Genomic DNA, 57,671 nt, shown 5'->3' with positions numbered 1-57,671 from the left:
CAAATGGAAAAATCCGATGTGAAATCGTCGAAATTATACAATTATAAGGAATATTTCAGGCTGTTTTTGTGGATCGCATTTTTTACTTTGCTGGCAGACGCGCTTTTGAGATGGTTCTTTTATAAATCTGTGCTGTGATGGACTGGAGTTTAGGAAATTATTGGTACCTGCTTTTGCTTTTGGTCATTCCTTTTATTGGAGTGATCCTTATTGCATTTGTAAAATGGAGAAATGCCAGGAAATCACTTTTTGCGGAACAGCGCTTTCAGGATGAATTGTTCGAGAAAACGAATAAATTTTCAAAGATTTTTCCGGTATTATATCTTTTGGCGTTTACTTTTTTAATCTTTTCAATTGTGGATTTATTGGGTGGGAATGAACAGGTGAAATCGCAGCAGAAAATGAATAACGTGATTTTCCTTCTTGATGTATCCAATTCTATGAATGCGGAAGATATACAGCCCAACCGAATGACCATGGCTAAAAATGTCATGGTGAATTCTTTGAAAGGTTTTACCAATGATAGGGTAGGCATTGTGGTTTTTGCCGGTGAAGCCCGTTCCATTATGCCTTTGACCACGGATTTTACGGCTGCAGAAACTTATATCAGCGGCATCGAAACCTCCATTGTCCAGATTCAGGGAACCGATTTTCTGAAAGCGATGCAGGAGGTTGTTAAGAAATTCAAAAATGTTCCGAAAGGTGCAAGGCAAATCGTTCTCATCAGCGATGGCGAGGATAATGAAGGTAATGATAAAGCTGCCCTAAACCTTGCAAAAAAAGAGGGCATCCGGATCACGAGTGTAGGAATCGGCACCGAAGAAGGCGCGCCTGTTCCGGAATACGTTTACGGCCAACTGATGGGTTATAAAGTGTATATGACCACCGGGCAAACCGTTGTGAGCAGGCGCCAGACCAATGCGCTGTCTTACCTGGCAAGCGGAACCGGCGGAAATTATATCGACGGCAACAGCCTGGAAGATGCCTCAAAAAAAATAGTGAGCAGCCTCAACGAAAAAGGAGGCGTCACCAACGTCATGATTGATTCTCAGAACGCTGTACATTATTATCAGTATTTTTTGGCAGTCTCTTTGTTATTATTCCTTATGATTTATTTGCTTAATCCGAAACGCGATTTTAATATTTGATTTAAAGGTCTGTGTTTTAGGGTGGTTTTAACCAAAATTTAACTGTTTAAGATTACTTTATTAACACTAAAAGGAATATTTTTGCACTGACAATGATAAAAAGAATTTATATAGCGTATATTTTTACCTTCTTTGGCTTTTTCTACACTTTTGCACAGGAGAGCTACAAAACATTGATCTTCGAAGGAAACCAGCAGTTTGAGAAAGGGAATTACGAAAGTTCTTCCTCAAAATTTCTTGGTGCCGTAAAACAGAACCCGAAAGATTTTGCAGCTCACTATAACCTTGGCAACTCGCTTTACAAACAGAAAAAATATGATGAAGCCAGGGCCGAGTACGAAAAAGCATCCGCCTTTGCCCAGACTAAAGCTGATAAAACTGCAGCGCTGTACAACCAGGGCAATGCTTATATGCAGAGCGAGAATCCGCAAAAAGCAGCCGAACTTTACAAACAGGCTCTTAAATACGATCCCTACAACGAGACCGTTCGCAAGAACTACGAAATCGCCATGCTGAAAGATAAAGAAAATCAACAAAAGCAGGAAGGTAAAGACGGCAAAAGCGGCGGCGGTGGCGGAAAAGATAAATCTAAAGACAGCAAAAAAGACCCGAAAGGCGATCCACAAAATGGTGGCCAGGGAAACAAGCAGCAGGGCCAGGGCAATGGCCAGGATCCGAACGAAACTAAAAACCAAAACAACGGCAGCAATATCCCGAAAGATGCACAGGATGCAATCCTAAACCGGATTGAAGGCAGAGAGCGGGAAACAGCCCGGAAAATTTTAAACAAAAACTCCTACGCAGTACCACAAAGCAACGAGAAAGACTGGTAATGAGAGAGAAACTGCAATACTTACTTTTACTTATTTCTTCTGTAATCACTTACGGACAGGTAAATGTTGTTGCGGATACCGATAAAAAGGAACTTACCGGTAAGGAAAATTTTGTTTTTACGATCATTCAGGAAACGGTTGGTAATGAGAACGTCCAGGAGACGCCTTTGCGGATGCCAGACCTCTCGAAATTCAATAAAATTGCGGAAGGCTCCGTGCGGAATACTTACGTTGATGAACGTACCAAAACGGTCATCAATCAGCTCGTTTATGAATATGTTTTAGAACCGAAGCAGCCCGGGAAATTTCTGATTGGTTCTGCCTTAGTTACCGTCAGCGGTAGAATCTACAAGTCTGAACCTTTTTATGTGACGGTGAAAGAAGGTGATTTCGGCAGGAAATCTGTTGCAGAAAACACTTCCGATAACGTTTATCTGAATATGGAACTTCAGAATAAGGAAGTCTACCAAAACCAGCCCGCAATCGCAGTTTTGCGTGCTTACAGCAAGGATTTTAATAATTTGAGGAGGGTAGGGAAAGTCAGTTTTCCTGATAACCGCAATGTGGAAATAAAGCCGGTAAGTTTCGCGAAATCTGATATAGAGCAGAGATCTGTATTTTCATCCCAAGTCATTGCGGTGGTGATGATTTTTCCTAATGAATCGGGGAGCGTTAACGTTCCGCCTGCATCTGTGGCCTATATCGACAACGGCAAGCGGATGGAAAATTTAAAATCCAATCCGGTAAAGCTCCACGTCAAAAAGTTACCGGCAGGATCACCGGAAAATTTTAAAAATGCAGTGGGCAAATATAAAGTGTCTATTGCAAAATCTTCTCCGGCGGAAACGGAAATCAATAAACCTGTGGATGTGGTTGTAAAAATTAAAGGTCATGGAAATCTCGATGCCACGCACTTGCCAAAGATTTTAAATTCAAAAGATTACTCGGTTTACAAACCGGAAATACTTTCGCACGTAAAATGCGGAAGAAAAGGTATTGAAGGCGAAGTAACCGCAAAATATGTGATCATCCCGAAGAAGGCGGGAAATATTTCTGTCAATACCGAATCATTTTCATTCTTCAATCCCGAGCAGAGAAGATACATCAATCTGGGAATTCAGACCTTGAATCTGAATGTGATGACGCCGCAGCAGATCGCCGGTGCCAAAACCACAATCGAACGTGTAAATGACCTCACGAACGAAGTGCTTGAAACCGTAAATACGCCGATTATTGAAACTGAACAATATAAAATCCACAATAAGAGTAAACTGAACTGGAAAACCCTGTTTGCCAACTATTCACTCATCGCTTTATTTTTGGGATTAATAGTTTTCTTCATTTCCGGCCTTAAAAAAATGAATAGTTTAAAGCCGAAAACTGAAAAAATCTCTTTGGGAAGTATTTCTGAAACTGAAGCTGCTCTACGCAGTGAAATAGCTGTGGATGTTGATGCTGCAGTCAGTTTCTTTGAAAAGCTGATTGAGGAAGAACGGTACGTCGAGTTTTTTAACGCATTCTTTTCATTTGATAATGATGTTAAGAGTCAGGTGTTTAGGAAGTATAAGACTTCCTTAAAGGAATATTTTGAAAATCATAAAGGCCAGCAGGTAGCGGAAGATTACCGAAATCTGATCCACACGTTCGAGATCGAAAAATACGCCCCATTGCACACCAAAGAACATTTACTTCAACTTCTGGCACAGATTGAAAGTCTTTACTCTCACATTGTGTAATTCTCAAAAAAAAAATCTATTTTTACGAAATTATTAAAGTTTCAGGATGGAGGTATTTCAGCACTTTTCGGTCAAAGAGATTTTAACCTGTTCAATGGTTTTGTTTGCGGTAATCGACATTATTGGATCTATTCCCATTATTGTAAGCTTAAAGCAGAAATTCGGGCATATTGAAGCTGAAAAGGCTTCTATTGTAGCCGGACTTCTTATGATTGCCTTCCTTTTTGTAGGAAACAAGATTTTGAATTTCATCGGGGTTGATGTCAATTCTTTCGCGATTGCAGGAGCATTTGTAATCTTTATTATTGCATTGGAAATGATTTTGGGAATTCAAATCCAAAAACACTCTGAGGCAAAAGCCGCATCCATTGTACCTATTGCATTTCCGCTGATAGCCGGTGCCGGAACGCTGACCACAACACTGTCTTTAAAAGCCGAATATCACGATATTAACATCATATTCGGAATTATTTTGAATACGGTTTTTGTATATCTCGTACTGAAATCCGCAAACTGGCTTGAGAAAAAAATTGGTGGGGGAACACTGAAAGTCATCGAAAAAGTTTTTGGAATTATACTTTTGGCGATCTCCATTAAATTATTTACCGCTAACTTTGCGCAACTGTTTCAAACTTACGTGAACTTTTAATTCAGAATAATGCAAAACGTATATAAAATTTTCCTTGTCCTTTTTATAGTTTTTATTGGTTTCAACCTTTATGCTTTCGATTGGGAGCGCGGGATCCTGCACGAAGACAACACCAAATACCTTTTTTCAATGGTAGCTGCAATCGTGGGAATCCTTGTTGTTTATGTGCTTAATACCTGGTCTAAGCTTCCGGCTAAGAAATAGCAATATTTTTCAGGATTGCTTCTGATTTCAGTTCGGTTTCGTACCATTCTTTTTCGGGATTGCTTTGAGCGGTGATGCCGCCGCCAACATAGATTATGGCCGCATTTTTAGTGAATTCTGCGCAGCGCAGGTTTACAAAATACTGGATGTGTGATTCCGTTTCCACCCTGATATATCCGGCATAAAATTGTCTTGGCAGAACTTCGAATTTTTCGATCGCGTTTTTGCAAAAATCTTTCGGTATGCCGCAAACTGCGGGTGTTGGATGAAGGTCAGAAATCAGTTTTTCTAAGTCTTTTTTGTCAGTTTTTGCTTTGAAATCAGTGCGGAGATGCTTGATGTTCCCGGAAATATGGTCTGTGGTTTCGGACTGTTCCACATGTTCAGAATAATTTTTCAGAATAGTAGAAATATAAGCCGTCACCGGTTTCTGCTCTTCGATTTCTTTGGCCGTCCAGTTTTCATTGACAGGCAAAGTTCCGGCAAGGCTCATCGTCTCAAATTCGGAAGTTTCTTTGTTAAATTTGCCTAAAACCTCAGAAAAAGCGCCAATCCAGCACTTCCCGTCTTTATTGAAAAAGTAGGCGAAGGCATTGGGATATGCTCTGCAAACATTCAGAAAGGTTTGCGTGAGATTGATTTTTCCGGCATCATTTAGTCTTCCGTACGGTACCAGTTTCTGCCTTGCGATCACCAGTTTTTTCAAATCATTTTCTTTAATGAAATCAATGACGGACGATATTTTACCAACATATTTTTCCTGATCTTCATTTGGAAATTCAAGTGTAATATTGCTTAAATCGTCAGAAAAAACTTCCGGCAAGTCATTAATTTCCTTTACATTTCCTTCAAAATCAAGTTGATTTTCCCCCGTAAAGCTTACAAAACTTACATTAGTACAGTCCGGTTTATTATCTACGGAGAGAAAATTCTCGCCGAAAGGAAATTTAAAAAATATCATTGCGGAAGTTTACTGTGCGGAATGATGTTATTGGTCATCGTGGTGTGGTTGATGAGATTGCCCTTCTCGTCCCGGATTTCAATCTGTGAAACGTGCATCGTATGGCCTTTACGGATGAAGGTCGCTTTTCCGGTTACGGTACCTTCTCTTTTTGCTCTCAAATGATTGGAATTGATGTTGGTGCCCACCGGCGCAAATTTCTCGGTATCTACATGCAAAACGGAAAGGCAGGAGCCCAAAGTTTCCGCCAAAGCCACGCTCGCGCCGCCGTGGAGAATTCCGTAAGGCTGGTGAACTTTCGGTGTAACGGGCATTGTTGCTGAAAGAGATTCATCATCAACGTCGGTGAAGGTGATTTCTAAGGTGTTTCCCAAAGTTTCAGTTCCCCAGTTATTGAGTTTGTGTAATATTTCTTTTTTTCTGCTGTCTTCCATCTGAATTGTTTGAAGGGTTTGATTTGGTACGAAATTCATTTAAACAAAATTCTTTTATTGAATATCCGGATTCCAGTTTGCCGGAACTTTCGGTACTATTTTGTTGTCAACGTAGTAGTCGCTGATGCGCTTCAGGAGTTCCTCGTACGTCATTTTAGTCAATTCCTCATACGAAATTTTATATCCCAAATAAATGATTTTTTTATTGAAATCGCCGGCTGCCAACACTATTGGAACTTTTGCGGCCATCGCCATGTGGTAGAACCCTTTTCGCCATTTCTCAACGCGGCTTCTGGTACCTTCGGGAGTGATTACAAGGCTGAAATCTTCTTTCTCGAAATGCTCTGCCACGAAGTTAACTAGGTCATTTTTTCGTGAACGGTCGATCCCAATCCCGCCCAGACCTTCAACCACGCTTCCGTACCAGGCCTTGGTGTGCTGGTCTTTAATAATAATTTTCAAAGGTTTGCCCAGTTTCCAGTAGGCGAGATTCCCCAAAATATACTCTATATTGTGAGTGTGGGGAGCCACAACCAGAATGCAGCGGTCCAGATTGTTTACATCTCCGTGAAGAACGACCTTCCAGCCGAGAAGTTTCAGCAAGGCGCTGCCTATAAGTTTTTTCATTATTTCCTGTAAAATTTTAAAATAAAAAAGGCATAACCATACCGGTTATACCTTACAAATATATTGAAATATTGACTGCCTTAAAATAAACTGCTGATGAAATCCATTATTTTCATTACGATTTCTATGACAAACTGTACCATCTTTAAAATGTTTTTAGTTAATGTTTTTACTCTACGAAGATATAACAATTTAATTAATTAAAATATTACATCTATTGTTAAATTTTATTTAAAATAAAAGCGAAAAGGAACGGACGGACAAAAAAACTGTAACTACGCCATTAAAACATCCGCCCGCATCCAAATCACTTTATTTTCCTGTCTTGATGGTGATTTCATCTTTACCTTCGTTGATGCTGATATTCAGTTTTTTCAGTTTTTTCATGTCTTTTAAACCGATTTTCATAGAGTCCATCATTTTTTCAGCAACCGCTTTTGGGTATTTCTTGTTGTTGATGATTACGCTGTCCCTGTCATTATCATCAGTCACAATCGTATTTCCGTTGATGGTGATTTTGTTCTTTTCAACTTTGATGGTGTTGTTTCCGTTGTTGCTGTCGTCATCATCATCGTCATTTATTCCGTCCGCGTCTAAGTCGCCTTCGATATTAATGTCATCTTTTCTCAGAGAGATCACTTTTGTAGATTGTGGAACTACCAGTTCATAATTCACACGATAATCTCTGAAACGGTGCCTGTAAGGGTACTGGAAGAAATTGGGAAGCATGACTTTGTTATCTGTAACTTCTACCGGAACATTCATTTCCAGAGGTACATTATAGCCTTCGGCTTCTCTTTTTACGATGAGGTAAGGAGATTTCACATCTGGCCTTCTTGAAACTTCAAGGTAAGGATGATCGCCTTTGTACACATTTTTCTTGTCAGAAAACAAATCATTGTCGTACGCGGTGTACTTCTGTGGAATTTCAATTTTTTTCAGATCAATAAAAATTGAATCATTGGTGGTATTTACAGCAATATTCTCAGTATCTTCCTTATGCCCTTTGTAAATCATGTCTTTTTTCGCCATACTGATCCCAAAGTAAAGTCCCAGGCCTAAAAGCGCAAGGAACAAAGCGCCAAGCACATAACCTAAATTCCTGATTTCGGTTTTTGGAGAAAGAAGTTTAATAGCTAAAAGTCCAAAAAGTACGGCAGGAATGAGAGCTCCTATGGTAGCAAGTGCTTTCAGGACCCACCCCATTTCACCATCGAAAAGGAAATCCATTTCATTTAATCCTTCAAAATTTGTGGTGCCCATAATTCCGAAGATGGCGAAGACGCCCAGGATACACAGAACTGAGAAAAATGCAAATATCGCACCCAGAACATATCTGATCACATTCCAAAGCCCGCTTCCGGCCTGGTTGATGTACGGTTTGTTTTCATTGTAAATTTCACCGACTCTTTGTGTAGATTCGTTGGCAAACTGTACAATTTTATTCGATTCTTCTTTCAAAGTGCCGAAATTTACCGGCTTTCCTTTCATTTTCAAGAAATCTGAAGCCGTTTCAGCTTTTGGTAACACTGCCCAAAGAATAACATAGATCAGCACGATCAGCGAAGTTGAAATTGCCGCGGTGAAAATTCCCAAAATTGCAATTCCCAGCCAAATGGCGCGCATCAGCGTGACATCCATTCCGGTATAATGTGCTAAACCAGCGCAAACTCCCGCGATTTTTTGGATTGAGGGATCACGGAACAGCTGTCTTTGCCCGTTATAAGCCGTGCCGGTTGTTTTGCTGTTTTTAGCTGTTTTCTCAGAAAAATAAGCTTCTTCCTGCTCCTCGATCTGTTCTGGTTTTCCGATTTGGGCGATCACGCGCTCCACATCGTCAGTGTTAATCACTTCTCGTTTTCCGAGGGATTCTTTAAAAATTTCTACCATACGGATTTCGATATCGTGCATCACTTCGTCGGCTTCTGCCGCATCCAGCGAATTTCGGAGGGCGGCAAGGTAGTCGCTCAGTTTTATGTAGGCGTGTTCCTCGATGACGAAGGAGAAACCCGCGAGTCCTATTGAAAGTGTTTTGTTCATAGTTTTGTTTTTTATGGTTTTTTGGTGATTTGGTTTACGCTGTCGGTCAGTTCGTTCCAGGTGTTTTGAAGTTCGTTGAGGAACATTTTACCTTTTTCAGTAATCTGATAGTATTTCCGGGGCGGCCCGCCGGTAGATTCTTCCCAGCGGTAGGAGAGAAATTCGGCATTTTTCAGTCTTGTCAAAAGTGGGTAAAGCGTGCCTTCCACCACGTCCAGTTTTCCTTTTTTCAGCTCGTCCATCAAATCCGAAACGTACATTTCCCGTTCGCTGATGAGGCTCAAAATGCAGAATTCCAGAATGCCTTTGCGCATCTGCGCTTTTGTGTTTTCTGTGTTCATTAATATGGAGTTATTAGTTGGTTTAACAAATTTTCAATTCTTCTTTCTCCGGTCTTCCGCCCTCTAGCGTTCTGTTTCGCACAGAAAAATATTGCTGCTCTTCGGTAAGATGAACCAAAGGACAAAATAAACGCTCACGACAAAGAAAGTGGAAATGCCTGCGGAAAATATTCCAAAGAAAGCTAATAAAAACCAGACGGTCCTGACCCACGAAACTTTGATGTTGAAATATTTCCCTATTCCTGCGCAAACTCCTGCGATTCTTTTGTTAGTGATGTCGCGCGACAATTTTGGCTTTATGTTAGCGTAATACTTATTGTTTTGGTTTTGGTAAGTTTCCATTTGATGATATTTTTGTGATTTCTATTGCAAAGATATGTATAAAGTTTGGTAATATGCAATACAAAGTAGTAAAAATATTTTTAATTTATATATAAAGCATTGATAATCAGTAATAAAAATTTTATCGGTTAAAACTGATTTTTATCTTAATTTTTAAATCCAATAAATAAATCCGAAATTTGCCAGATGATTTTAGAAAAAGAAATTAAGTTTATCCTTGCTCTCGACGCGCTTAAAAACGTCAACCGCAGAAATTTCAATCATGACGATTCCCGCCGGGAAAACACTGCAGAACACAGCTGGCAAATCGTTGTTTTGGCGCAGATCCTTTTACCTTACGCAAAAAATTATGAGCAAATTGATTTGTTAAGAGTGATTAAGATGCTCTCCATCCACGACGTCGTGGAAATAGAAGCCGGAGACACCTTCATTTTTGATGAAACCAAAATGGTTGGAAAGTACGACCGCGAACTCCAGGCTGCAAAAAATATTTTCGGAATCCTCGATGAACCTTTGGGCTCTGAATTCCTGAACCTTTGGATCGAATTTGAGGCTGAAGAAACCCCCGACGCCATTTTTGCCTGTGCTGTGGACCGTATTATGCCATTCATCTTAAACGGCAACAGCAAAGCTACGAGCTGGACCGAAGCCTCTGTTACTTCGCAGCAGGTAGAAAATATCGTGGGAAAAGCCGTGAAACGGGCCTCCGAAGCAATGGGCGAAGCGTTTGATATATTGCTGGAAAAGGCGATTGAGGAGGGGAAACTGATTAAGGCTTGATTCTGTAGGGACGGGCTTTAGCCCGTTACCGACAGGCACCGATTTGGGTCACTTTAGCCGAAGTTTATCTCACATACTTGTAAAATTTCAGTTCGTCGGTGTTTGAAATTTGCCTTAGCGAGGTATCAGAAAGCAGGTAAATCCTGTCGCTGATTTCCATGACATCCTGATAAAGATGGTCGGAAATGATGAATCCCTTTTCCAATTTTTTTTCTTTAAGCAGTTTTTTGATTTCCTCAACAACTTTAGGCGATAGGCTGTGAAAAGGTTCATCGAGCATCACAAATTCATTTTCAGAAAAAATCAGGAGCAGAATTTCAATGATTCTTTGTTCAGCGCCCGAAAGCTCACGCGGTCTGGATTTGAGAAACGGTTTTACGAAAGGATGATTTTCAAGAACAAAACTGTTTTCGGTATTGCAAAAAAGAGAAATCAGATTTTTAATTTCAATGTTCCTGGGAAGAAAAGAATTTTGCGGGAGATAACCCAACCGTCTTTTTCGGTCAAACTGGTTCTGCATTACCTTATCAATGCGGACAAAACTGTTTTCCGCCTTCATCAAACCGAACGCGATTTTGAAAATTGTGGATTTTCCGGTGCCGTTTCTGCCGAGCATTCCTACAACTTGTCCCTTTTTGCACGACAGATAAATATCCTGCAAAATTGTTTTGGAACCAAACGATTTTCTGATGCTGTCAATTTGAAGTTCACTCATAAAAATCCGCTTAAAGTCTTAATGAAAAACGCAAAACCCACTGTGAAAATCCACAAAAATTTTCGTGAAAACCCAAAGTTTGCATAAAACACATACTCATCCGGAAAGCGCACCTCGTATATGAAATACTGCATCAAAGGCAAAATAAAAAGAAATGAAAATCCAAAAGCTGAAGGATTGAAAACACCCAAAGCAAACGCCAGCATTACAGAGAACAGAAATGTTGGAATGATGAGTTTGCGGTAAAAAATCCACAGTATTTTAAATTCCTTCATTAAACAAATTTAATTTTTTGATTGGATTAAAAAAGTTTTTCATTATATTAAAGTAATACACAAAATTATATAAAGATGAAATTTCTTGAAGAGAAATGAAGTTAGGATTCTACCTATCATTCATTACTTCATCTCCAATTATTTATATAAGATCGTAAAATTTTTGGACTTCCTTATTAAAAAAGGTTGGGTTATTCACAAAGAATGATACATTATAATTTCTCCCATATGTGAATATTAGTATAGTTAAGAGAAAACTTGCGATTGTTGGATTAATAATTTCGAGTGTTAATTCAATAAATTGTTAATTAAATCCGCTCCAACTCATCCTCATCAATCGTCGTTTTAAACGTGCCGTAATTCACCACCACTTTATTTTTTGAAATTTTTTCAATCGTGCCCACACTTGTCGAGCCGGTGATTCTCACACGCTGTCCCGGTTTCAGCCAAACGGCGCGTTCGCTTTTTCGTTTTTCCTCCAGTTTGGTGTTGGTTTCTTCGATTTTTTCCTTTACTTCAACTTTTTTCAGTTGCTGCGTGATTTTGCGTTTTATGACCTGCAGTTTCTTGCTTTCGACTTTATCCGAGCCCAGTTTCCGAAACTTTTCCTGCTCCAGAATTTTTACAAAATCTTTCACCACATCTTTCCGCGACTTCCCGTTGATGTAGGAATTGATGAACGCCTCGATCTTGTTCCCAAACTGCAGTTTGCGGTGTTCTTCCTCATAAAGTTTTTGGAAATTAAAGAGTTTTTGCTCCAACTGTTCATTCAGTTTCTGCAGGTTCTCGCGTTTGTCTTCCACCGATTCTTTCTGCGTGGTAAGGTTCGATTTCAGTTTCTCAACCTCAAATTTTTCCTGCTGAAGTTTTACGATGGTCTTGTCGAGGTTTACCACATCTTTTTCCACTTTGGCGCGGGCATTTCTGATGATGAATCTGGGGATTTTATTTTTCTCTGCCACTTCAAAAGTAAAGGAACTTCCGGCTTGTCCCACCTCCAGTTTGTAAAGCGGTTCCAGGGAATTTTCGTCGAAAAGCATCGCGGCATTTTCAGCATTCGGAAGCTGCTCAACCACGAGTTTAATATTGGTGTAATGCGTTGTGATGATGGCAAAACTTTTTTTATCGTAGAAAAATTCCAGGAAACTTTCCGCCAAAGCGCCGCCCAGTTCCGGATCGGAGCCGGTTCCGAACTCATCGATGAGCAAAAGTGTGTTGGCATCGGCTTCGCGAATAATTCCCGACATTTTTTTGAGCCTTGAGGAATAGGTGGAAAGGTGGTTTTCAATCGACTGATTATCACCGATATCTGTCATAATTTTGTCAAAGAAAAACATCTCCGATTTGGGATGAACAGGAACCAGAATTCCGCTTTGGATCATCAGTTGCAGCAAACCCACGGTCTTTAATGTAATCGATTTTCCACCTGCATTCGGTCCGGAAATACAGATGATGCGGTTGTGTTCGGTTAAAGTCAGCGTCTGTGGGTAAATTTTCTTGTTTTCCGCCGTATTTCTAAGCCACAACAGCGGATGAAAAGCCTCTTTAAGCCTTAAAGTTTTATGCCGGTTGATTTTTGGTAAAACGCCGTTGATTTTCTCGGCAAATTTGGCTTTGGCGCGGGTTAAATCGAGGTTGAAAATGTAATTTTGATATTCTTCTAGCCATGGCTGAAATTCCGCTATTTGAGTAGTAAGTTTCCTAAGAATTTTGTCGATTTCCTTTTTTTCTTCATCCTCGTTTTCACGGAGTTTGAAATAGTGTTTCACGACATTTTCCGGCTGAATATAAGTGATGGAACCTGTTTTGGAAATTCCTAAAACTCTGCCCGGAACACGTTTCTTAAATCCTGACTTTACCGCCAAAACCCTTTGGTCATCGATAATCGTTTCACGGATGTCTTCCAAAATATCAGCGTAAGTCGTGAGCGATTTATTGAAATTTTCCTGAATCGCTTTTTTGGCGTGCTGAATTTCCGTTCTCAACGTTTTCAGTATGGGAGAGGCTTCATTTTTCACTTCGCCAAAACGGTTGAAAACTTTGTCAATTTTATCAATAATTTCCCTGTGGAATTCAATGTCTTTTACCTCTTCCAAAAGGTTGGGAAACGTTTCGGAAAAAGTAGGAAAGAACTTCTGTAACCTGCCGATTTGCTCTGTAATATTTTTGATTTTGATGAAGGCCTTATTGTCCAATCGGAAATTTTCAATCAGCATCAATTTCAGTTCGGCTTCAATATCCTCGTATTCATCGAAGGGAATGGCGTTTGAACTTTCAAAACTCGTCAGAAATTCAGAAGTTTTTTTCAGCGATAGTTCCGCCTCGTCAATTTCCATCGGACGAAGTTCAGCAATTCTCTCAGCCGTTTTATGCGAGTAGGCGAACGGCGCAATCTCCGAAAGCAGTTCCGGAAATTCCAGTTCGTTTAAATCTTCTTTGTTGATATGCACTTTGCAAATTTAATATTTTATAATGGGATGATGTGATAATGAGGTGATGAGGTTATGGGGTAATGAGATAATTAAAAAAACGCTTAGCCACGTGGCGGCAGATGTTTGTAGCCACGTCATTTCCAATTTTAATGGGGCTCCGTAATAAAATGAGTCATTTTGAAGTGATACGCTTTTATTAAAATTTTTTTAGAATTTTTTTATTGTTTTACAAATGACAAATTCAGCTTTTAAAAATTCTGTTTATTGAAAATTATCAAAAACCTCTTAATCAAAAATATTAATTTAATTTTGAAACCTAAACCTAAACCTAAACCTCGACCTGAAGCTTGAAACCCAAAACCAATTCCCTGTCCTGGACCGAAGTGCTCGCTCCGATAAAAAATTCAGAATATTTCGAAACGCTTTGGCAAAAAGTGAAGGAAGAATACGCTTCCACCAATTGTTTCCCGCCAAAAAATCAGATTTTCCGGGCGTTGGAACTTACGCCTTTTGATGAAGTGAAGGTCGTTATTATCGGTCAGGATCCGTACCACGGCGATTTTCAGGCGAACGGTTTGTGCTTTTCGGTTTCGGATCAGGTGAAAGCACCGCCTTCGCTTCAGAATATTTACAAAGAATTAAAGGAAGATCTAGGCATAGAAAAAACCACCAACGAACTGGACGACTGGGCAACCCAGGGCGTTTTACTGCTGAATGCTACGCTCACTGTTCGGGCACATTCTCCAAATTCTCACAAAGATTTGGGTTGGGAGCGGTTTACCAATTTCATCATTAAAGAAATTTCTGACAAAAAGGAAAATGTTGTGTTTGTTCTTTGGGGCGCCTTTGCGCAAAAAAAAGAGGAACTGATAGATCCCTCTAAACATTTGATTATTAAATCTGCACATCCGTCGCCTTTTTCGGTTCACCGCGGCTTTTTTGGGAGCAAGCCTTTTTCGAAGATTAATGATTACCTCGTTTCGAAGGGCAACACGCCGATAAACTGGTAATCGCTGCGTGAGGGATAGAAACGGAAAGCCCGCAGTAAGCGCCGGACTTGCGCAGCGCGAGGACTTGCAGTGTATAGCCCGACCTTAGCCCGGCCTTGGTGCTGCAAAGGGCACGCCCAAATAATTTTTAAAGTTTTTCAAACTTCAAATCGATAACGTATTTGCCTTTCAGTTTTGCGAAACCAACCTCCGTAGAATTGCTGGGGTAAAGGTTTTGCAGGGTGTATCTGTACCCGGAAACTACCACGCTGCTGACCAACTCGCCACGCAGATCACCCACCGAAAGTTTGTGAACGACAGGGGTTGACGTGTTATTCGCAAATTCCACTTCTACCGTGGCGTTTCCGGCCCACACGCACCGTGCATTCATCGGACAACGGCTGTCGGCAACGGTTCTTTTAAAAGTTACGTTCATTTGCGGTTCCTTTAAAAAAGCTTTTTGTTTTTCCACGAGGCGAAGAATGTTTTGATCAGGTTTTTCTGTTGGATAAGTTGAATTTACGGTCTGATCGCTGGTCTTCGGCATTGTAACCTCGGATAATTTTTTTTGTGAGTTGCATGATAAAAATGTCAATGATATGAGAGACGGAAGTATGAATTTGTTCAGCATTTATGGTGATTTTAGAATATATCGATGATTACCACCAAAAGCATTGCCAAAGCCACCATAAAATTGAAACCGGCACCATAAATAAATCCGATAAAAGCGCCTTTGGTGGAGTTCCAGGCCTTTTTTTTGTCGGTGGAATCGTGCAGGAGTTCGCCGATGAAAACGCCCAGAAACATGCCTATTAAAAACCCGAAGGGCACAGGAATGAAAAATATTCCGGCAAGGGTCCCGATAATAGAGCCGATGCTGCCCCAGCGCGTTCCGCCGTATTTGCGGTTGGTTTTCGCGGGGATCACATAATTTAAAACTGTGGAAACTGCTGTGAGAATTACAAAAATCCAGATGTAAACCATTGATAATGGTGCATCGGTCCCGAATTTATAGATTAAAAGTCCGCATAAACTAAGGAGAAGCCCCGGTAGCACGGGCAAAAAAGTCCCTAATAATCCTAAAACCAAAAGGATGATACTGACGAGTGAAATAAGGCTGGTATCCATCGTGAAGAATTATAAATATTGGTTAAAAATAGCGAATTGCAAGCAATTAACAAGCGATTTTCTTATTTTTGCGGGAATGGAAAAGGAAATTCAACAAACCAAAGATTTCTTGCAGCAGGTCAGCGATTTCATTCATTATTTCGTTCGGGACAATGTTTCGGATAACTGGCTAGTAATGGTTTTGGTGAAGCTTATTTTCCTGGGTGGACTGATTTACCTGCTTGATTTTATTTTTAAAACGGTCATCAATCTTATTTTCAAAGCATTTGCTGATGAGGAGAAATATCCTGCTATAAAAGCAATTTATACCTCGAAAATCACGAATACCATAGCCCATTTTTTGGTTTTAATTTTTGCTTCACTCGCAATCAAACCGCTTTTTGAGTACCGGCATCCCAAGACTTTCCCTTTTTTTGAAACGCTCATCCAACTGGGCTTTGTGCTGGTTTTGGGCGGTTTAGCGTTGCGTTTTTTGAAGGCGATTAAAAATTATTTTTTCTACAAAAAAGACTTCTACAGAATTGTTGCACTGAATGCGGTTTCCCAAACGCTGAAGACTATTGGTATTTTTATTTTCACTGTGATTGCTTTTTCCGTGGTTTTCAGAATAAGCGGAACCACTATCTTAGGAAGTTTAGGGGCGATTACGGCTGTTTTGGTGCTCGTATTCCGCGACACGATTTTAGGATTTATGACCGGAATTCATGTGGCAACATCCAAAAGCCTGAAAGTAGGCGACTGGATTGGGATCCCCAAATATAACCTTGAAGGAACCATCCTGGAAATTAACCTGATTACCACAAAAATTCAGAATTTTGACAAAACGGTGTCTACGATTCCCACTTACGATCTGCTTTCTACGGAAATAAAAAACCATCAGGTGATGGCGGAAGGCAACCGTCGCAGAATTAAAAAATCTATTGTTTTCAATATCAATTCATTTAAATTTATTGATGAAGAACTTTTTGAAAGGCTGAAAAAAGTGAACCTGATCTCTGAATATCTTGAAGAAAAGGCGTCTGAGATTTCTGTGGAAAGAACAGACCTGAAAAATCCGGATTTCATCATCAACGGAAGGCAGCTTACCAATATCGGCGTTTTCCGCAGATATGCTTTAAACTATCTGAAACAGGATAAAGACATTGACCAGAATGAAGTCGTTTTAGTGCGACAGCTTGAAATAACTTCGCAGGGGATGCCGTTGGAAATTTACTGCTTCTCGAACCGTTCGGCGATGGAAGATTATGAAGAAATTCAGGCTGATATCTTTGACCACTTACTGGCTTCAGCAAAGATTTTCGACCTGGAAATTATGCAGGTGAATAAAATTTAAATTTTGAGGCAGAATGAGCCTTTGATCAAAATAAATAAAAAAATATTGTCAGCCTGAGCTACTAGAAGGGTTGAAATAAAAGCTTATGACAAAACTAAGTGTAAATATCAATAAAATAGCCACTTTGCGTAATGCTAGAGGCGGCGACTTCCCAAGTGTAACCGAAGCAGCTGTGAAAATTCAGGCATTTGGCGCGCAGGGAATTACCATCCACCCGAGGCCGGATGAAAGGCACATTACCAGAAAAGATGTGTACGATCTGAAACCTTTGGTTTATACGGAATTTAATATCGAAGGGAATCCGCACCGTTCCTTCGTCGATATGGTTCTGGAAGTAAAGCCGGAACAGGTGACTCTGGTTCCCGATGCGGATGACGCCATCACTTCAAACGCTGGTTGGGACTGCAAAAAACATCAGGATTTTTTGAAGGAAGTCATTTCTGAATTTAAAAATGCCGGAATCCGCACGTCGATATTCCTTGATCCGAATCCTGAAATGGTGGAATACGCTGCAACAACCGGAACGGACAGAATTGAACTTTATACCGAAGCGTACGCCAAAGAATATTTAACCGATAAAGAAGCCGCGATAAAGCCTTATTACCAAACCGCCCTGAAAGCCACGGAATACGGTTTGGGAATCAACGCCGGACACGATTTAAGCCTTGAAAATCTGAAGTATTTTGCAGACAATATCCCCAATTTGCTTGAAGTTTCCATCGGTCACGCATTAATCGGTGAAGCACTTTACATGGGAATGGAAAACACGGTGCAGGCATATTTAAAAAGGTTAGCAGTATGGTAGATCAAATTTTACACTCAAAAATTTACGGAGAAGAAAAGCCAGGAACGCCGCTGTTTGTTTTTCACGGACTTTTTGGGATGCTCGACAACTGGGGAAGTTTCGGAAAGGAATTCGGCGATTATTTTTCGGTCCATTTGATCGATTTGCGGAATCACGGGAAGAGTTTTCACTCCGACGAAATGTCCCACGACGATTTGGCGCACGATATCACGCATTATATGCAGCATTACGGGATTGAAAAAGCCAATCTTCTAGGCCATTCCCTTGGCGGAAAAGCCGTGATGCAGTTCGCGGTAAAATATCCTTTGAAAGTGGAAAAACTTATTGTGGCCGACATTTCTCCGAAAGCGTACCCGCCACACCATCAGGGAATTATAAAGGCTTTGGAAACGGTTGATTTTAATGAAATGAAATCGCGACAGGAAGTGGAGGAGCATTTAACGTCCTATATTCCCGAAAAATCTGTGGTTCAGTTTTTGGCGAAAAATCTGTATTGGAATGACGAAAACGGAGAGAAAAAACTCGCGTGGCGCTTCAATCTGAAAACACTTTCGGAAAAATACAATGAGTTTGTGGCCAATGCCATTAAATTTGGGGTTTACAACGGTCCGACTTTGTTTATAGCTGGTGAAAAATCCAATTATATTCTTCCACAAGACGAATTTCTGATCAAACAGCAGTTTCCTGATTTTAAAATTGTTAAAATTCCAAATGCCGGCCACTGGGTCCAGGCCGAAAATCCAACCGATTTTAATAAGGCAGTTAAAGATTTTATTTTTGATACACACCAGGCTTAGTGGAAAAATTAAAAATAATCTGTAACAATTTCTTAACAAACTGTTAAATTCTCCGAAAACTCTTTTCAGCACGCACTTGGCTATTTTTGCCCAATTAAATTTTAAGTAATGAAAAGAGTTTTATGTTCGGTGCTGTTCTGTGCTTCAGCCTATATTTTTGCGCAGACAGGAACAGTATCGGGAAAGATTAATGATGAAAACAAAATTGCTTTGCCCGGAGCAAAAATCAAATTAACTCCAGGAAACATCTTCACCACTTCAGACGCTAACGGTAACTTTGTTTTCCTGAACGTTCCTGAAGGAAACTATACCATGACGGTGGATTATTTGGGTTACGGCACAGCGAGTTATCCGGTAACGGTAAATGAATCGGGTATCGTGCAGAACATCGTTCTGGATCCGAAATCGGCAACCATAGAAGCTGTAAATGTCGTGGGTTTCGGCCGTCAGAGCCAGGCAAGAGCGTTAAATACCCAGAAAAACAATCCTAATATTACCAACGTTATTTCTACGGAGCAAATCGGTAAATTCCCGGATTCCAATATCGGTGATGCCTTAAAGCGTGTACCTGGAATCACGATGCAGAACGACCAGGGCGAAGCGCGCGACATCATCATCCGCGGTCTTGCACCGGAGCTGAACTCTGTAACACTTAACGGAAACAGGATTCCTTCTGCGGAAGGCGATAACCGAAAAGTTCAGATGGACCTTATCCCTGCAGATATGATCCAACTGGTAGAGGTGAACAAAACTCTAACATCAGATATGGATGCCGATGCGATCGGTGGTTCGGTAAACTTGAATACCAAAACGCCAACCAACAAGGAAAGACTTTCACTGACGACCGCTTCAGGCTTCAATCCAATCCGTAACAAATTTACCTTCAACAACGGGTTTTTCTACGGAAACAGATTCTTTGGCGGTGCTGTCGGGCTTGCGTTGAACGGATCTTATAACCTACAGGATTACGGTTCTGATAATGTAGAAGCGGTTTGGAAAGAAGGTAAAGCTTCAGAAGCTTTCATCGGTGAAATGGACATCAGAAAATACGATGTGAAGCGTGAACGTAAGTCTGTAGGTGCAAACCTTGATTTCAAGATCAACAGTAAGAATGCCCTTGCTTTAGGCGCACTTTACAACTGGAGAGACGATTTGGAAAACCGTTACAGGCTGCGTTTCAACAGCGTAAAAGAAAATTTCGACAAAAAAACCGGTGAATTCTTGGGTTATACAGCTGATTTAAGAACGCAAACCAAAGGCGGAATCATGAATGACCTTAACGAAGGTTCAAGGCTTGAGCGCCAGATTATGCAGAATTATTTCATTAAAGGTGACCACATCATCGGCTCAAAAATCGATATGGAATGGGGCGCATCCTTCTCCAGAGCAGAAGAACAAAGGCCGAACGAAAGATATACAGATTATCAGGTGAAAGGCGTTGCGCTTGATAAAAATTTCGACAGCGAAGAGCAGCCTTTACTTAAACCGCTGACTCAGCCGGCTTTAAAAGATTATAAATTCAGAACACTTACAGAGCAGAACGGGATGACGTTTGAAGACGAAATTACGGGTAAACTGAATTTCAGATTTCCTTTCTCCATCATCAGCGAACAGAAAGGACGTTTGAGAATCGGCGGTAAGGCGAGGATCAAAACTAAAGAAAGAGATAATGATTTCTTCGATTACAAACCTGTAGCTTCCAATACTTTATATTCTACTTTGGATAAAGTGAACCGCGTATTCTGGGATGGGAAAAATTATAACCCAAGCGAAAAATACGTTCCGGGATGGTTTGCAAGCAAAGAACACTTGGGCGGTTTAAATCTGAAAAACTCAGCGATGTTTACAGAGAGTGACGAACCCTCAGAATATTTAGGTCTTAATTACAAAGCCAAAGAATATATTTATGCCGGATATCTGCGTTGGGATCAGAATTTTAGCGATGTATTCTCGATGATTGCCGGTTTAAGGCTTGAAAACACGCAAATCGACTACACAGGGAACGTCATTGAGGATGAAGAGGATTTGACAGGAACCCGCCAGATCAAAAACGATTATACCAACTATTTACCAAGCCTGGCGTTCAAATACACACCGGTTGAAAATCTGGTTCTCCGTGCAGCTTATTCCACAGCTTTGGCGAGGCCGAGCTATTACAAACTTTCTCCTTTCGTAAGCATTATACCCGGAGACAACGATATTTCTGCAGGTAACCCGAATCTGAAAGCATCTTATGCACACAATTTTGACGTGATGGCTGAAAAATATTTCAAGTCTGTAGGTTTGATCTCATTGGGTGGTTTCTACAAAAAGATCAATGATTTCATCTACGATTACCGGGACAATAAATTCAGTTACGATAAATTCTCCGCAGAATTTCCGGATATTACCAACGTTTTGGTGCAGGGCCAGGATTACACGTTCCTTCAGTCGAAAAACGGAGAAAGTGTAAACGTTTACGGTTTCGAGGTGGCTTTGCAGAAGCAGCTCGATTTCCTTCCTGGATTTGCGAGATTCTTCAACCTTTACGCCAACTATACCTACACCAAATCTGAAACAAAAGGAATTTACGCTGCGGACGGAACTTTAAGAGAAGGCCTTATGTTGCCTGGTACGGCACCACATATGTTCAACTCTTCTCTGGCCTGGGAAAACAAGAAATTCTCCGCAAGGATTTCAGTGAACCATGCTGCAGCTTATCTTGATGAACTTGGTGCAGATGCTTTCGAGGACCGCTACTATGATAAGCAGACTTTTGTGGATTTCAATGCGTCCTATGCAATCAAGGAATGGATGAGGTTCTTCGTGGAGGCCAACAACCTTACCAACCAGCCTTTAAGATATTATCAGGGTGTGAAGAGCAGAACCGCACAGATGGAATACTATATGCCGAGATATACTTTCGGTTTCAAGTTTGACTTTTAATTACTATTTTATATATTTCAACAGCAGAGCGGAGCAATCCGCTTTTTTTTAATATTTCGTAAAATGAAAAAAACAGTTTTTTATATCGCACTTTGCTCCGCATTGGTACAGTGTACATCTTTGAAATTGGGTAAAAAGGTGCAACCAACGGTAATCACGGAGCAGGTGAATTTTGATACCGATGATCCCGCAATCTGGATCAATCCACAGGATGCTTCGAAATCTTTAATCATCGGAACCGACAAAGAAACGGATGGCGGCCTTTTTGTTTTTGATTTGAATGGAAAAATTGTGAACAAAGTTCCGGGTTTAAAGCGTCCTAACAACGTAGATGTAGAATACGGATTTAATTTTCAGGGTAAAAAAATCGATATAGCAGTTACTACGGAAAGACAGCAGAACAAGATCAGAATTTACGAAGTTCCCTCGATGAAAGAAATTGGGGCAATCAGTGTTTTTGAAGGCGAAACTGATCGCGACCCGATGGGAATTTCAATCTATAAGAACCCGCAGACTGAAGAAATTTTTGCAGTTGTAGGCAGAAAATTCGGCCCGAGCGGAACTTACCTTTGGCAGTACAAACTTTCAGAAAGCAACGGGAAAGTTACCGGGGAAGTTGTAAGGAAGTTCGGAAATTTCAGCGGTAAAAAAGAAATAGAAAGCATTGCCGTTGATGATGAACTGGGTTTCATCTATTATTCTGATGAAGGATTCGGTGTTCGCAAATATTATGCAGATCCGGCAAAAGGAAATCAGGAACTCGCACTTTTTGGGCAAAAAGATTTTAAAGAAGATGTGGAGGGAATTTCGATTTATGACACCGGCAACGGAAAAGGATACATTTTGATTTCAAATCAGCAAGCCAATACCTTCAACGTTTACAGGCGCGAAGGCGACAATGGAAATGCGAACCAACATTCCAGAATTGCAGAAATTCCGGTTTCTACAAAGGAAAGTGACGGTTCAGAAGTGGTCAATGTCAATCTCGGACCCCAATTTCCGAATGGCGTTTTTGTGGCGATGACCAACGGAAAGGTATTTCATTACTACGATTGGCGCGAATTTCAGAAAATTATTGATGAGCAGTCGCAGTCAAAGTAATTAAAAGGAATTGATTTCTAATAATTGTAAAAACCTTGCAGAAAAACTTTTGCAGGGTTTTTTATTGGATTATTAAGTTTGAGCTTGAAATTTTTATGAGTATTTTTGTAAAATATCCAAATTTATGGTTCTGGTCACCGGCGCAACAGGAATTCTCGGAAGAGTTATCGTTTTAGAACTGCTGAAACGCGGAAAAATCGTGCGTGCGGCAAAGCGGAAATCCAGTAATTTGGATGAGGTTCGCCATTCTTTTCAGTTTTATACCGAAAGTCCTGACGATTTCTTTAATAAAATTGAATGGATGAATGTTGATTTTGAAGACATTGATTCATTGAAATCGGCATTAGATGGCGTGCAGGAAGTTTATCACTGCGCGGCGAAAGTCAGTTTTCATCCTAAAGACCGCAGGGAAATGTACCACACCAATATCGAGGGCACAAAAAATCTCCTTTACGCCTGTGAAAATTCTTCGGTGCAGAAGTTCCTCTTCGTAAGTTCGATGGCGGTTTTCGACGGTGTAAATGAAGACGGAATGGTGGATGAAAATTCCGATTTCAACCCAAAGTTTGACCATTCTGACTATGCGGTTTCCAAGCATTTTTCTGAAATGGAAGTTTGGCGTGCGGCTGCTGAAGGGCTGAATGTCACCATCATCAATCCCGGAATCATCATCGGCAGCGGCAACTGGAACTCGAGCAGCGGCGAACTTTTTGAAAGTTTAAGGAAGTATCCCTTTGCCATGAGCGGTACTTCAGCGTATGTCGATGTGCGCGACGTTGCCAAAATTGCGGTTGATCTTCTGGAAAAAAATATTTTCAACGAGAAATTCATTCTCATCTCAGAAAATAAAAAGTTTGCCGATATGGCGAATTTGGTTCGCGAAAAACTCGGCATTGGGCCAGTAAAAATCCTTTCGAAATCCGTTCTGAAATTGGGCTACGCCGGCAATTTGCTGTTCGGATGGGCTTTCCCGCCACTGCGGATGATCAATAAAGTAAATCTGGATAGCGTTACCAGCAATAATCTGGTTTCAAACCAAAAAATAAAAGAAAAACTTGATTATCAGTTTATTCCCGTAGCGGAAAGCGTTGATTTTCATTTAAAAAATTATATAAAAGACCGAAGACCTAAGCCCGGAGCCTGAAATAAATTTGTATTTCTTCTTCCAGTACCCATCTTCCCGACAAAAAATGAATATAACCCAATTTTTAAACACCAATACCGAAAAATATTCCCTGAAACACGCCATAGGTTTCAGGAAGGATAATAAATGGGAAAGCATCAACTGGAAAGATTTTCGCAGAATGGTTTTCAAGACCGCCAATGCGCTGAAAGAAGCCGGAGTTGAGGAAAACGACCGTGTGGCCATCTATTCCGACAATTCCGCGGAGTGGATCGTTTTCGATTTGGCGATACTTTCCATTGGCGCCGTCACCGTACCGATCTATTCCACAAACAGTAAGGAACAGGCAGAATATATCATCAACGATTCCGAATCGAAAATAATTATGGTGGGCAACCAGGAGCAGTACGATGCGGCTTATGAACTGATTCAGCGTAATGTGTTTCTGAAAAAAATCATCGTTTCCAAGAAAAAAGTCTGGATCAAAAAAGAATTTTCAGAGTTTCTGGAAGATTTCATCAAAACGGCGAAAGAGCATTCAGAAATCGTCGAAAAATCTGATGATGATTTGGCAACGCTGATCTACACGTCCGGTACCACCGGTATTCCGAAAGGTGTGATGCTTACCCACGGTAATTTCAACAAATCTTTCGAGGCGCATTTTGATTTTTTTAAATTTAAAAACTTTCAGAACGAACATTCACTGGCTTTTTTGCCCTTAACGCATGTTTTCGAAAGAAGCTGGACGCTCCTTTGCCTCTTTGGCGGGGCGAAAGTTTCCTTTTTAGAGAATACCAAACTCATCGCCAGCACTTTAACAGAAGTAAAACCGACCATGATGTGCGCCGTGCCGAGATTTTATCAAAAAATTTACGCCGGAGTAAACGAAATGGTGAAAGACGGTTCTGAAACGAAAAAGAAAATTTTCAACTGGGCCATGTCTGTAGGAAGCGAAGTTGCCGAACTTAAACGTCTTGGAAAAGCGGTTCCTTTTGCTCTTAATTTGAAAAATTCTGCTGCCAACAAATTGGTCTTCCAGAAAATCAAAAATAAAATGGGCGGCAATCTGTGGTTTATGCCTTGCGGTGGCGCATCGCTTTCCCCGGAAGTCACTAAATTTTTCGATGCGATGGGCATTCGTATCACCGTTGGTTACGGTCTTACGGAAACTACGGCAACTTTAACGGCGTTTCCGTTTACCCACTATGAACATGGCTCCGCCGGAATCACACTTGGTGACACAAAGATTAAAATCGGCGAAAACGACGAAATTCTGGCCAAAGGCAGCGGAATTATGAAAGGTTACTATAAAAAAGCGGAAGAAACTGCCGCAGTTTTCACGGAAGACGGCTGGTTCAAAACTGGTGACGCCGGAAAATTGGATGAAAAAGGAAACCTGTACATCACCGACCGGATCAAGGATTTGATGAAAACGTCGAACGGAAAATACGTGACGCCCCAACCGATTGAAAACCTGCTTTCCAATAACCAGTTCATCAGTCAGGCGATGGTGGTTGCAGAAGGAAAACCTTTCGTTACGGCTTTGATTATTCCCAATTTTGAAGCGCTGAAAGACCAGTTGCCAAAGATGAATATGCCGTTTACCAGTTGGGAAGAAATTGTGAATTCAGATCAGATTAAAGCCTTCTACCAGCAAAAAATTGACGAAATTCAGCAGTCGCAGTCCGGCTTCGAAAAAGTGAAAAAATTCACCCTGATGCCGGCGGAATTTGAAATCGGCAGTGGGGAAATCACTCCGACACTCAAAGTAAAACGCAACGTCGTTCTTGAAAAATATAAAGAACTGATTGATAAAATGTATCTGCATTAACTGTTGTGAAATTCTTACTGGCAATTAAATTAAACTTAAAAAACTTTTGTCACTTTTGTGGTTTAAAATAAATTATGGAAAACCAATTTCTCGGAAATAATAACTTTAAGGTTTCATCACAAACCGTTTCTGCATCCTGCCCCAGCAATATTGCACTGATCAAATACTGGGGAAAATACGAAAATCAAATCCCGGCCAATCCGAGCATCAGTTACACACTGAACAACTGCCGCACGAATACGGAAATGGAGTTTCTGGCCAATGAACCTTTTTCGGTTCAAACATTTCTTGCAGGGACAGAAGAACCAAAATTTGCTGAAAAAATTGAGAAATATTTCAAAAACATTGAAAAATATCTTCCGTGGATTATTCAGGGAAAATACATCATCAGAACCGAAAACACCTTTCCCCACAGTTCGGGAATTGCGAGTTCTGCGTCGGGTTTTGGGGCGATTGCGAAATGTCTGATGGAACTCAATTCAAAATTCTCAAACGGTAACCAAAAAACGGTAACCGATAACCAAAAAGCCAGTTTCCTCGCAAGATTGGGAAGTGGAAGCGCGTGCCGAAGCCTTTACAGCGGACTGGTCGTTTGGGGCGAAACTCCTGTTGTTGAAGGAAGTTCAGATTTATTTGCTGTAAAATATCCCAACGAAGAAATTCACCCAATTTTCAAAAATTTCAACGATTGGGTTTTATTGATTCACGAAGGTGAAAAATCCGTAAGTTCCACGGTGGGGCATGGTCTGATGAACACCAATCCGTATGCAGAACGCCGTTTTCAGGAAGCGCGTGACAATTTTTTTGTTTTAAAAGATATTCTGAAAACCGGTGATTTACAGAAGTTCATGACGTTGGTAGAACACGAGGCACTAACGCTACATGCGATGATGATGATGAGCGAACCCGCCTTTATTTTAATGAAAACCGGCACTTTGGAAGTCATCAACAAAATCTGGAAATTCCGTGAAGAAACCGGTTTGCCGCTGTTTTTCACTTTGGACGCTGGCGCTAATGTTCATTTACTTTTCCCAAGTGCAGATGTAAACTCTCACGCTGAGCCTTTAGAAGCATCTGTTGAGAAAATCAAATCGTTCATTGAAAAAGAATTGTTGCAACATACGCAGAATGGTGGTGTGGTGAAGGATGAAATGATATTTTAAAAAAAATATTTCTGCAAAAAAAAGTATCACATTACTACTATTATCAAATGAAAATTCACCACATCGCCATCATCTGCTCCAATTACGAAGTTTCCAAAAAATTCTATACGGAAGTTTTGGGTTTAAATATCATTCGGGAAGTGTACCGCGAAGCGAGGCAGTCATACAAACTTGATTTGGCGATTGGCGAACATTATGTCATCGAACTTTTTTCTTTTCCAAACCCGCCAGAAAGGCCGTCGCGACCGGAAGCCTGCGGTTTGCGCCACCTTGCTTTTGCGGTGGAAAATGTAGAGGAAAAACGGAATGAGCTGATTCGGAAAGGTTTAGTCTGCGAGGAAATCCGAATTGATGAGTTCACTGATAGAAAGTTCTTTTTCACACAGGACCCGGACAAACTTCCGCTGGAATTTTATGAAATTTAATGCATGGCTGGCTTAAAACTTTTTTACATTATTCTCGGTGCCACGCCGGAAGGCCGGAATATAGAGCAGCACGACGTCTTTTTCGGAATTGCCGAAAATTTGCGTGATCTTGTTCCGTCGATAAAAGCTTTCTGGCCGGAAGCGAAAGGAAAAATTCACCTCGATGCTTATAAGGAAGTAAAATTTGTCGATAGCTACGAAGTGAAAATCGCTGAAAAAACGCCTGGCAGCTCAGAAAACCAATTGTTTTTTATTAATCTTGGTGGCTACAAACCGGGACAATTTGCGGAGTTCCACGAACAGCATCTAATGGCAGGAAAATCAATGGGCGAAGTGATAAAACGGGTAAAGCAAACCGAATTTTACAAAACAATGGGCTTTGAAAATGCGGTAAGCCACATCGATGACAAACACGGCGTTGATATTGATGATATTTTCAACGTGCATGATATTTTGCCTAAAGAAATGAAAGAGAAATATTCTATCATCCTGAAAAAATCTATGGTAGAAAATCAGGAAAATCCAAGTTCAGTAGGTTATTTCAAAATTGATAAACTTTAAGGTCGAAATGCCGGTTGTTTGCTTTAAAATAAAGCTGCAATTTATCGCTTTATCCTTATTTTTGCGGTTGTAACTCAAAAAAATAAACAATGAAAATCGGAATTCTCGGCGGCGGACAACTTGGGCGGATGCTCATTCAAAATGCACTGAAATACGATGACGAATGGTTCACCCTCGATCCGGCGAAAGATGCGCCCTGCGCCAACATCTCTTATTTTACCGAAGGAAATTTCAACGATTACGATACAGTTTTAAATTTCGGGAAAGGGAAGGATGTGGTTTCCATCGAAATTGAACACGTGAATGTGGATGCCCTTTTTGAACTGGTGAAAAACGGTGTGAAGGTCATTCCAAGTCCGGAAATCATTCAAACCATTCAGCAAAAAATCCTTCAGAAAGAATTTTATAAAAAACACGGAATCCCAAGCCCTGAATTTCAGATTATCCAGCATAAATCGGAAGCTGGTTTTCCTTTGCCTTTCGTACAAAAAATGAATACCGGAGGGTACGACGGAAAAGGTGTGCAGATCATCAAAACCGAAGAAGATTTACAGAAATTATGGGATGAGCCGTCCGTTTTGGAATCTTTGGTGGATATTGATAAGGAACTTTCCATCATTGTTGCCAAAAATGAAAACGGGGAAACCAAAACTTTCCCTGTAACAGAAATGGTGGCCGATCCGAAGCTCAATCTTTTGGATTTTAATATCTGTCCGAGCGATATTTCGGAAGATATCCAGAATCAGACCGATGCGATTGCAAAACAGTTTATCGACGCTGCCAATTCTCCCGGGCTTTTCGCCATTGAACTATTTTTAGACAAAAAAGGCAAAGTTTGGGTTAACGAAACTGCGCCGCGACTGCACAATTCCGGTCACCAAACCCAGGAAGGCAATGCCAATTCGCAGTTTGAGCAAATGTACCGCGTCCTGAAAAATTTACCGCTTGCAGACACCGATGCAAATGGTTTTTCCGGAATGCTGAATTTGGTTGGCGAAGAAAATTTTTCAGGAAAGGTAAAATATGACGGCATTAATGAGGTTCTGCAACTGCCCAAAACTTACGTACACCTTTACGGAAAAACCGAAACCAAGCCCGGCCGTAAAATGGGGCACATCAACGTTTTGGCGGAAAACCGGGAAGATTTAATGGAAAAACTTGTTCACATAAAATCTTTGGTAAAAGTGGTTTCTTAAGAAAAATTAGCCTTTGTATTTTAAAATTTCTAAAAAGCGCTGGAAATTCATACCTTTAAACCTTAATTTTTTAACAGTAATCCGATGGTCGGTATCATCATGGGCAGCCAAAGCGATTTGGCCATTATGCAGCAGGCGGCAGATTTTTTGAAATCGCTCGAAATCCCTTACGAACTCACTGTAGTTTCCGCGCACAGAACGCCGGAGCGCATGTTCGATTACGCAAAAACCGCCAAAAATCGTGGACTGAAAGTCATCATCGCCGGCGCCGGAGGTGCCGCACATTTGCCGGGAATGGTCGCCAGTTGCACCACTTTGCCCGTGATTGGCGTACCGATTTTATCATCCAATTCTATCGACGGTTGGGATTCAGTTTTATCGATTTTGCAGATGCCTTCGGGTATTCCCGTTGCTACTGTTGCACTGAACGGAGCCACAAATGCCGGAATTTTAGCCGCAAAAATTATCGGAAATTCTGATGAAAACGTGGCTGAGAAACTTCAGAAGTATCAGGATTCTTTAAAAGACAAGGTTTTGGGAACGGTGGAGGAGATTAAGAAAAATCATCCGAATTCTTACGATCAATAATTTTTTCAGGAGCCGGGAACCTGCTTTCCACTGCAATCTTTTGCTTTTCCTTATGTGAAAGAAAAGCAAAAGGATTTTCGTTGCAATCAGGGCTAGGGCAGCAGTCCGTCATCTGGCAGTTCTCGTAATACTCAATCCGTGTAAATCTGTGAAATCTTTACGAAGAGCAGCAGTCAGTCATGTGGATGTTCTCGGAATACACAATCCGCGTAAATCTGTGACATCCGTGCGATTATATTCAACATAGCAGAAAAAAACCTCGCCATCCGCACCCTCCGCGGGCGCATTTTTGACAAATAATCCGTGCAAATCTGTGACATCCTTGCGATTAAATTCAACATAGCAGAAAAAAACGTCGCCATCCGCAAGCGCATTTTTTCACAAACAATCCGTGCAAATCTGTGAAATCTGTGCGATTATATTCAAGCAGAAAAAACATCGCCATCCGCGTGCGCATTTTTTCAAAAATAATCCGTGTAAATCTGTGAAATCTGTGCGATGATATTCAACATAGCAGAAAAAAACATCGCCATCCGTAGGCGCATTTTTTCACAAATAATCCGTGCAAATCCGTGCAAATCTGTGACATCCGTGTGATGATATTCAACATAGCAGAAAAAAACATCGCCCTCCGCGTGCGCATTTTTTCAAAAATAATCCGTGCAAATCTGTGAAATCTGTGCGATTATATTCAAGCAGAAAAAACATCGCCCTCCGCAGGCACATTTTTGACAAATAATCCGTGCAAATCTGTGAAATCTGTGCGATTAAATTCAACATAGCAGAAAAAAACATCGCCCTCCGCGGGCGCATTTATTCAAAAATAATCCGTGCAAATCTGTGACATCCGTGCGATTAAATTCAACATAGGAGAAAAAAACATCGCCCTCCGCGGGCGCATTTATTCAAAAATAATCCGTGCAAATCTGTGACATCCGTGCGATTAAATTCAACATAGCATAAAAAACATCGCCCTCCGCGGGCGCATTTATTCAAAAATAATCCGTGCAAATCTGTGACATCCGTGCGATTAAATTCAACATAGCATAAAAAACATCGCCCTCCGCGGACGTATTTTTTCAAAAATAATCCGTGCAAATCTGTGATATCTGTGCGAAAAAATCAATTCAGCCACAAAAAAGCCGCCGGAAACTCCCTTCGCCAATACATTTCATTGTGTTTGCCGTCTTCGTCGGAGCGGTTGTAGATGTTTTGAGGTTTTACTTTTCGCAATTTTAAACTGTTGATCACTTTCAAAGTTTGTTCATCCATATCTTCAGACTCGTGTTTGCCCTGTACGAAATAATATTTCTGCCTTTTAAGATTGGTTTTCGAATTCCGTATAAAGTCATTCAGTTCTTTGGAGTTAAACCAGAACGCATTGCTGAACGCCAGAATTTTCCCGAAAGTTTCCGGAAATTTTACACCGCCGTAAACGGAAATCAGCGCGCCAAGCGAACTGCCACCTAGTGAGGTGCATTTTCTGCGAGATTTTGTACGGTAATTTTTATCGATATAAGGTTTCAGGGTTTCCACGATAAAATTCATATAATTTTCACCGTTTCCACCGCCGTATTTTGAATTTTTAAAGGGCGAAAGTTCTTCAATCCGCTTTTCACCGCCGTTGTCAATTCCAACTACAATTGCACTTTCCTTACTTTGAGCAAAAATTTTATTCAGCGCTTCGTCAATCTGCCATTCTCCGGCGTAGGACGTTCGGTCATCAAAAAGGTTTTGTCCGTCGTGAAGGTACATCACAGGATATTTTTTCTTTGAAGTTTCGTAATCCGGTGGAAGATAAACCCAGATTCTGCGCTTGCGGTGAAGTTGCGGCATTTCAAAATTTTCGGAAATAATTTTTACGTTGGGTTGGGCCGTCGATTGTTTTTCCTGACCATTTAATCCCAAAACAAAAAATAGAGCGAAAAGAACCATGAATTTTTTCATAAACTAAAATTAAGAAAAGGCTCCCAAACCGGAAGCCCCTTCTGCTATAAAAGTAAAATGAATTTTTTAATCTGTCAAAAAAATCAGTAATTTTTGATTGATAACACCCGAAATGGTCAACAGTTTTTGTAGCTTAAAAATCAGCGTAATCTGAGCAATCCGCAGGAGAATTTTTGACAAACAATCCGTGCGAATCTGTGACATCCGTGCGAATCATATTCACCAGAGTATTAAAAAATCATCGCCATCCGTGTCATCGCGTGAGCATTTTACAAACAATCCGTGCAAATCTGTGGTATCTGTGCGATTATCTTCAACATAGAAGAAAGCCATCGCCATCCGTGTCATTGCGTAAGCATTTTTTACAAATAATCTGTGTAAATCTGTGAAATCAGTGCGATTATCCTCAACATCGGCGAAAATCATCTCCATCCGCATCATCTCGTGAGCATTTTACAAACAATCCGTGCAAATCTGTGATATCTGTGCGATTATCTTCAACATAGAAGAAAGCCATCGCCCTCCGCGTCATTGGCGTGAGCATTTGACAAACAATCCGTGCAAATCTGTGAAATCTGTGCGATTATCTTCAACGTTGAAGAAAATCATCGCCATCCGCGTCATTGCGTAAGCATTTTTTACAAATAATCTGTGTAAATCTGTGACATCCGTGCGATCAGAGAGCGTTACAAAACACCCACTTTCTCCATGCACATTTTCATCTTTTGGTAAGTCCTTTCAATATCATGATCCAAACCAATCGAAAAACGGATCAAGCCCGGCGAAAGCCCCATTTCTTTCTGTTCATCCTCAGGAATTTCCGATGAAGTCGATGTTCCTGAAGCAGAGAATAAAGTCTTATAAAAACCTAAACTCACCGCCAGATAACCAAGGTTTTCGTTCTGCATCAGTTCCATCAGTTCGTTGGCTTTTTCCACGGTTTCCACATCTAGCGCAATCAAGCCTCCAAAACCGTATTCCTGGTGAATCATTGTTTTATAAAGTTCGTGCTGGGGGTGGCTTTTCAGTCCCGGATATTTCACTTTCAGTCCGTCATGTTCCCATTTTTCGGCTAAAAACTGTGCATTTTCGCTGTGTTTTTTCATACGGATGTGCAGTGTTCTCAAATTTTTTAAAACACTTGCCGCACGCAGGCTGTCCATCGTTGGTCCCAACAGCATACAAGCGCCGGAATTTACATTTTTCGTAGCATCAATGAATTCCTGGGTCCCGCAATACACGCCGCCCACGGTGTCACTGCTGCCGTTGATGAATTTCGTCAAACTATGGATGGTGACATCCGCGCCCAAAAGTTGAGGTGAAACGGATAAAGGCGAAAAAGTGTTGTCCACCACAAGTTTCAGATCGTGTTTTTTAGCAATTCTTGAAAGTTCCCTTAAATCTGCAACCTCCAAAAGCGGATTGCTCACCGACTCACAGTAAATCACTTTGGTGTTTTCGTTAATGGCACTTTCAACCTTTTGCAAATCAGTGATATCGACAAACGAAGTTTCAATTTTAAAATCCGGCAGAAAATTCTTCATAAAAGCATAAGTTCCACCGTAAATCGTTCGGCTTGAAATGATGTGGTCGCCGCTTTTGCACAGTTGCAGTATCGTAGAAGTGATAGCACCCATTCCGGACGCGGTTACATTGGCGCTTTCTGTGCCTTCCATTTTTGCGAGTGCCTGCGCAAGATAAAGATTGCTTGGTGAAGAGTGGCGGGAATAAAGGTAACAACCCACAGCATTGCCTTCAAATGTGTCAAACATTTTTTTGGCTGAGAGAAATGTGTATGTTGAACTGTCAGATATTGAAGGGTTTACGCCTCCGAATTCGCCGAAATACTGTAAATCCTGGATGTGGTTTGCTGCGTTGAAATCTTTCATTATTCTTCTTTGTTTAGATTCTTAAATTTGAATAAAAGGCAACTTTAAAACAATCATAAATTAAATATTCCGAAAATATATTTAAAAATTTGAGGTGGGATAGAATAAAAATCTAAATTTGAGTCGATTGTTTTTAAATAACCAAAATTATTTCTGATGCAACTCGACGGAAAGGATAAAAAATTGCTGTTTTTATTACAGAACGATTCCAAAAAAACCACAAAAGAGCTGGCGAGCGCCCTCGATTTGTCTGTTACCGCAGTTTTTGAACGGATAAAAAAGCTTGAAAAACAAAAAGTTATCGAAAAATATGTCGCACTGATTGACAAGCAAAAAATTCAGAAAGATTTCATCGTACTCTGCCACGTAAAATTGGTGCAGCACCGCAAAGATTACATCACCCAGTTCGAGAACGAAATTGTGCAGTTTTCCGAGGTTTTAGAATGCTTCCATGTGAGTGGCGATTACGATTACATCCTGAAAATCTGTGTGAAAGACATCAAGGATTACCGGGAATTTATGGTAACGAAACTCACTAATCTTCAGAACATTGCGAGCACACAAAGTTCATTTACAATAAAAGAAGTTAAAAATACGACAGTGATTTCTACAGACTGATTATTTGTTTAAGAAGTCCATCAGGTCCATATAGTTTTTCTGGTTTACGCCGTGCCCGCTCATATATTCGCGGAACGTGAAATAACAGCTGAGATTGTAAAGTAGCTCGGCGCCTTTTCTTGCCCAATCCAGTGGGATTACAGCATCATCAGTTCCGTGTGAAACAAAAAAGCGAAGATGCTCCAGTTTCTTTTTATCCTTTACGATGTTGGTGAGGATTTTTTCCTCAGGATAGCAGCTCATGCAAATCACTTTATGAAAAAGCTGCGGATTGGTCAGCGATAGGGCATAAGTCAGAATTCCACCCTGTGAAAATCCTGCCAAATGTGTATTTCCAGCCTTCAGGCCGTATCGCTGTTTTATTTCAACGATATATTTCAGGATGGCGTTCATCGCATCTTTTGCCTGATCTGGATTGATAAATTCATCCGGATTATTGAAATTGATATCATACCAAGAATAGCCTTCATATGGTGTATTCAGCGGTGCCCGAAAGCTCACGATCAACCAGTCTTGAGGTAGCGTATCCCGAAAAGAAAAGAGGTCTTCCTCGTTACTTCCATAACCATGGAGCATAAAAAGGATAGGTGTTTCCGACGTGATGTGTTCAGGTTCGCGAACGAGGTAACTTAATTCCATTCAGCAAAGATAATTTAAAATATTAATGTGTTTTGATGGAAAAAATGAGTGCTGATGCTTAAAGTTTTAGGTTGAAACTCACAAAACACTTTAAATAGGAATAGCCTTTAACCAAAAATTCCGGACATCGCTGTCCGAAATTTATGCCTTAAAATGTTACTGTTAAACCTCCCTTTTCGGAGTTACCGTTACACGCTTCAGTTTAATCCAGCCAAGCTTTTCAAGAGCCAGCATGATCAGGTAAGTGACATCGATTTCGTGCCAGCGCACTCCGCCGAAATTGGGCCTTCCGCCGAATTTATGGTGATTGTTATGATAACCTTCACCCAGCATCAGCCAGTCGAAGCGAAACAGATTCTTTGAGGTATCATTCACTTTGAAATTTACATAACCGTAGATATGACCGAACCAGTTGATGATCATCCCATGAATCGGCGCCATGAGATATGCTACCGGCAAAAACAGCCAGTGCCACCACTGTTCCGCAAAAAAGATAAAAAAGAGTGTGTACAAAACACCCCAGCCGATTCTTGAGCCCCATGAACTTGCAAAACGGTCAAACGATTTCCACTGGGGAACATTCTTGGTAAATTTTTCCTCTACGGCGATTTTCTGTTTGTTGATTTGCTGATAAATGTTTTTGGTGCGCCACATCATGGCGAGCGGATTTGGATCGTATTTAGGCGAATGCGGATCTTTCTCGGTATCGGCAAAAGCGTGGTGCATTCGGTGCATCACACCATAGCCATAGGCACTTAAATAATTGGAACCCTGAGTGATCCATGTCAAAACATAACAAAGTTTCTCACCAAATCTCGACATGGTGAAAGTTTGGTGCGCCGCATACCGGTGAAGAAAAAACGTCTGGAAAAACAGTCCCGAATACCAAAGGACGATGATGAAAATTATAATTGCCATTCTTTAATTTTAATTAGATTATGTAAAGTTACGCATTATCAAAAGAAAAAGCCGGCAGCGGCCGGCTTTTCTCTTATTTAATTGCTGTTTTAGTTGGCTTTGATGATGAAGTAGTTCTTCTTGCCTTTCTGTAAAAGCAGGAATTTACCGTCAATCAGGTCGCTTTCCTGTGCTGTGAAAGAATCACCGATTTTTTCTTTGTTTACGGAGATTGCGTTACCTTTCAGCTCGCGCTGCGCTTCACTTTTCGATTTCAAAAATCCGGACTTTTCGGTCAAAAGATCTGTAATATTGGCACCGATGATTTCAGTTTTCGCAACTTCCTTTTGCGGCACACCGTCAAAAATTTCCAGGAAAATTTCTTCATCCAGGCTTACCAGATCTTCTGCTGTGGATTTGCCAAAAAGGATCTCTGAGGCTTTCACTGCTTTCTCATATTCCTCGCGGTTATGAACCCAAACCGTCACTTCCTCCGCAAGTTTTTTCTGCAGTTTTCTTTCATGCGGTGCAGTTTTATGTTCTGCAATTAAAGCTTCGATCTCCTCCTTTGGCAGGAAAGTATAGAATTTTATGAAGCGTTCCGCATCTTCATCTGTCGCATTCAGCCAAAACTGGTAAAATTTGTATGGCGAAGTTTTCTTCGGGTCAAGCCAGTAATTTTCGCCGCTTTCAGATTTTCCGAATTTGGAACCGTCGGATTTTGTGATCAGTGGAACCGTCAGCGCAAATGCTTCGCCCTGCACTTTCCGGCGGATCAGTTCAGTTCCTGTGGTGATATTTCCCCACTGGTCGCTGCCGCCCATCTGCAGTTTCACGTTTTTTTCTTTGTACAGATGCAGGAAATCGTAACCCTGCAAAAGTTGGTAGGTGAATTCCGTAAAACTCATTCCCTCAACGCCTTCCTCGCCGCTGAAACGCTTTTTTACCGAATCTTTTGCCATCATATAGTTCACGGTAATGTGCTTTCCGATGTCTTTGGCAAACTGCAGGAACGAGATATCCTTCATCCAGTCGTAGTTGTTCACCAGCTCGGCGCGGTTTTCACCTTCACCTGTAAAATCCAGAAATTTCGAAAGCTGCGCTTTCAGGCAGTCCACAAAATAATTCAGCGTAGCTTCATCCAAAAGGTTTCGTTCCGAAGATTTGCCCGTTGGGTCACCAATCATTCCGGTGGCACCGCCCACCAAAGCAATCGGTTTGTGGCCATGCTGCTGAAAATGGGCCAGAATTTTTATCTGAATCAAACTCCCGATGTGCAGGGAATCTGCTGTTGGATCGAAACCGATATACGCCGTCGTAACTTCCTTATTCAGTTGTTCATCTGTTCCGGGCATCATATCCGCGTACAGTCCGCGCCATTTAAGTTCCTCAATAAAAGCATTCATTCCGTCAAAATTTTTGAAAGTGCAAAGATATTAATTTTTTTGGCGTGTCCCTCGTTCGCTCATTATTTGGCGCTCCTCCTTCCTCGTCGCGCCCAACCATTCGCTCACTCGCGCCGTGCTGTGCAGGGCTGCACTTCGTTCCGGTATTCCGCTCCGCTTCATACTGCTCGCTGCGCTCGCACCCTTACCATCACTCACGCAGGATTCGGTTTTCCCGATTCAGAAATAAGCCCAGTACATTACGTTGGGTCTGTGTGCTATTAAAGCGAATCCTGCAAAGCCTGGCAAAAATCCTGTAAAGAAACCGTAATCTCTGGAACGTATATTGTCTTCCAAACAGGAAATGTGTTATGTAAGGCACTTTATCAATAAAAATTAAAAATAATATGAAAATTCTGCGCAAAGTATTCATTCTCCTTATAATTTGCCAGGTTTCCTGCACCAAGCAAACCCAAAAACTCACCGAAACTTTAGGCGATACCACCGGCGACATCGTTTCACACGCTGTGGATTCGCTGATTACGGGAGATTCACTTTCCGTATTTCAAAGAAATATAAAAAAAATTGAAGAAATGGGAGAGGCCATTGCCATTTATTCCGGCGAAGGAAAATCGGTGAAAGCCAACTTCAAACGTGATGCCGAGGGAGCTCCGGTCGTGGTTTTAACTGAAAACAACAAGGAATTGCCCTGGCTTTACGAAAAAGAAAAAACAGATTCTACCATACTTTATAAAAACGGAAAAGATTCAGATGAGTTTTTTGTAAAAGGCAACGGTGCCATCTTCAGGCAACGTGGAAAAACCTACAATCTTCTTGCCGAATAATATCTTCCGGTGTCGCGTGTTACCGCTCAAATTCCTATTTTTGTGGCAGGTATGAATGAAGCTCAACTTCTTGCACTGATCCGAAAAGCACAGGAAAAAGACCAGAAAGCCCAGACGCAACTGATTAACGCGTTTTGGGTTGATGTGTTTTCCTTTGTCCTGAAAAAAGTGAAAGACGGGAACGATGCCGATGAAATAACGGTGAATGTATTCTCGAAAGTCCTCAACAAGCTCGATATTTACGATCCCAATTTCCAGTTTAAAACGTGGGTTCTCACCATTGCGCAAAATACGGTAATCGACTTTTGGCGCAAAAGAAGCCGCGAGAATGAGGATGCAACCGCCGAGCTTCACGATGTGCGCAACCAGTTCGCCAAATCACCGGAAGAACTACTTATTTCTGCCGAAGAGCAAAAGAAAATCCTGAAGATCGTGGAAAGTATGGATGCTAATTATCAGGAAATCCTGCGTATGCGGTTTTTCGAGGAAAAAAGCATCAAAGAAATCTCTGAAGAACTTAATTTGTCTGTCTCAAACACGAAAGTCCGCATCATGCGCGCCAAAAAAATCCTTGCCGCTCTGCTGAAAGACAGCGACTTCAACCCGGAATAATTTTCAAACTGCAACAGTTCCGCAGTAAATGAGTGTTTTTTTTAAAGGTTGGGCGCTCCCTTTAATCCATGTGTTTGTGGAGTTAACATTTCCATTTAAAATTTCCGTAATTTTGTAATTTCAACTTCAAAAATGGAAAATCAAATTCTAGATACCACCGTACAAAAACCAAAATGGATCCGCGTAAAGCTTCCCACCGGAAAAAATTACCGTGAACTCCGCACTTTGGTAGATAAATATAAACTCAACACCATTTGCCAAAGCGGAAGCTGCCCAAATATGGGTGAATGCTGGGGCGAGGGCACCGCAACTTTTATGATTCTCGGAAACATCTGTACGAGAAGCTGCGGATTTTGTGGCGTAAAGACCGGAAAACCTCTCGACGTCAATTGGGATGAACCTGAAAAAGTAGCGCGTTCCATTAAGCTCATGAAAATCAAACATGCGGTGCTAACCTCGGTTGACCGTGACGATTTGAAAGATATGGGTTCGATCCTTTGGGCCGAAACAGTAAATGCCGTGCGCAGAATCTCTCCCGGAACCACAATGGAAACTTTGATTCCCGATTTCCAGGGAATTCATAAGCATATCGACCGTTTGGTTGAAGTTGCTCCGGAAGTGATTTCACACAATATGGAAACCGTGAAACGCCTCACCCGAGAAGTCAGAATTCAGGCCAAATATGAAAGAAGCCTTGATGTTTTAAGATATTTAAAAGAAGCCGGACAAAACCGCACCAAAACCGGGATCATGCTGGGTTTGGGTGAGGAAAAAGACGAAGTTTTTCAGACGATTGAGGATGTACGCAATGCAAATGTCGATGTCATTACACTTGGGCAATACCTTCAGCCTACGAAGAAACATCTGCCGGTAAAGAAATTCATCACCCCGGAAGAATTTGATGAATACGGTGCTTTTGCGAGAAGTTTAGGCTTCCGTCACGTGGAAAGTTCACCGCTGGTTCGCAGTTCTTATCACGCCGAAAAACATATTCATTAAAATGTCGAAATACGCTCACAACTGAGCTAAAATAAAAGCAAAACCCTTCCGAAATTTCTGGAAGGGTTTTGCTTTTCAGTACGAAGTTTCTGCGGTTAATTTCACCACTGAAATTCACTTTCGCACTGACTGCGTCGAAATTTTGCTGTTTGCCTTTTCGTCAAGTTCATCAAAAAACTAAAATTACGAACAACGGATCATTAAAAGTTGTCGGAAATTCCGAGGGATTTTTAATTAATTTTTTTTGCAGATTTTGGAAAAGGCTCTAAGAAAAAATCCGCCCAAACAGAGTTGCGGCGGATTCCTTTTTTTAAAAAAATAACTTACTTTTTCGCAGTTTTTTTCGCCGTAGATGCAGCGGGCGTATCCTTAAAATATTTTCTGAGTTTCCAGGCCATCTTTTCGTGATCCTGGATCAATCCGGTCAGGAAATCTGATGTTCCCACATCGCCATATTTCTCATCGGTATCGCCTATAAACTGGCGCAGAGATTTGATGATGCTTTCGTGGTCATTGACCAGGTCGTGAAGCATGCCCTGGGTGTCAGGTACTTTCCCCGGTGCTTCGGTCAGCTGCGAGTATTTTGCAAATTCAGAAGTTGTTCCTATTGCAGTGCCCCCAAGTGTGCTGATTCTTTCAGCTACAGCATCAATAGCTTCAGCCACAGCATCATACTGGTCTTCGAACAGAAGGTGAAGCTCCATAAAATTGTCTCCGGAAAGATTCCAGTGGTATTTTCTCAATTTGATGTAAAGGATGTTTCCATCTGCAAGGACTTTGTTCAGGATTTCATAAATAGCATCCAGATTTTTTGCTGGTATTCCTAAATCAGGTCTCATAATAATAATTTTTTATACAGTTAAGTTTCCTTCCACACCGTCGCTGTTGTCGGTTTTAATCCCTGTTACGGCTGACGCGATGAATGTAACCATCGAAACGAACTTACCGGCTTTTGTATCCCAGTAATAGGTTTCATCCGGCGTTACACGGATGATCGTAACCTTTGGGTCATCTTTGCCTTCCTCGAACCAGGCGTTGGCAAATGAAGACCATTTATCTTCAATGGTATTTTTATCAGTGTAAATGTATGCTTTTCCAAAAATTGACAGATATTCGGAGCTGCCGTTGTTCATGAAATATAGCTGGACGCGGTTGTCCTCCTTTATTTCAAAATTTTTGTTGCTGTCGCTGCTGCTGATAAACCACAGGTTGCCTTCTTGGTCGCATTCCTGCAGTGACATGGGCCGCGCATTGTTTGGAAGAGTAGAAAGTTCGGTGCAGAACATACAGGTCCTTGCGCTTTCCGAAAGTTCTTTCAGTTTTTTCACAGCTTCCTGGCTATGCAAATTTTCTGTTGACATAATATTATTTTGTGATTTGGTTTTACAAAACTATCGGTTGCGGCTCAGTATCCAATTACACCATTTTTAGAGAAAATTATATAATTCGGGAAAGTCCGGTTTTTCTTTGTTTTTTCATTTAATTTTACCGGAATAATCTCCATATTCTTGAAAAAAACGTCTTTCATCAAATTCACTAATAAAGGCATTTACTGCGTTCCCGGGAAGTTTTATATCGATCCGTGGCGGCCGGTTGATCTGGCTGTGATTTCGCACGGCCATGGCGACCACGCACGTTGGGGCATGAAGAAATACCTCTGCCACCACTATACCAAACCTGTTTTAAAGCACAGAATTGGTGAGGACATTGAAATACAGAGCCTGGAATATGCCGAGGAAATCAATATCAACGGGGTGAAAGTCTCGTTTTTCCCGGCAGGGCATATCGTAGGTTCTGCACAGATCAGGATGGAATGGAAAGGTTATGTAATCGTGTTTTCAGGGGATTACAAAGTTGATGACGACGGAATTTCCACACCTTTTGAATTGGTGAAATGCAATGAATTTATCACGGAAAGCACTTTCGGGTTGCCGATTTACAACTGGCTGAAACCTGAAGATTATTCCGAAAAAATGCGGACCTGGGCAGAAAATAACCGCGAAAACGGTAAGACTTCCGTTTTTGTGGGCTATTCTTTGGGAAAAGCGCAGCGCATTATGAAATCAGTCGAAGGACAGGGTAGGATTTTCGTGCACAGTTCTATTGCTAAACTCAACGACGCCATTGAAAGTGTCGGAATTGACCTGCCAAAGTATGAAACCGTTAACTTCTTTGAAAATTATAAAGAAACAAAAGGTGAAATCGTCATCGTTCCGCCAGCACTGTTGGACAGCAATGTGATAAAAAAAATTCCGGATCGTGCCACAGCGATTTGTTCCGGCTGGATGCAGGTTCGCGGATCCAGGCGCTGGCGCTCCGCGGATGCTGGCTTTGCAATTTCTGATCATGCAGACTGGACCGGACTTCTAAATACCGTGAAAGCCACCGAAGCCGAAAAGGTTTTTGTCACGCACGGGCAGACTGCGGTTTTTGCTAAATATTTAAATGAAATAGGGATCAATGCCGTGGAACTTCAAACTATTTTCGGCGACGAGGAAACCGGGGAAAAAGAAATTTTGGAAGAAAAGAATGATACTGAATAACCAGCGATGAAACACTTTGCACAACTCATATCATCCCTCGAAAGCACCAATAAGACCAATGCTAAAATTGATGCAATCGTAAATTATCTGGAAAATGCTCCGGATAACGATAAGTTATGGTTCCTCGCGCTTTTCACGGGCAAAAGGCCAAAACGCCCCGTAAATACAAATTATCTGAAACAGTGGGCTTTGGAAATTACCGGACTTCCGGAATGGCTTTTCGTGGAGAGTTACAGTTCTGTCGGCGATTTGGGTGAAACGCTTTCCCTTATTCTCCCGGCGCCGGAACATCATATCGAGAAAACGCTCTCGGAATGGATGGGCGAACTTTTGCAGCTTAAAGATAAAACCGAAGAAGAGAAAAGACAGTACGTTCTCGAAAGCTGGAACGGTTTGGATTATACCGAACGTTTCATCTTCAATAAGTTGATTGGCGGCAGTTTCCGAATCGGTGTCTCAAAAAAATTACTTATCAATGCGCTTTCAAAATATTCCGAAATTGAGCAAAACCAGCTGATGCACAGTATTATGGGTAAATGGAATTTCGATGAGGTCAATTTTCAGGATTTAATCGAAGGCACCAACATCAATCCCGACAATTCCAAGCCGTATCCGTTCTGCCTGGCTTACCCTTTGGAAAAAGGAATTGAAGATTTGGGCGAAATTTCTGACTGGCAGTTTGAGTACAAATGGGACGGCATTCGAGGGCAATTAATTAAAAGAAACGGGGAAGTTTTTATCTGGTCCAGAGGTGAAGAACTGGTCACACCTCAATTTCCGGAACTGAAGGAAACTTTGGAAAATGTTGAAGGTGATTTTGTTATTGATGGCGAAATTCTCGCTGTTAAGAATGATGAGGTCCTGAATTTCAATGAACTGCAGAAAAGGCTCAACCGGAAAAACATCACCAAAAAAATGATGGAGGAAATTCCGGTACAGGTTTTTGCGTACGATATGCTGGAGTTCAAAGGTGAAGATCTTCGGGAAAAACCACTGTCAAAAAGAAGAAAGATGCTGGAGGATTTATTGGTTCAAAATCAAAACACCAAAATTTCTCTTTCTCAAATTATTGAGGCAGAAAATTATAATGACTTAAAGGAAATCCGTGAAAAATCCCGCGAAATCAACAGCGAAGGTTTGATGCTGAAACAAAAAAATTCAAGCTATCATTCAGGGCGAAAAAAAGGCGACTGGTGGAAATGGAAAGTAGATCCACTAACCATCGACGCGGTGCTGGTTTACGCTCAAAAAGGCAGCGGCAGACGCAGCAGTTATTACACCGATTACACTTTTGCAGTGAAAAATGAAGACAAACTCGTCACGATAGCCAAAGCGTATTCTGGATTAACCGACAAAGAGATTATGGAAGTGAGCCGTTTTGTGACGAGAAATTCCATTGAAAAGTTTGGGCCGGTGCGAACGGTAAAACCTGAACTGGTTTTCGAAATCGCCTTTGAAGGCATCGGTTTCAGCAGCCGGCATAAAAGTGGTGTAGCACTTCGTTTCCCGCGGATTGTCCGTTGGAGACGTGACAAAACTGCTGATGAAATCGACGAACTGGAAGAGGTGAAAAAATTGATCAAATAACTATTTCTTGTTGAAAATTTCGAAGTAATTTAAAAAAGCCTTCTTTATCACCGCATTTATAAAAATTGAAATCCAATCTGCAAAATACCAACGGCTATGAGATCATCCAAAACTGGATGAAAGGAAAAGGCATGTCGCCATTCACATTCCAGCAGGAAACGTGGGAAAAGTTTTCGAGAGATTACAGCGGAATGGTGATTGCCCCGACGGGGTTTGGGAAAACTTATTCGGTGTTTTTAGCCGTTATCACTGATTTTTTAAATCAGCCGGAAAAATACCATGACGGTTTGAAATTGCTGTGGATCACACCTTTGCGTGCCCTGGCAAAAGATATCGGTAAAGCGATGAGCGAAGCGATTGACGAAATCGGCCTCGACTGGGAAGTTGCGGTGCGCAACGGCGACACGCCCCGCGAAGAACGCGCCAGACAAACCCGAAAAATGCCGGATATCCTCATCATCACCCCAGAAAGTCTGCATTTACTTCTGGCCCAAAAACAGCATCAGAAATTTTTTAAAAACTTGAAATGCATCGCAGTTGACGAGTGGCACGAGCTGCTTGGAACAAAAAGAGGCGTTTTGACCGAGCTTGCGGTTTCCCGCCTGGTTTCATATCAGGCAAAAGTTAAAATTTGGGGAATTACAGCAACAATCGGGAATTTGGATGAAGCCCTGGATGTCCTGATTCCTTATGGTATTAAAAAAACAAAAGTTGTTGCGAAAGAAAAAAAACAAATCGACATTCTTCCGGTTTTTCCTGATGAAGTGGAAGTTTTGCCGTGGGCAGGGCATCTCGGTGCGAAACTGGTTGATAAAGTGGTGCCTATAATACTTGGGAGCAAAACCACATTGGTTTTTACCAATACGCGGAGCCAGGCAGAAATGTGGTACCAGCTGCTGCTGAATCATTATCCTGATTTTGCCGGCCAAATCGCGATTCACCACAGCTCGATCGACAAGGAATTGCGAATCTGGATCGAGGAAAATTTGAGTTCTGGTTATTTGAAAGCTGCCATTTCTACATCATCTCTGGATTTGGGAGTGGATTTCAAACCCGTAGACACGGTGATTCAGGTAGGATCCAGTAAAGGTGTGGCACGTTTTTTACAGCGGGCCGGCCGTAGCGGGCATTCCCCTTTCGAAACCTCAAAAATTTACTTCGTGCCCACGCATTCCCTTGAACTGATTGAAGTTGCAGCGCTGAAGGAAGCCATTAAACAAAAAATCATCGAACCGCGTGAACCCATCATTCTGACTTATGATGTTTTGGTACAGTACCTCGTTACGCTCGCTGTGGGAGACGGTTTTAATGAAAGGGAAACTTTTTTGCAGATCAAAAAAACGAATGCGTTCCGGGATTTAACTGAGGAAAACTGGGCGTGGTTCCTGAGATTTATCACCACCGGCGGTTCGCTGAAAAATTATGAAGAATTCCATAAAGTCGTTGTAGAAGAAGGCTTGTACAGAGTCACGAGCCGCAGGATTGCGATGCTGCACCGCATGAATATTGGTGCTATCGTAAGCGATGCAATGATGAAGGTGAAATTTGTCGGTGGCGGTTATGTCGGGATGATAGAGGAATATTTTATCTCAAAACTTAAAAAAGAGGACCGTTTTATTTTGGCTGGGCGTGTCCTGGAAGTTTCCCACATCAAGGAAATGACAGTTTATGTCCGAAATTCTAAAGGCAAGGCGATGATTCCCAGTTATTTGGGTGGCCGGTTGCCTTTGACATCTTATTTGAGTCAGTTTTTAAGGCAAAAGTTATCGCAGTCGCTTCAGGCAAAATCTTCAGAAAAGGAACTGAAATTTCTGCATCCCTTACTGGTGAGCCAGCAAGAGCACTCGCACATACCGGAAGAAGACGAATTTTTGGTAGAATTAATCAAGACCCGCGATGGCTACCATCTTTTTATGTACCCATTCGAAGGGCGGCTGATCCACGAAGTGATGTCGGCACTTATTGCATTCAGGATTTCGAAAATCACGCCGATTTCGTTTTCAATGGCGATGAACGATTATGGTTTTGAACTTTTGAGTAACCAGGAAATTCCGTTGACAGAAGAAAATCTGAAAGAAATTTTATCCAAAGAAAATCTGCTTCGCGATGTGATGAGTTCGATCAATGCTACTGAAATGGCACGCCGGAAGTTCCGTGACATCGCTGTAATTTCCGGAATGGTCATCCAGACTTATCCGGGCGAGCAGAAATCGAACAAAAATCTTCAGGCCAGTTCAGGATTGATTTTCAATGTTTTGGAAGATTATGATTCTGAAAATCTTTTGCTGAAACAGGCATACGCTGAAGTCTTTAATCAGCAGATTGAGGAGGCACGGTTGATGCAGGCTTTTAAACGTATTGAGAATCAAAAGATTATTTTAAAAGTAAGCAATTCATTTACACCGCTCAGTTTCCCGATAAAGGTAGACAGTCTGCGGCAAAGCCTGACTTCGGAAGATTTGGAAACCCGGATACGAAGAATGCAGGAGGAATCTTTGAGGAAACGGGGCTTACGGTAGGTTTGCAGCTCCTGCAGAGTACACAGTTTTCGTCGATATATCTGTGTAACGTGGCAATACATGATGTTTCTTTGTTTATTATTCCCAACAAAAATTTGCAAAGAAATCACGACCTTTGCAGCCCATGTCAGAAATCAGATTTTTAAACAAGAATATTCAGGGGGAAAACCTCACTTTTACCGATCGAAGCGCCTTGTTTTGGGCTCGTGAAAAAGCATTAATCATCAGTGATTTACACGTAGGTAAAACCGCTTATTTTCGTAAAAACGGCATTGCGGTGCCATCAAATATCTTGAATGATGATTTAAAAAAACTGGAAAAACTGATCATTTTTTTTAAAGCCGAAAAACTGATCATCGTGGGCGATTTTCTTCATGCCGGAAACAATTCTGACATCGATATTTTTTGCGTGTGGCGCAGCAATTTTCCTCAACTTGAAATCATTTTGGTTAAAGGCAATCACGACCGCATCAACCCTGAAATCCTGGAAAAAGCCTGCATCAAAGAAATGGTTGACGAACTGTTTATCCCGCCGTTTACCTTCAATCACGACCCTTTAGTTTCTGAACTTAAATTCTTTATTTCAGGTCACATTCATCCCGGCGTGTTGATGGAAAGCCCGATCCAAAGGATGAAATTTCCCTGTTATGCGGTTTCCGGGAATCAGCTCATTTTACCGGCCTTCAGCAGTTTTACCGGCCTCAATTATAAAACTTTGGGTCCGAATTTTATAAAAATAGCTTTCGCGAAAGGCCATATCTTTATGGTCTGAAAACGGATCTCATGGGTTTAAAAAAAATATTTATACCGGCTGTGGCTGGCGTTTTGGGGCTTTTAATTTTCAATTCATGTTCTGTGGATATACCCAAAGGGGCAACTGCAGTTCAGAATTTTGAGGCTGAAAAATATTTGGGCAAATGGTATGAGATTGCCCGTTTCGATTACCGTTTCGAGAAAAATCTTAATAACGTTACCGCAAACTATTCCAAAAATGCAGATGGTTCTATCAAGGTCGTAAACCGCGGTTATGATTACGTAAAAAAAGAATGGAAACAGAGCGAGGGTGAAGCCAGGTTTGTAAACCAGCCCACCGAAGCCAGGCTAAAAGTTTCGTTTTTCAAACCAATTTGGGCGGGCTATAATGTTATTGAACTCGTAGACTATAAATATGCCCTGGTGGCGGGAAACAGTTTGAAATACCTTTGGATCCTTTCCCGTGAGAAAACTGTTCCTGAAGACATCACTGCAAGATTCCTGAAAAATGCTGAGGATTTAGGGTACAAGACTGAAAACTTAATTTGGGTGGAACACACCAAATAACTAAATTGTAATCTTAAAATTCAGGTTTTGAAAAAAGTGGCAACTGCTGCGCTGATTACGATTGGCGACGAAATCCTTTCCGGAATTACGGTGGATACCAACTCCAGTTTTATTGCTTCGGAACTTAAGAAAATAGGGATACCTGTTAAGCAGATTTTTACGGTTTCTGATGACATCGGTTCCATAAAAACCGCGATGAAAAGGGCGCTTGATATTGCTGAGATTGTTTTCACTACAGGAGGAATTGGCCCAACGAAAGACGACAAAACCAAAACCGCATACGCAGAATTTTTCCAGGATAAACTTACTTTGGATGAAGAAACGTTTCACCACCTGAAGCAGCTTCTCATCAAACGGAAACGTGAGCATCTCCTGGAAATTAACAAAGGGCAGGCTGAAGTACTGTCAAAGGCGAAAGTCATTCAAAACGACAATGGTACCGCACCTTGCATGGTGATAGAAGAAAACGGTAAAACCGCCATATGCCTCCCGGGAGTGCCTTTTGAAGTTAAGCCATTGGTTGGTGAAAAAATCATCCCTTTTTTAACTGAGAAATATCAGTTAAACCATATCGTTACAAGGATTATTTCCGTTGTAAACTTTCCGGAAAGCCTCCTTTCTGAAACAATTTCGGATTGGGAACTGGCTTTGCCTGAGCAGATCTCACTTTCTTACCTTCCCATTGGTACACGGATTAAACTGCGTTTAACAGCGGTTGGAAATGATAAGGAGGCTCTTGAAAATGAACTCAATGATCAGATCTCTAAACTAAGACCCTATATCGAGGGTCATGTGATTGCCTGGGATGGCAACGAAATTCAGGTGATTTTAAAAGAGATTCTTTCCGACAGAAACCTAACAATTTCAACGGCAGAAAGCTGTACCGGTGGCGAAATTGCAAAGTTGATTACGGGAGTTTCAGGGTGTTCTACCACGTTTTTAGGCGGAATTATTCCGTACGATTTTCATAAAAAAATAGAAATTCTGGGTGTGTCGCCACGAACCATTGAGGAAAAAACGGTAGTTTCTGCCGAAGTTGCCCAGGAAATGAGTTTGGGCTGCCAAAAACTTTTCAAAACAGATATTTCGGTTTCTACGACCGGAGTCGCCGGGCCTAATACTGATGAGTTTAATAATCAGGTGGGAGAAGTTTTTTATTCCATCCGAGTGAAAGATTTTGAGCAGACCAACCGGCTCTTTTTACCGCATCTGGATCGTAAGGATTTTATGTTTTTTGTGGCGCAGCGCGTGCTGCAGGATTTAGTTGAAATTTTAGTTAAAGAAAATGACTGAGTTCCTGAAAAAAATCAAATCAAAGGTAAAGGAACTTAAGAAAGAGACCTTTGTATTGGCGCACGCTGTAGCCGATAAAAGAACGCCGGTTTTAGCCAAAATTTTCGCAGCAATGACGGTGGCTTATCTTTTGAGTCCGATCGATCTGATTCCGGATTTTATTCCTGTTCTTGGGCTTTTGGATGATATTGTTCTGGTCCCGGTACTCATAAAAACCACGGTTTCTTTAATTCCAGAAAGACTGCTCGATGAGCTAAGGACCAGAATTGATTCGGATGAAAAACTCCAGAAAAAATGGTATTACGCGCTGCCTGTAATCGTGATTTATTTGCTGCTTCTATTCCTGCTTTACAAAACATTTTCATCTAAATAAGATTTATAATTCAGGTCAAATTTTCGCAATCTTTTAGGATTTAATTCTTAAATTACGGGGTCAAGTGTAACTTTTGCCTGAAATTTACTACTCATAATTCTAAATATTTATTCATATGAAAAAGATAACCATTAGTTTACTTGCACTTTATGGCATTGTCATGCTGAATTCGTGTGCTGTAAAAACACCAACCGCCGAAGTGAAAGTAGAAGAAACCCAACCGAAAGCCGTAGAAGAAAACGGCCTCAACCTCGATTATATGGACACATCTGTCCGTCCGCAGGATGATTTCTTCAGTTATGTGAACGGGAACTGGTACAAAACCGCTGAAATTCCGTCTGATAAAGCATCCTGGGGATCCTTCAACAAACTACGCGAGGATGTGGACAATGCTTCGGTTGAAGTTTTAAACAAAATTCTTACAGATAAATTTGCGCCTGGTACTGAAGGTCAGAAGATGCAGGCTTTATATAACACATTTACCGATTGGGACAGTAGAAACGCTGCCGGCCTCAATCCTATTAAAGCAGATCTTGCGAAAATTGACGCCATCAAAACCGTTGCAGATTTGCAGAAATATCTCATTACAGCAACCAGAACCGGTGACAATCCATTTTATATGTGGAGGGTAAGCCCAGACCTGAAAAATTCTGTGATGAATGCTGTTTATCTTGGTGGTCCATCGCTTGGTTTGGGTAAAGATTACTATCAGAAAGTAAATGATGCCAATACCAAGACTTTAGTGGAATATAAAAACTTTGCGTCTCAGTTGTTCGCTGTTTTGGGTTACTCCAACGCAGATGCGACCGCTCAAAAGGTTGTAGATTTCGAGAAAGTTCTGGCTAATTACCTTCTTACAAACGAGCAGGGCAGAGATGCGAATTTAAGATACAATCCAAAAACTACCGCTGAACTTGGTGCTTTGGTGAAAAGTGTAAACCTTCCGAATTATCTGACTTCCGTTGGCGTAAATACGGATCGTGTAATCGTAACTGAACTGAAATATTACCAGAATCTGGACAGCATAATTACTTCTAAAAACCTTCCGCTGCTGAAAGATTACATGAAATTTCACATGCTGAGAAGCAATCTTGGAAATCTCGACCAGAAAATGGATCAGTTGAACTTTAATTTCTATTCAAAATATCTGCAGGGACAAAAAGAGCAGCGACCAATGGAAAAGCGCGGCCTGCAAATGGTAAACGGTGTACTGGGTGAAGCTTTCGGTAAACTGTATGTTGAAAAATATTTCCCGGCTGAAGCGAAAGTGAAGATGGAAGAGTACATCAGCTATATCAGAAAAGCATTCGCTAAAAGAATAGACGGTTTAGACTGGATGTCGCCGGAAACTAAGGTAAAAGCTCAGGAAAAATTGTCAAAATTCGGAGTTAAAATCGCTTATCCGGACACCTGGAGAGACTACTCAAAACTTACAATGCAGGCTCCGCAGGATGGAGGAACCTATTACGGCAACATGCAGAACCTGACAGCATGGGGTTACCAGAGAAGCCTGGATAAAGTGGGCAAACCGGTAGACAAAAATGAATGGGGAATGACGCCCCAAACTGTAAATGCATACTACAGCGCATCTAACAACGAAATCGTGTTCCCGGCAGCAATCCTTCAGCCACCTTTCTTTAATTTCAAAGCAGATCCTGCAGTGAATTTTGGGGGAATTGGTGCGGTAATCGGTCACGAAATTTCTCACGGTTTTGATGACGGCGGTTCAAGATTCGATGGCGACGGAAACCTCAAAAACTGGTGGACTGATGCTGACAGAAAGAATTTCGACGCAAAAGTGGGACAGTTGGCTGCACAGTACGACAAATATGAGCCGGTAAAAGGAAGTTTCGTAAACGGTAAATTTACCAGCGGTGAAAATATCGGAGATTTAGGCGGTGTAGCCGTAGCTTACGAAGCGTTGCAGATGTATCTGAAAGATAAAGGGAATCCGGGATTAATCAGCGGAATGAACCAGGATCAGCGTTTCTTCATGAGCTGGGCAACCGTGTGGAGAACTAAATCTACCGACCAGTATCTTCAGAATCAGGTGAAAACAGATCCCCACGCGCCGGGTTACTACAGAGCGTTTGCACCTTTGTTGAATATCGATGCATTTCACAATGCTTTCCAGACAAAACCTGGTGATAAGCTGTATAAAGCACCGGAAGAACGTATAAAGATTTGGTAATACGATGAAGCGCGAAGCGCCGAAGACGATGAGCGGTCCAAACTTTATAATATTAAATAGAAAAATCACCCACTTTCGGGTGATTTTTCGCTTATGATCGTTTATCTGTTTGGCGCGAGCGAAGCGAGCGCCGGTGAAGTCAGTATTTAAACAATTATTTCTTTTTATAGTTTTCGTCTTTAAACATGATATTGTAAACCAAATAAAGCCCCAGACCAATGGCTATCATAAAGAAAATAAATGGCAAAATGCCATAACCCATCACGGAATAGCTGGATGGAATTCTCATAAGCAGAGCAGCGCCAATAATCATCGCGGCAATGATCAGTCCTGACGTAATGCGGTTGGCAACTTTTTGAAAGCCGTCTGTTAAACGGTCTTCGTCCAAAGCATTGACTTTTAATTCAAATTGATTGGCAGCTAAATTTTCGGTGATTTTATTTAACCTGCCAGGTAAATTCTCTGCCAGTTTCTTATTATCCAGCAACAATCCGTAGATGTTTTCAGGTTTAAGTTCCTGCTTAAATTTCTTGTTGACCATCTTTTCCATAAATTTTTTTATGGCTTTTTGCAAATCATATTTCGGTGTCAGAACTGCTACAATCTGATCCATGTTTAAAAGAATTTTCCCCAGAATGTTTAGTTCTACGGCTAATTTAATTCCTTCATCAGCGGCAATCCTGTTCATCTGTATCAGCACTCTGCCGGTTTCCATATCTTCAGCGTTATTGCTGATGCTGTCCATCACGAGGCGGTTGATGTTCTTCCTGAAATTGTCAAGGCTTACAATTTTTTGGTCGACTTCACTCATTTCCAGAAGTGCGTCGGTGATTGCGTCGCCGTCTCTTTTGCTCATTCCTACGAGAAGCATCATGATTTTTTCCTGAAGTTTTGGACTGAATTTAGCGACCATTCCCAAATCCATCAGTGCGATATGGTCATCCTTCGTCAGATGGATGTTTCCCGGGTGCGGATCGGCATGGGCAAAACCGTCGACGATAATCTGCTGCATATAAGCCTCAACCAAATCATCAATCATTGGCGTGAAGTCGGTCTCAATCTGTTTCAGTTTGCTTACGGATGTGATTTTCTTTCCGTCAATATAATCCATAGTCAGCACTTTCCCGGATGAATATTCTTTGATAGGTTCCGGAATTACGATATGGCTATATTTCCTAAGATTTTCCCTGATCGTTACAAGATTTTGAAACTCTTTATTGTAATCAAGTTCATTAAGCAGGATAAACCTAAGCTCCTCAATAACGTCGTTCAAAGCAAATTTTCTGGCTTCTTTAGAATTGTTAACCGCAAAATCAGCCATGCTTTTCAGTGAATTTAAGTCATCAATGAATTTTTGCCTTACACCCGGTCTTTGAACTTTTACAACAACCATTCTTCCGGAAGGTAAAACCGCACGGTGAACCTGTCCGATGGATGCGCTTGCCAATGGAGCTGTATCAAAAAGCGCAAAAGCATTTTTTATTTTAGTGCCGATTTCTTCTTCAATTATTTTCTCAACCTCCTCGTATGGAATGGTTTCCACATCCTCCTGAAGAGTAGCCAAAGCATCCAGATATTGATCCGGCAACAGATCAGGCCTCGTGGAAAGCAGCTGTCCCAACTTGATATAGGTAGGCCCCATTTTCTTCAGATCTTCTACAAGCTCTTCGGGTTTTTGGCTGTATTCTTCAGCATTTTCTGCTGTTTCAATTGGGCTTAAAACGGTTGAGGATGCGGTTTTCATCACATCGCTGTTGTAATATTTTAATATAAATGAAAAGAATTTAACGTAATTATCCAGATGTTTCAGTTCCATAAATCTTTTTCTATGAGTAAGGTAAATTCATACCAAAAGAATTAAATCTTCAAATTATAAAACGCCTGTTTAGAATTATGGAATTTTTACTGGGAACAAATTTTTATCTTAGTCAGTATCAAAAGATAAAAATGAACATAGAGCGTAATACTGAAATAAAAAATCCTGAGACTAAACCATTTTTAGCGGATGCTTTCTATCCTGAAAATTCAGAAAAGCTGCCATTAGTGTTTTTTGCCCACGGTTACAAAGGTTATAAAGACTGGGGAGCCTGGGATTTGATGGCGGAAAAAATTGCAGCGGCAGGATATTGCTTTGTGAAATTCAACTTCTCGCATAACGGTACCACCGTAGAAAATCCGAAGTCGTTCGATGATCTGGAAGCTTTTGGAAATAATAATTTTACTAAGGAACTTTCAGATTATAACGCCGTAATCTCTCATTTCATCAACGGGAAACAAATTGATCCTGAACGCGTAGCGATTATCGGTCACAGCAGAGGCGGCGGTATTTCGGTGATTCAGGCTTATGAAGATGAAAGGGTAAAAGCGTTGATTAATTTGGCGGGCGTAAGTCATTTCGGTTACCGTTTTCCTTCCGGCGACCGTTTGCAGGGTTGGGAAACTGATGGTGTGATGTATTCGGAAAATTCAAGAACCAAACAGCAGATGCCGCATTATTATCAGTTTTTTGAAGATTACAAAACCTATGAAGAACGCTTCAATATTCAGTACGCTGCCCAGCATCTTGAAAAGCCTTTCCTCATTATTCAGGGAACCAATGACGAGGCGGTTAAAGATAAGGAAGCCTATCTTTTGCACGAATGGAACAAAACGTCAGAACTTTTTGTATTGGAAGGTGCCAACCATGTCTTTGGAGCAAAAGAGCCCTGGGAATCTGACGCTTTGCCTAACGATTTGGAGTTGGCGACGGACAGGATGATTGAGTTTCTTCAAAGCAATTTATAATATTAAAATATCATGGTTTTGAATTATCTCAAATCAGGTTGAAACACATTACTTTTAGCCTGCTTGAAAAAACTTCAAAAAACTATTAACCAAAAAACAACCTGCAACCTGGGACTGTTTAAATAAAATACCTCCACAAATTATTTGCAGAGGTATTTATAATTGAAATTTACAAAAATTATTTCACCACTTTCATTTCATCAATCAGCCATTTTGCATTGGCAAATTTATCGATGATGAACAGGATGTATTTTGTATCCACCATGATGTTTCGCGAAAATTTTGGGTCGTAATTGATATCGCTCATGGTACCTTCCCACTGTCTGTCAAAGTTCAGCCCGATCAGGTTTCCGTTGGCATCCAAAGCAGGACTGCCGGAATTTCCGCCGGTGGTGTGGTTGGTAGCGGTGAAGTTTACCGGAACATCGCCTGTGCTGTTTTTATAGATTCCGTAATCTTTCTTGTTGTAAAGGTCGATCAGTTTCTGTGGCACATCAAACTCATAATCCCCCGGAATGTATTTTTCCATCACTCCGGAAAGGTGGGTTTGGTAACCGTAATACAAAGCGTCTTTTGGATTGGAACCAGCTACTTTTCCGTAAGTGACACGCAATGTAGAGTTCGCATCCGGGAAAAATTTTCTGTCCCTGTCAGTTTCCATTTGCTGCGCCATATATTTTTTCTGGAGGGCATCGATCTGGGACTGGTATTCGTTATATTTCGGATCCGTATTTTTCATATAAGCTTCTCTCATCGAGGTGAAAAGCTGCATCAGCGGATCTTTTTTAAGGTTTTGAACCAGAGCTTTCTGATCTGCAAAAACTTTATTAAGGTCTGAGTAGGCTGTTGCGCCGTTCAATGATCCTCTTCCTGTGATCACTGAATTTTTAGACCATTCTTCAACAGTTTTAAGGTTTTGGTTGACATCCTTAAATTTTTCAAAACCTGCCGGTAAATACTGCGCCGGAACACGGTTGGCATAAAGCGCCAAAACTTTCGCCGTTACCTTCGCATCCAGCTCGCCGTCATAATCTTTGTAAAAAGAGTTCATCCTGTTTTTGAAAGATTCCAGAGTTTTGGCATCCATTCTACCGCTCTCTACGGCATTGATGAAATTGTAATAATTGTTGGCAAGCGTTAAAGCTTCGGCATTTCTTACAACTTCGGTGTAATAAGCGCGGCTGAGCGCATACGGTGCCTGTGCGGTGTAAAGCCTGTTGAATTCATCAATCGTGGTTTTTATCGCTGGATTTTTTGCGATTAAAGCCTGCTCGTATTTTTGTTTTTTACCAACGGCATTTGATTTTTTCAGGCCTTCAACTTCGCCGATCCATTTTTTCCAGTAATTGGCAACAGAAGCATATTTAGAAGCGTATTTAATTTTCGTTGCCTGGTCGGTACGCATTTTTTCGTCAAGTGTTTTCAAAGCAACATCGCGTACGTCGATCATCGCAGGATCGGTTTCATTCATGATTTTCTCAACGGCAATCGACGGAAGATACTCGGTCGTTCTGCCCGGGAATCCAAAAACGAAAGTGAAATCGCCTTCTTTCTTGTCTTTTATGGAAACCGGAAGGAAATGTTTTGGCCTGTACGGCACATTGTCCTTGCTGTATTCTGCCGGCTTGTTGTTTTTATCTGCATAAATCCTGAATAAGGAGAAATCTCCGGTGTGGCGCGGGAAAACCCAGTTATCCGTGTCCGAACCGAATTTGCCGATTGAACTTGGCGGTGCGCCCACCAAACGCACATCCTTATAAGTATCGATGATATAAGCGTAATACTTGTTTCCGTAATACATCGGCTTGATCACCACTTTTTGGTAAGGCTCAATTTTAAAGGATTTTGTAACGGTTTCGATGTTGTTTTTAATCACATCTTCAGCCTGCTTTGCTTCCAGGTTTTTCGTGTTTCCTAAAATTTGCGGGGTCACATCCTTGATGTCCGCGATGAAATCAACCGTTACGCCTGCATTTGGAAGTTCCTCACCGTTGTTTTTTGCCCAGAATCCGTCCGCCAAATAGTCATTTTTCACTGAAGAATGTTTCTGGATCTGTCCGTAACCACAGTGGTGGTTGGTAAGCAACAGTCCTTTTGGCGAAATGATTTCAGCGGTACAGCCACCGTTGAACTGAACCACAGCATCTTTGATGCTTGGTTTAGTGGTGTCCCAGATGTCCTTAGCGGAAATTTTCATCCCCAGTTCTTTCATTTCCTTTTCATTCACTTCTGTCGGGATCCACATTCCGCCGTACTGCTGTGCCAACGGAAAAATAGAACTCAGGAAGAAGCCCGCGATTATAATATTTCTCTTCATTGATAATTATTTTATTTTTTTTGATTAGTATAAGATGTCTTGTTGTGATGATTTTTTGGAATGGTAAAACATAAAAAAGCTCAAATCGCAATTTGAGCCTAAAAATACGAAATTTTATGCGAAGTGAGTTTCGCGCCGCGTTTTTCCACCTTTGGCATCGGGGGTTTCATTAGTAAGGTGGCTGAAAAGTTCTTCGGAATTTATAAATTTCATTTTGAAAATGTCATCTTCTGAATTCTTACCGCATTTAAAACCGCAAGCAAAGCTACACCGACATCTGCAAAAACCGCTTCCCACATCGTTGCCAAGCCGCCGGCACCAAGAATAAGCACCACGGCTTTCACGAAAAAAGCCAGTGAAATATTCTGCCACACAATGGTTTTTGTCGCTTTTCCGATTTTAATAGCCATCGGAATTTTTGATGGGCGGTCATCCTGAATGACCACATCTGCGGTTTCAATCGTGGCATCGCTTCCAAGGCCGCCCATTGCAATTCCAACATCGCTTAAAGCTATAACCGGCGCATCGTTCACGCCGTCGCCGACAAACGCTACAGTTTCATTTTTAGCCTTTATTTCGTTTATTTTATTCACTTTGTCTTCCGGCAAAAGATCGCCGAAAGCACTGCTGATTCCCAGTTTTTGAGCCACTGCATTCACAACTGCTGACTTGTCGCCGCTGAGCATCGTGGTTTTTACGCCAAGCCGCTTCAGTTCTCCGATGGTTTGCGCTGCATCTTGTTTGATCTGGTCAGAAATGGTAATGTAGCCGACAAACCGCCCATCATAAGCCACAGCAATCAGTGTATCCGACACGTCGGAATGATTGATATTGTATGGAATGCCGAATTTATCCATCAGTTTAAAATTTCCGGCGAGCATTTCCTTTCCCTGAACAATCGCTTTCAGTCCGTGTCCCGGAATTTCTTCAGCATTTTCGATACTGATGGAATTGTCAGCCTCACCCGCATATTCGTGAATCGCTGTAGCAATGGGGTGTGTCGATTTGCTTTCAAGCGCGTTCAGATACTGCAGCATTATGGCCTTGTTAAAACCTTCCTGGAAGTGAACATTCTGCACCTTAAAAACGCCTTCAGTCATCGTACCGGTTTTGTCCATCACAACGTTTTGAATTTTAGCCAACACATCCAGAAAATTGCTGCCTTTAAATAAAATGCCGTTCCGGCTCGCTGCACCGATTCCCCCGAAATATCCCAGTGGAATACTGATCACCAAAGCACACGGACAGGAAATCACCAGAAAAACAAGAGCGCGGTAAAGCCAACTTTTAAAAACATAGTTTTCAACAAAAAAGTAGGGCAGAAGCGTAATCGCAATCGCCAGAAAAACCACGATCGGCGTATAAACCTTTGCGAATTTCCGGATGAAAAGTTCGGTCGGCGCTTTTTGTGAAGTTGCATTCTGAACCAGT

54 protein-coding genes (2 of these 54 running past the window's edge) are annotated in these 57,671 nt (G+C 41.3%); 34 read left to right on the top strand and 20 right to left on the bottom strand.

Annotation, left to right across the window (positions count from 1 at the left end):
- The 6 genes from CKV81_RS04365 to CKV81_RS04340 all read left to right on the top strand — a co-directional run.
- On the top strand, nucleotides 1–138 hold the 3' portion of the coding sequence (locus tag CKV81_RS04365; RefSeq protein ID WP_095070767.1) for a vWA domain-containing protein. 861 nt of this gene lie to the left of the window's left edge; 138 of the gene's 999 nt are visible here — the last part of the coding sequence; its start codon lies beyond the left edge, outside the window; it ends in the stop codon at nucleotides 136–138.
- Nucleotides 138–1,148: a vWA domain-containing protein gene (locus CKV81_RS04360; protein ID WP_095070765.1), complete on the top strand. Its 1,011-nt coding sequence runs from the start codon at nucleotides 138–140 to the stop codon at nucleotides 1,146–1,148. The genes CKV81_RS04365 and CKV81_RS04360 overlap by 1 nt, the downstream gene beginning before the upstream one ends.
- A gap of 92 nt (nucleotides 1,149–1,240) precedes the next feature.
- The gene (locus tag CKV81_RS04355) at nucleotides 1,241–1,981 is read left to right on the top strand and encodes a tetratricopeptide repeat protein (protein ID WP_095070763.1); all 741 of its coding nucleotides are present in this window, start codon (nucleotides 1,241–1,243) and stop codon (nucleotides 1,979–1,981) included.
- Nucleotides 1,981–3,717, top strand: coding sequence for a BatD family protein (locus tag CKV81_RS04350; RefSeq protein ID WP_095070760.1), 1,737 nt, complete (start codon nucleotides 1,981–1,983; stop codon nucleotides 3,715–3,717). The genes CKV81_RS04355 and CKV81_RS04350 overlap by 1 nt, the downstream gene beginning before the upstream one ends.
- A gap of 46 nt (nucleotides 3,718–3,763) precedes the next feature.
- Nucleotides 3,764–4,366, top strand: a complete 603-nt coding sequence (locus tag CKV81_RS04345; RefSeq protein WP_095070758.1) for a MarC family protein — start codon at nucleotides 3,764–3,766, stop codon at nucleotides 4,364–4,366.
- Between the two features lie 9 nt (nucleotides 4,367–4,375).
- A complete protein-coding gene (locus CKV81_RS04340) occupies nucleotides 4,376–4,570 on the top strand; it encodes a hypothetical protein (RefSeq protein ID WP_095070757.1) in 195 nt (64 codons plus the stop codon).
- On the opposite strand, the gene CKV81_RS04335 is transcribed toward CKV81_RS04340, so the two are convergent.
- The 6 genes from CKV81_RS04335 to CKV81_RS13690 all read right to left on the bottom strand — a co-directional run bounded on the left by CKV81_RS04335 (nucleotide 4,560) and on the right by CKV81_RS13690 (nucleotide 9,315).
- Nucleotides 4,560–5,531 carry a chorismate-binding protein gene (locus CKV81_RS04335; RefSeq protein ID WP_095070755.1) on the bottom strand — a complete coding sequence of 324 codons (972 nt, stop codon included), beginning with the start codon at nucleotides 5,529–5,531 and terminating at the stop codon, nucleotides 4,560–4,562. The two genes, CKV81_RS04340 and CKV81_RS04335, sit on opposite strands and share 11 nt — an antisense overlap.
- Entirely contained in the window at nucleotides 5,528–5,965 is a 438-nt protein-coding gene (locus tag CKV81_RS04330) for a PaaI family thioesterase (protein WP_095074235.1), read from the bottom strand. Before CKV81_RS04330 ends, CKV81_RS04335 begins: the two co-directional genes overlap by 4 nt.
- Nucleotides 5,966–6,019: 54 nt before the next feature.
- On the bottom strand, nucleotides 6,020–6,592 hold the full coding sequence (locus CKV81_RS04325) for a 1-acyl-sn-glycerol-3-phosphate acyltransferase (RefSeq protein WP_095070753.1): 573 nt from the start codon (nucleotides 6,590–6,592) through the stop codon (nucleotides 6,020–6,022).
- Nucleotides 6,593–6,904: 312 nt separating this feature from the next.
- Complete coding sequence (locus tag CKV81_RS04320; RefSeq protein ID WP_095070751.1) at nucleotides 6,905–8,632, bottom strand: PspC domain-containing protein; 1,728 nt, start codon at nucleotides 8,630–8,632, stop codon at nucleotides 6,905–6,907.
- 11 nt (nucleotides 8,633–8,643) lie between these two features.
- Nucleotides 8,644–8,973, bottom strand: a complete 330-nt coding sequence (locus tag CKV81_RS04315; protein ID WP_095070749.1) for a PadR family transcriptional regulator — start codon at nucleotides 8,971–8,973, stop codon at nucleotides 8,644–8,646.
- A gap of 63 nt (nucleotides 8,974–9,036) precedes the next feature.
- Nucleotides 9,037–9,315: a PspC domain-containing protein gene (locus tag CKV81_RS13690; protein WP_198409828.1), complete on the bottom strand. Its 279-nt coding sequence runs from the start codon at nucleotides 9,313–9,315 to the stop codon at nucleotides 9,037–9,039.
- A gap of 186 nt (nucleotides 9,316–9,501) precedes the next feature.
- Here CKV81_RS13690 and CKV81_RS04305 point away from each other — a divergent pair, with 186 nt between their 5' ends.
- Nucleotides 9,502–10,095: an HD domain-containing protein gene (locus CKV81_RS04305; RefSeq protein ID WP_095070747.1), complete on the top strand. Its 594-nt coding sequence runs from the start codon at nucleotides 9,502–9,504 to the stop codon at nucleotides 10,093–10,095.
- A 64-nt stretch (nucleotides 10,096–10,159) separates the two neighbouring features.
- Here the strand turns inward: CKV81_RS04305 and CKV81_RS04300 are convergent, their stop codons facing one another.
- Nucleotides 10,160–10,810 carry an ATP-binding cassette domain-containing protein gene (locus tag CKV81_RS04300; protein ID WP_095070745.1) on the bottom strand — a complete coding sequence of 217 codons (651 nt, stop codon included), beginning with the start codon at nucleotides 10,808–10,810 and terminating at the stop codon, nucleotides 10,160–10,162.
- 120 nt (nucleotides 10,811–10,930) lie between these two features.
- Here CKV81_RS04300 and CKV81_RS13565 point away from each other — a divergent pair, with 120 nt between their 5' ends.
- Nucleotides 10,931–11,056 (top strand): hypothetical protein, encoded by a 126-nt coding sequence (locus CKV81_RS13565; RefSeq protein ID WP_258454533.1) that lies wholly within the window; start codon nucleotides 10,931–10,933, stop codon nucleotides 11,054–11,056.
- Nucleotides 11,057–11,393: 337 nt separating this feature from the next.
- Here the strand turns inward: CKV81_RS13565 and CKV81_RS04290 are convergent, their stop codons facing one another.
- The gene (locus CKV81_RS04290; protein WP_095070741.1) at nucleotides 11,394–13,535 is read right to left on the bottom strand and encodes an endonuclease MutS2; all 2,142 of its coding nucleotides are present in this window, start codon (nucleotides 13,533–13,535) and stop codon (nucleotides 11,394–11,396) included.
- Between the two features lie 350 nt (nucleotides 13,536–13,885).
- Between CKV81_RS04290 and CKV81_RS04285 the strand changes: the two genes are divergently transcribed.
- Nucleotides 13,886–14,527 (top strand): uracil-DNA glycosylase, encoded by a 642-nt coding sequence (locus CKV81_RS04285; protein ID WP_095074231.1) that lies wholly within the window; start codon nucleotides 13,886–13,888, stop codon nucleotides 14,525–14,527.
- A 127-nt stretch (nucleotides 14,528–14,654) separates the two neighbouring features.
- Here CKV81_RS04285 and CKV81_RS04280 read toward each other — a convergent pair whose 3' ends face one another.
- Together CKV81_RS04280 and CKV81_RS04275 are read right to left on the bottom strand one after the other, a co-directional pair.
- Nucleotides 14,655–15,137, bottom strand: a complete 483-nt coding sequence (locus tag CKV81_RS04280; RefSeq protein ID WP_157727362.1) for a hypothetical protein — start codon at nucleotides 15,135–15,137, stop codon at nucleotides 14,655–14,657.
- Nucleotides 15,138–15,148: 11 nt separating this feature from the next.
- The gene (locus CKV81_RS04275) at nucleotides 15,149–15,634 is read right to left on the bottom strand and encodes a DUF456 domain-containing protein (protein WP_095070736.1); all 486 of its coding nucleotides are present in this window, start codon (nucleotides 15,632–15,634) and stop codon (nucleotides 15,149–15,151) included.
- A 76-nt stretch (nucleotides 15,635–15,710) separates the two neighbouring features.
- Here CKV81_RS04275 and CKV81_RS04270 point away from each other — a divergent pair, with 76 nt between their 5' ends.
- The 12 genes from CKV81_RS04270 to purE all read left to right on the top strand — a co-directional run bounded on the left by CKV81_RS04270 (nucleotide 15,711) and on the right by purE (nucleotide 29,482).
- Nucleotides 15,711–16,967, top strand: coding sequence for a mechanosensitive ion channel family protein (locus tag CKV81_RS04270; RefSeq protein ID WP_095070733.1), 1,257 nt, complete (start codon nucleotides 15,711–15,713; stop codon nucleotides 16,965–16,967).
- Between the two features lie 85 nt (nucleotides 16,968–17,052).
- Nucleotides 17,053–17,772 (top strand): pyridoxine 5'-phosphate synthase, encoded by a 720-nt coding sequence (locus CKV81_RS04265; RefSeq protein WP_095070730.1) that lies wholly within the window; start codon nucleotides 17,053–17,055, stop codon nucleotides 17,770–17,772.
- Entirely contained in the window at nucleotides 17,766–18,569 is an 804-nt protein-coding gene (locus CKV81_RS04260) for an alpha/beta fold hydrolase (RefSeq protein ID WP_095070728.1), read from the top strand. The genes CKV81_RS04265 and CKV81_RS04260 overlap by 7 nt, the downstream gene beginning before the upstream one ends.
- Before the next feature lie 108 nt (nucleotides 18,570–18,677).
- Nucleotides 18,678–21,494: a TonB-dependent receptor gene (locus CKV81_RS04255; protein WP_095070725.1), complete on the top strand. Its 2,817-nt coding sequence runs from the start codon at nucleotides 18,678–18,680 to the stop codon at nucleotides 21,492–21,494.
- Between the two features lie 63 nt (nucleotides 21,495–21,557).
- A complete protein-coding gene (locus tag CKV81_RS04250) occupies nucleotides 21,558–22,595 on the top strand; it encodes a phytase (RefSeq protein ID WP_095070720.1) in 1,038 nt (345 codons plus the stop codon).
- Nucleotides 22,596–22,719: 124 nt separating this feature from the next.
- Complete coding sequence (locus tag CKV81_RS04245) at nucleotides 22,720–23,739, top strand: NAD-dependent epimerase/dehydratase family protein (protein ID WP_095070717.1); 1,020 nt, start codon at nucleotides 22,720–22,722, stop codon at nucleotides 23,737–23,739.
- 46 nt (nucleotides 23,740–23,785) lie between these two features.
- Nucleotides 23,786–25,549, top strand: coding sequence for an AMP-dependent synthetase/ligase (locus CKV81_RS04240; RefSeq protein ID WP_095070715.1), 1,764 nt, complete (start codon nucleotides 23,786–23,788; stop codon nucleotides 25,547–25,549).
- Between the two features lie 74 nt (nucleotides 25,550–25,623).
- Entirely contained in the window at nucleotides 25,624–26,712 is a 1,089-nt protein-coding gene (locus tag CKV81_RS04235) for a diphosphomevalonate/mevalonate 3,5-bisphosphate decarboxylase family protein (protein WP_095070713.1), read from the top strand.
- Nucleotides 26,713–26,759: 47 nt separating this feature from the next.
- Nucleotides 26,760–27,137, top strand: coding sequence for an SMU1112c/YaeR family gloxylase I-like metalloprotein (gene gloA2, locus CKV81_RS04230; RefSeq protein WP_095070711.1), 378 nt, complete (start codon nucleotides 26,760–26,762; stop codon nucleotides 27,135–27,137).
- A gap of 3 nt (nucleotides 27,138–27,140) precedes the next feature.
- A complete protein-coding gene (locus tag CKV81_RS04225; RefSeq protein ID WP_095070709.1) occupies nucleotides 27,141–27,698 on the top strand; it encodes a DUF1543 domain-containing protein in 558 nt (185 codons plus the stop codon).
- 89 nt (nucleotides 27,699–27,787) lie between these two features.
- Nucleotides 27,788–28,894, top strand: coding sequence for a 5-(carboxyamino)imidazole ribonucleotide synthase (locus tag CKV81_RS04220; RefSeq protein WP_095070707.1), 1,107 nt, complete (start codon nucleotides 27,788–27,790; stop codon nucleotides 28,892–28,894).
- An 84-nt stretch (nucleotides 28,895–28,978) separates the two neighbouring features.
- A complete protein-coding gene (gene purE / locus CKV81_RS04215; protein ID WP_095070705.1) occupies nucleotides 28,979–29,482 on the top strand; it encodes a 5-(carboxyamino)imidazole ribonucleotide mutase in 504 nt (167 codons plus the stop codon).
- A 1,122-nt stretch (nucleotides 29,483–30,604) separates the two neighbouring features.
- Here the strand turns inward: purE and CKV81_RS04210 are convergent.
- Together CKV81_RS04210 and CKV81_RS04200 are read right to left on the bottom strand one after the other, a co-directional pair.
- Complete coding sequence (locus tag CKV81_RS04210; protein WP_095070703.1) at nucleotides 30,605–31,429, bottom strand: alpha/beta hydrolase; 825 nt, start codon at nucleotides 31,427–31,429, stop codon at nucleotides 30,605–30,607.
- A gap of 686 nt (nucleotides 31,430–32,115) precedes the next feature.
- Nucleotides 32,116–33,318, bottom strand: a complete 1,203-nt coding sequence (locus CKV81_RS04200; RefSeq protein WP_095070700.1) for an aminotransferase class I/II-fold pyridoxal phosphate-dependent enzyme — start codon at nucleotides 33,316–33,318, stop codon at nucleotides 32,116–32,118.
- A 156-nt stretch (nucleotides 33,319–33,474) separates the two neighbouring features.
- Here CKV81_RS04200 and CKV81_RS04195 point away from each other — a divergent pair, with 156 nt between their 5' ends.
- The gene (locus tag CKV81_RS04195; protein WP_095070698.1) at nucleotides 33,475–33,936 is read left to right on the top strand and encodes an Lrp/AsnC family transcriptional regulator; all 462 of its coding nucleotides are present in this window, start codon (nucleotides 33,475–33,477) and stop codon (nucleotides 33,934–33,936) included.
- Here the strand turns inward: CKV81_RS04195 and CKV81_RS04190 are convergent, their stop codons facing one another.
- The 3 genes from CKV81_RS04190 to tyrS form a co-directional block, all read right to left on the bottom strand.
- Nucleotides 33,937–34,575, bottom strand: coding sequence for an alpha/beta hydrolase (locus CKV81_RS04190; RefSeq protein ID WP_095070696.1), 639 nt, complete (start codon nucleotides 34,573–34,575; stop codon nucleotides 33,937–33,939).
- Between the two features lie 162 nt (nucleotides 34,576–34,737).
- The gene (locus tag CKV81_RS04185) at nucleotides 34,738–35,493 is read right to left on the bottom strand and encodes an acyl-CoA desaturase (RefSeq protein WP_095070694.1); all 756 of its coding nucleotides are present in this window, start codon (nucleotides 35,491–35,493) and stop codon (nucleotides 34,738–34,740) included.
- Between the two features lie 89 nt (nucleotides 35,494–35,582).
- Nucleotides 35,583–36,878 carry a tyrosine--tRNA ligase gene (tyrS, locus tag CKV81_RS04180; RefSeq protein ID WP_095070692.1) on the bottom strand — a complete coding sequence of 432 codons (1,296 nt, stop codon included), beginning with the start codon at nucleotides 36,876–36,878 and terminating at the stop codon, nucleotides 35,583–35,585.
- Between the two features lie 386 nt (nucleotides 36,879–37,264).
- Between tyrS and CKV81_RS04175 the strand changes: the two genes are divergently transcribed.
- The 3 genes from CKV81_RS04175 to lipA all read left to right on the top strand — a co-directional run bounded on the left by CKV81_RS04175 (nucleotide 37,265) and on the right by lipA (nucleotide 39,313).
- The gene (locus tag CKV81_RS04175; RefSeq protein ID WP_095070690.1) at nucleotides 37,265–37,702 is read left to right on the top strand and encodes a hypothetical protein; all 438 of its coding nucleotides are present in this window, start codon (nucleotides 37,265–37,267) and stop codon (nucleotides 37,700–37,702) included.
- Nucleotides 37,703–37,753: 51 nt separating this feature from the next.
- Complete coding sequence (locus CKV81_RS04170) at nucleotides 37,754–38,314, top strand: RNA polymerase sigma factor (RefSeq protein ID WP_095070688.1); 561 nt, start codon at nucleotides 37,754–37,756, stop codon at nucleotides 38,312–38,314.
- 132 nt (nucleotides 38,315–38,446) lie between these two features.
- Entirely contained in the window at nucleotides 38,447–39,313 is an 867-nt protein-coding gene (lipA, locus tag CKV81_RS04165) for a lipoyl synthase (RefSeq protein WP_095070686.1), read from the top strand.
- A 323-nt stretch (nucleotides 39,314–39,636) separates the two neighbouring features.
- Here the strand turns inward: lipA and CKV81_RS04160 are convergent, their stop codons facing one another.
- Complete coding sequence (locus CKV81_RS04160) at nucleotides 39,637–40,152, bottom strand: Dps family protein (protein WP_095070683.1); 516 nt, start codon at nucleotides 40,150–40,152, stop codon at nucleotides 39,637–39,639.
- A 12-nt stretch (nucleotides 40,153–40,164) separates the two neighbouring features.
- The gene (locus tag CKV81_RS04155; protein WP_095070680.1) at nucleotides 40,165–40,674 is read right to left on the bottom strand and encodes a pyridoxamine 5'-phosphate oxidase family protein; all 510 of its coding nucleotides are present in this window, start codon (nucleotides 40,672–40,674) and stop codon (nucleotides 40,165–40,167) included.
- Nucleotides 40,675–40,821: 147 nt separating this feature from the next.
- Between CKV81_RS04155 and CKV81_RS04150 the strand changes: the two genes are divergently transcribed.
- The 8 genes from CKV81_RS04150 to CKV81_RS04115 all read left to right on the top strand — a co-directional run bounded on the left by CKV81_RS04150 (nucleotide 40,822) and on the right by CKV81_RS04115 (nucleotide 51,139).
- Nucleotides 40,822–41,856, top strand: a complete 1,035-nt coding sequence (locus CKV81_RS04150) for a ligase-associated DNA damage response exonuclease (protein WP_095070678.1) — start codon at nucleotides 40,822–40,824, stop codon at nucleotides 41,854–41,856.
- Between the two features lie 6 nt (nucleotides 41,857–41,862).
- Nucleotides 41,863–43,443 carry an ATP-dependent DNA ligase gene (locus CKV81_RS04145; RefSeq protein WP_095070673.1) on the top strand — a complete coding sequence of 527 codons (1,581 nt, stop codon included), beginning with the start codon at nucleotides 41,863–41,865 and terminating at the stop codon, nucleotides 43,441–43,443.
- Between the two features lie 116 nt (nucleotides 43,444–43,559).
- Nucleotides 43,560–45,962, top strand: coding sequence for a ligase-associated DNA damage response DEXH box helicase (locus CKV81_RS04140; RefSeq protein ID WP_095074229.1), 2,403 nt, complete (start codon nucleotides 43,560–43,562; stop codon nucleotides 45,960–45,962).
- A 124-nt stretch (nucleotides 45,963–46,086) separates the two neighbouring features.
- Nucleotides 46,087–46,734 (top strand): ligase-associated DNA damage response endonuclease PdeM, encoded by a 648-nt coding sequence (gene pdeM, locus CKV81_RS04135; RefSeq protein WP_095070670.1) that lies wholly within the window; start codon nucleotides 46,087–46,089, stop codon nucleotides 46,732–46,734.
- Between the two features lie 11 nt (nucleotides 46,735–46,745).
- A complete protein-coding gene (locus tag CKV81_RS04130; RefSeq protein WP_095070668.1) occupies nucleotides 46,746–47,282 on the top strand; it encodes a lipocalin family protein in 537 nt (178 codons plus the stop codon).
- 36 nt (nucleotides 47,283–47,318) lie between these two features.
- Nucleotides 47,319–48,575 carry a CinA family nicotinamide mononucleotide deamidase-related protein gene (locus CKV81_RS04125; RefSeq protein ID WP_095074227.1) on the top strand — a complete coding sequence of 419 codons (1,257 nt, stop codon included), beginning with the start codon at nucleotides 47,319–47,321 and terminating at the stop codon, nucleotides 48,573–48,575.
- A complete protein-coding gene (locus CKV81_RS04120; protein WP_095070665.1) occupies nucleotides 48,568–48,948 on the top strand; it encodes a YkvA family protein in 381 nt (126 codons plus the stop codon). The genes CKV81_RS04125 and CKV81_RS04120 overlap by 8 nt, the downstream gene beginning before the upstream one ends.
- 115 nt (nucleotides 48,949–49,063) lie before the next feature.
- Entirely contained in the window at nucleotides 49,064–51,139 is a 2,076-nt protein-coding gene (locus CKV81_RS04115; protein ID WP_095070662.1) for a M13 family metallopeptidase, read from the top strand.
- Nucleotides 51,140–51,293: 154 nt separating this feature from the next.
- Here the strand turns inward: CKV81_RS04115 and CKV81_RS04110 are convergent, their stop codons facing one another.
- Nucleotides 51,294–52,955: an ABC1 kinase family protein gene (locus CKV81_RS04110; RefSeq protein WP_095070660.1), complete on the bottom strand. Its 1,662-nt coding sequence runs from the start codon at nucleotides 52,953–52,955 to the stop codon at nucleotides 51,294–51,296.
- Between the two features lie 131 nt (nucleotides 52,956–53,086).
- On the opposite strand from CKV81_RS04110, the gene CKV81_RS04105 reads away from it, so the two are divergent.
- Nucleotides 53,087–53,923 (top strand): alpha/beta hydrolase family protein, encoded by an 837-nt coding sequence (locus CKV81_RS04105; protein WP_095074222.1) that lies wholly within the window; start codon nucleotides 53,087–53,089, stop codon nucleotides 53,921–53,923.
- A 178-nt stretch (nucleotides 53,924–54,101) separates the two neighbouring features.
- Here the strand turns inward: CKV81_RS04105 and CKV81_RS04100 are convergent, their stop codons facing one another.
- The gene (locus CKV81_RS04100) at nucleotides 54,102–56,240 is read right to left on the bottom strand and encodes a S46 family peptidase (protein WP_095070658.1); all 2,139 of its coding nucleotides are present in this window, start codon (nucleotides 56,238–56,240) and stop codon (nucleotides 54,102–54,104) included.
- 209 nt (nucleotides 56,241–56,449) lie between these two features.
- On the bottom strand, nucleotides 56,450–57,671 hold the 3' portion of the coding sequence (locus CKV81_RS04095; protein ID WP_095070656.1) for a heavy metal translocating P-type ATPase. 788 nt of this gene lie beyond the right edge of the window; 1,222 of the gene's 2,010 nt are visible here — the last part of the coding sequence; the start codon falls outside the window, past its right edge; the stop codon is at nucleotides 56,450–56,452.

The sequence above is a fragment of the Chryseobacterium taklimakanense genome, from assembly GCF_900187185.1.
Classification (GTDB): domain Bacteria; phylum Bacteroidota; class Bacteroidia; order Flavobacteriales; family Weeksellaceae; genus Planobacterium; species Planobacterium taklimakanense.
This window is presented reverse-complemented; position numbering and strand designations above follow the sequence as displayed.

Coding starts and splice junctions, on each gene's coding strand:
- CKV81_RS04360 (WP_095070765.1), top strand. CDS start 138: ATGGACTGGAGTTTAGGAAATTATTGGTACCTGCTTTTGCTTTTGGTC.
- CKV81_RS04355 (WP_095070763.1), top strand. CDS start 1,241: ATGATAAAAAGAATTTATATAGCGTATATTTTTACCTTCTTTGGCTTT.
- CKV81_RS04350 (WP_095070760.1), top strand. CDS start 1,981: ATGAGAGAGAAACTGCAATACTTACTTTTACTTATTTCTTCTGTAATC.
- CKV81_RS04345 (WP_095070758.1), top strand. CDS start 3,764: ATGGAGGTATTTCAGCACTTTTCGGTCAAAGAGATTTTAACCTGTTCA.
- CKV81_RS04340 (WP_095070757.1), top strand. CDS start 4,376: ATGCAAAACGTATATAAAATTTTCCTTGTCCTTTTTATAGTTTTTATT.
- CKV81_RS04335 (WP_095070755.1), bottom strand. CDS start 5,531: ATGATATTTTTTAAATTTCCTTTCGGCGAGAATTTTCTCTCCGTAGAT.
- CKV81_RS04330 (WP_095074235.1), bottom strand. CDS start 5,965: ATGGAAGACAGCAGAAAAAAAGAAATATTACACAAACTCAATAACTGG.
- CKV81_RS04325 (WP_095070753.1), bottom strand. CDS start 6,592: ATGAAAAAACTTATAGGCAGCGCCTTGCTGAAACTTCTCGGCTGGAAG.
- CKV81_RS04320 (WP_095070751.1), bottom strand. CDS start 8,632: ATGAACAAAACACTTTCAATAGGACTCGCGGGTTTCTCCTTCGTCATC.
- CKV81_RS04315 (WP_095070749.1), bottom strand. CDS start 8,973: ATGAACACAGAAAACACAAAAGCGCAGATGCGCAAAGGCATTCTGGAA.
- CKV81_RS13690 (WP_198409828.1), bottom strand. CDS start 9,315: ATGGAAACTTACCAAAACCAAAACAATAAGTATTACGCTAACATAAAG.
- CKV81_RS04305 (WP_095070747.1), top strand. CDS start 9,502: ATGATTTTAGAAAAAGAAATTAAGTTTATCCTTGCTCTCGACGCGCTT.
- CKV81_RS04300 (WP_095070745.1), bottom strand. CDS start 10,810: ATGAGTGAACTTCAAATTGACAGCATCAGAAAATCGTTTGGTTCCAAA.
- CKV81_RS13565 (WP_258454533.1), top strand. CDS start 10,931: ATGAAATACTGCATCAAAGGCAAAATAAAAAGAAATGAAAATCCAAAA.
- CKV81_RS04280 (WP_157727362.1), bottom strand. CDS start 15,137: ATGCTGAACAAATTCATACTTCCGTCTCTCATATCATTGACATTTTTA.
- CKV81_RS04275 (WP_095070736.1), bottom strand. CDS start 15,634: ATGGATACCAGCCTTATTTCACTCGTCAGTATCATCCTTTTGGTTTTA.
- CKV81_RS04270 (WP_095070733.1), top strand. CDS start 15,711: ATGGAAAAGGAAATTCAACAAACCAAAGATTTCTTGCAGCAGGTCAGC.
- CKV81_RS04265 (WP_095070730.1), top strand. CDS start 17,053: ATGACAAAACTAAGTGTAAATATCAATAAAATAGCCACTTTGCGTAAT.
- CKV81_RS04260 (WP_095070728.1), top strand. CDS start 17,766: ATGGTAGATCAAATTTTACACTCAAAAATTTACGGAGAAGAAAAGCCA.
- CKV81_RS04255 (WP_095070725.1), top strand. CDS start 18,678: ATGAAAAGAGTTTTATGTTCGGTGCTGTTCTGTGCTTCAGCCTATATT.
- CKV81_RS04250 (WP_095070720.1), top strand. CDS start 21,558: ATGAAAAAAACAGTTTTTTATATCGCACTTTGCTCCGCATTGGTACAG.
- CKV81_RS04245 (WP_095070717.1), top strand. CDS start 22,720: ATGGTTCTGGTCACCGGCGCAACAGGAATTCTCGGAAGAGTTATCGTT.
- CKV81_RS04240 (WP_095070715.1), top strand. CDS start 23,786: ATGAATATAACCCAATTTTTAAACACCAATACCGAAAAATATTCCCTG.
- CKV81_RS04235 (WP_095070713.1), top strand. CDS start 25,624: ATGGAAAACCAATTTCTCGGAAATAATAACTTTAAGGTTTCATCACAA.
- gloA2 (WP_095070711.1), top strand. CDS start 26,760: ATGAAAATTCACCACATCGCCATCATCTGCTCCAATTACGAAGTTTCC.
- CKV81_RS04225 (WP_095070709.1), top strand. CDS start 27,141: ATGGCTGGCTTAAAACTTTTTTACATTATTCTCGGTGCCACGCCGGAA.
- CKV81_RS04220 (WP_095070707.1), top strand. CDS start 27,788: ATGAAAATCGGAATTCTCGGCGGCGGACAACTTGGGCGGATGCTCATT.
- purE (WP_095070705.1), top strand. CDS start 28,979: ATGGTCGGTATCATCATGGGCAGCCAAAGCGATTTGGCCATTATGCAG.
- CKV81_RS04210 (WP_095070703.1), bottom strand. CDS start 31,429: ATGAAAAAATTCATGGTTCTTTTCGCTCTATTTTTTGTTTTGGGATTA.
- CKV81_RS04200 (WP_095070700.1), bottom strand. CDS start 33,318: ATGAAAGATTTCAACGCAGCAAACCACATCCAGGATTTACAGTATTTC.
- CKV81_RS04195 (WP_095070698.1), top strand. CDS start 33,475: ATGCAACTCGACGGAAAGGATAAAAAATTGCTGTTTTTATTACAGAAC.
- CKV81_RS04190 (WP_095070696.1), bottom strand. CDS start 34,575: ATGGAATTAAGTTACCTCGTTCGCGAACCTGAACACATCACGTCGGAA.
- CKV81_RS04185 (WP_095070694.1), bottom strand. CDS start 35,493: ATGGCAATTATAATTTTCATCATCGTCCTTTGGTATTCGGGACTGTTT.
- tyrS (WP_095070692.1), bottom strand. CDS start 36,878: ATGAATGCTTTTATTGAGGAACTTAAATGGCGCGGACTGTACGCGGAT.
- CKV81_RS04175 (WP_095070690.1), top strand. CDS start 37,265: ATGAAAATTCTGCGCAAAGTATTCATTCTCCTTATAATTTGCCAGGTT.
- CKV81_RS04170 (WP_095070688.1), top strand. CDS start 37,754: ATGAATGAAGCTCAACTTCTTGCACTGATCCGAAAAGCACAGGAAAAA.
- lipA (WP_095070686.1), top strand. CDS start 38,447: ATGGAAAATCAAATTCTAGATACCACCGTACAAAAACCAAAATGGATC.
- CKV81_RS04160 (WP_095070683.1), bottom strand. CDS start 40,152: ATGAGACCTGATTTAGGAATACCAGCAAAAAATCTGGATGCTATTTAT.
- CKV81_RS04155 (WP_095070680.1), bottom strand. CDS start 40,674: ATGTCAACAGAAAATTTGCATAGCCAGGAAGCTGTGAAAAAACTGAAA.
- CKV81_RS04145 (WP_095070673.1), top strand. CDS start 41,863: ATGAAACACTTTGCACAACTCATATCATCCCTCGAAAGCACCAATAAG.
- CKV81_RS04140 (WP_095074229.1), top strand. CDS start 43,560: ATGAAAGGAAAAGGCATGTCGCCATTCACATTCCAGCAGGAAACGTGG.
- pdeM (WP_095070670.1), top strand. CDS start 46,087: ATGTCAGAAATCAGATTTTTAAACAAGAATATTCAGGGGGAAAACCTC.
- CKV81_RS04130 (WP_095070668.1), top strand. CDS start 46,746: ATGGGTTTAAAAAAAATATTTATACCGGCTGTGGCTGGCGTTTTGGGG.
- CKV81_RS04120 (WP_095070665.1), top strand. CDS start 48,568: ATGACTGAGTTCCTGAAAAAAATCAAATCAAAGGTAAAGGAACTTAAG.
- CKV81_RS04115 (WP_095070662.1), top strand. CDS start 49,064: ATGAAAAAGATAACCATTAGTTTACTTGCACTTTATGGCATTGTCATG.
- CKV81_RS04110 (WP_095070660.1), bottom strand. CDS start 52,955: ATGGAACTGAAACATCTGGATAATTACGTTAAATTCTTTTCATTTATA.
- CKV81_RS04105 (WP_095074222.1), top strand. CDS start 53,087: ATGAACATAGAGCGTAATACTGAAATAAAAAATCCTGAGACTAAACCA.
- CKV81_RS04100 (WP_095070658.1), bottom strand. CDS start 56,240: ATGAAGAGAAATATTATAATCGCGGGCTTCTTCCTGAGTTCTATTTTT.